Origin of the sequence: Microbacterium panaciterrae, assembly GCF_039541635.1 — a bacterium.
Taxonomy (GTDB): Bacteria; Actinomycetota; Actinomycetes; order Actinomycetales; family Microbacteriaceae; genus Microbacterium; species Microbacterium panaciterrae.
In genome coordinates this window covers 1-57,671 of record NZ_BAABGP010000012.1, presented here as the reverse complement: position 1 = coordinate 57,671, position 57,671 = coordinate 1, and the positions used below count along the sequence as shown (strand labels likewise).

The following is a 57,671-nucleotide window of genomic DNA, read 5'->3' as shown; positions in this document are numbered from 1 at the left end:
GGGCATGGCGGGGCTGATCGACCAGCTGTCGCGCACGAACCGCACAGAGGGCATCGGCCAGGTGTGGGTGACACACTCCCCGAAGGACGCGGAGAAGTTGCCCACGCATGAGGACAGGGAGACGGCCCTGGGCCTGGCGGAGAACGCCGGCATGGTCGTGATGTTCGGGCTGGCGAAGAATGCGGTCGACGCGCTTGATGAGACGACCGTGTCGATGAACGCGGAAGAGCGGCGCTGTGTCGCGTCCTGGCGGAGTCCTCGGTCGTTCCGGGCACGTCGGGCCCCGAACGGGCGCCCCAAGCCTCCGCCTGGTGCGGGAAAGGCGCTGATCAAGGTGCAGGGTGCCACGGGCATCGCGGTTCAGGTCGTCCTCGTCGACGAGGAGATGAGCCTGCACGACACTAACGAGCGGTGGGGCCGACGGGGCCTTCGCCGGAGAGGACGATGATGGCTCATCACTTCATGCGGTACGTGTTGGCTGCCGCGGCGGTCGTGTTCATGTTGTGGATCGGGATCCCACTCGCCGTCCACGTGGGCGCACTGTTCACTCCCACCGGGGTGTGGGACTACCCGTGGACGTTGCCGGAGCTGCTCACGAGAGTGCTGCAGCGGACCCCGATGCCCGCCTCGACCGTGTTCTGCGCGGTCGGGATCCTGGTCATCCTGGCAGCCCTGGTCTGGGGAGTCACATCGGGCAATCTGGGCTGGCAGTCCAATGGTCGCGCGACGATCCTCCGGTTGAAGGTGATCGTGGCGTGGAAGTCGCGGCCGCGGCGATCGCCGTTGACCGCGCGCGCTGCTGAGCCGCTCGGACGCGTCGGCTGGTTCGGGTTCTTCGGGATCCGTTGGTTCACGGACATGCTCGAGGAGACTCGCGTCCTGATCGCCCCGTCCGGCGCCGGAAAGACCGTGCGCCTAGTCGTTCGGCTGATCCTCCGTGCTCGCGGGGCGATCGTGGCGACGTCGACGAAACCGGATGTGCTGCAGCTGACCGCCTGGCTTCGCATGGTGCGCCATCCTTTCGCCCGGGTGATGGTCTTCGACCCGGAGGGCATGGTGCCGTGGATGGGGGAGCGGCGCGTGAAGTGGAACATCGTCGCCGGCTGCCAGGACGGGCAGATGGCGATGAAGCGCGCCGCCGCGATCGTTGCCGCACGGCCCATCGACGGCACACAGTCATCGAACTCAGGATTCTTCACTCAGGCGGTCACCATCGTCCTGCAGTGCATGCTGCACGCGGCCGCGATCGACGGCCGAACGATGCGCGACGTCATGCGCTGGATGGGCGACTTCGAAGACGACACCCCCTACAACATCCTCCGGGAGCGACCCGGGGCGATCCGCCACTGGGAGCAGCTGCTCACGAAGTACTGCCGGGGGAAAGCCGATGAGACGGTGAGCAGCACGGACATGTCAGCCAGCGGCATCCTCAACGCGTTCTCGATCGAAGCGATTCTCGAGGCGGTCTGCCCCGTCGACGACGATCGAGTGATCGATGCGAGCGGTCATCACCGCACCCGCGACAGCCTCTACCTGATCTGCAAGGGGGAAGATTCACCGGCGGCGAGCGTCTTCACCGCGCTGGTCGAGTCCTTGTACCTGATGGCCTCGGATGACATCACCCGCAACGGGCTGTGCGTCCCGCCCCTCGAGCTGGTGCTCGACGAGGCGATGAACGTCTGCTCCATCCCTTCCCTGCCACGAGTGATGTCCACAGGGCGCGGCGAGGGGATCGTTCCGACCGTCATCGCCCAGGACTACCAGCAAGTCGTGGACCGGTACGGAGAGTCAGCCGCCACGACGATCGTGAACAACGCCACGGAGCTGCTCGTCATGGGTGGGCTGAAGGACGCTGACTACCTGCAGAAGATCGCCGTCCTCGCCGGATCCCTGGACCACCTCGGGCGCGGGTTCGCGAAGCAGGTTCTTGCTCCGGAGCGAATTCGCACACTGTGGGACGGGCGCGCCCTCTTCTTCTACCGGAACCAGCCGCCGGCAGTGATCACCCTCGTTCCCTGGTGGCGGAGCAGGCAGAAGAGCGAGTACAAAGCATCCCTCGCCTGGGCGAAGGCCGAGCGCGACCGCTACATCACCGGTGAGCAGTTCACCGGTCGGATCGAGGAGGAGAGGGCGGCATGAGCCACGAAGACGACGAGCCGTACTGGTCGACCACGCCACCGGAAGATCACGGATCGTATCCCGACTGGGCCCGCGGCGTCGAGGATGCGCCGCCGCCAGCCGCTGGTGCGGCGGCCGAGGATCAGGACGTCCTCGAGCAGATCCTCGAGATGCTGACACAGGTCTCCGCTACCCAGCAGTCTCAGCAGCAAGGCTTGAGCGCGCTCAATGAGGCGGTGCAGAATCAGCAGTCCGCGATCGAGGCGCAGCAGAAGGAGATGGACGATCTCCAGGCGTCTCTGTCTGCAGCGCCTGATGGCCCGTTCGCCTGGGCGGAGCTTCGCGGCCTGGAACGGGAGATGCTGTGGCGCCGGCTTTACGACTGGGTGACCTGGCTGGAAGATCGGTACCTGCGGAATCTGTCCGTCTCCCGGCAGGGCATCCCGGCCCTCCATGCGGACTGGTACCAGCACCCCGTCGCTGTGGAGATGCTCACGGCACTGATGGTCGCGCATTTCGCCGCCTACCGCGAGAAAGCGGCACCGCCCTCGTTCGCCCTGGTCGATTGGCATGAGCGGGCGCTCTGGCCGACGCTCGCGCGAATGGAAGCTCTCGGCCTCTTCAAGCGTGAAGACGAGGAGAAGGACTGGGACGGTCCCGAAGTGCGCAACACGCGGCGCGACAGCAGCCGCTTCTATGGGTGGCTCGACGCCGACGTCGAGGCGCATCCAGAGGAGAAGTAGTTGATTTCAGTCGCGATCGACACCCGGCGTGCTTATGAGGATGAGGCAGAGTGATGCGGTGGCTGCGAGGCGCGGGTAGCGTGACGACGATCGCCACGGGGACTGCGCTGGCTGTCGCCGTCACGCTCGTACTCGCCGGATGCGCGCCGCTCTCCACGGCCGACGTCGCGATGGCGACACCGACCACGTCTACGACGACGTCGACGAGCGCCGGCCTGGTCGTTACGGGGAGCGGATGGGATGCGAGCGGCATCCAGGGGACGGTACCTGCGCCGGGAAGTTGCCACTACCGAACCGTGCCCGGCTCGGCCAATGTGCTGCCAGATCCTCGCTGCACGTCCGGCGCCGTCGATCGTGCGGTGACGCAGGACAGCCTCAGCAACACTGTCTGCCGGCGAGGCGGCTACACAGCCGCCGTGCGCCCTCCGCTGAGCCTCACGGCGCCGATGAAGCGGGCACTCATGGCCGCCTACGGCATACCTGCGACGGACGCCACGCGTTATGAGCTCGACCACCTGGTCGAGCTCAGCGCTGGCGGTTCGAGTGACGTCCGAAACCTCTGGCCGGAGCCGAACAGCGACGCGCACCGCTCCACCCGCAACGAGTACGTGCACAACGACAAGGACGAGCTGGAGTCGAGAATGCACGACGCGCTGTGCCGCGGCACGATGAGTCTCACGGCCGTGCAGACCGCGATGGCGGGCGATTGGACCTCGCTCGCAACGCAGGCTCCCGCGCCCGGCTGAACGAGTGGTCGCGTCTTGTCAGAGTCTCGCCTTCGCGGCGCGGTGCTTCTCATAGGCATCCAGGACCAGGGCGATGCTGTTGCGTTCGCTCTGGTGCTGTTCCAGCGGCACGAATAGGTCGAGGGCTTCGTCGTAGGAATCGATCGCATTGCCGAGCAGCCAGATGGCGGAATTTTTCGTCCGGGGCACGTACTCGAGGAATGTCTCGTGGCTTTCCGGGATGTAGTGCAGCGCCCACCGTCCGCGCAGCCCGTTGAGCTCGTCGACGTCGCGACGCCACTGGTACCCGAAGTCTGCGCCACCGACGTCGCGGAGGCCGTCGTCGAATGTGAATGCGCCGCGACGATGGCGGCCTTCGGCTGTGAAGTCCTCGTGACGGAGGACCTGGCACCATCGGGGGGAGATGTCGCGGTCGGCGCATTCCTCGTGGAAGCGCTCCGCCTCGGCGCGCTCGACGAGCTTGAGCCTGGCCCGGTCGGCGTCGGCGAGATAGTCGTTCACCCACTGGGAGACCTTCGCCTCCTCGGCGGTGAACGCTTCTGTCCGGTCCTCGCAGTCGCGCCGCCAGGCCTCCTGGGCGGCGATCCTTCTCTTCAAATGGCGGATCTCTTTCGTGATCGGCAACATCTTGTCGCCGACGGCGGCAGTCAGCTTCGCGATTGGGTTGCGCCCGGCGCGGTCGTCATGTCGTGCCTGCAGCTCCCGGCCCTCTTCCCCCTCAGCGCGAGCGAGCTGGTCCTGGAGCCGCCGAATTTCCGCAGTGGTGTCTTCCGCGCCCTCGAAGGCGACCTGGCGGGCCCGTGACAGCTGGTCCAAATACTTCGGGTAGGCGACGTGTTCAGGCTCGTCCAGATCAGGCACGAACGGATCGACCCCCGTGAACACTCGGACGCGGGCGATCGCGTCCGAGTAGCCCTCGTCATACCCCTCTTTGCGGGCCCTGTTCAGATCACTTGTCGAAGCCATCAGCCATTCCCCCCGGATCGGTGCTGGCCACAACCCTAACCGTCACCTCCGACAGACGTACCGCCGCCGTCGCGCAGGACAACCCGTTCAAGTGCGTCAGCGGCTCGTCGTGAGGGCCAGCCCTTGCATCGGGGCTCGATTCTCTACAGATAGAAGGAGATAATAGAGATCTGTTTATCTGGGATTATCTGGAGGTCTGATGGCGCAGCCGAGCCCGTACACGCCAGGGGAGATCTCGCGCGGCGTTCCTGGTCGCGGGGACCTCATAGCCGAGTTCGAGGAGCGCCTGTCGCTTCTCGTGGACCTGCAACGACTCGTTGGACGGATCCATGTGGCGCATGGCGAGCGGGGGATCGGGAAGACGTCGCTCTTGCGCGCCTACCAGCGGATCGCGGAGCGGCGTGACGTTCTGTGCATCTGGGTGACCGCCGGGGAGAGGACCGGTCTGATCGCTCAGCTCCTTCGGGAGATCCGCCGGGAGACGACGACATGGCCGCGCTCCGCGGCAGCATCGGTAGGCAAGCTGCTCGACTCCCTCACGGTCACGGTCGGAGTTCCCGGTGTTGCGTCTGTGACGAAGTCTGGCGGTGCCGCCGAGGAACGTGCCGACCTCGAGGCGCGGGAGCTGGAAGAGGTGCTGCGCGCGGTGTTGAAGAACCGGGACCGGGTTCCTGCTCTGATCCTGTTCGTCGACGAGATCCAGACGGCGGATGCGGATGGGATTCGCACGCTCGCTTACGCCTGGCAGCATCTTCAGGCCGAAGGCCCGGATCTGCCGGCGGCGGTCTTCGCAGCGGGTCTGTCGAACGCTCCGGAGCACATCTCTGGGGCGGTGACGTTCTCTGAGCGGTTCGCGTATCGGCCGCTTGAGATGCTGAGCACGGGTGCCCAGGTGTCCGCGCTGACCGAACCGGCGCTTGCGCTCGGCGTGTCGTGGACGCCGAGCGCGCTGTCGACGGCGGCGGAGCTCGCGGCCGGCTACCCGTACGCGCTGCAGCTGGTGGGGGACAGCGCGTGGGCGGCCGCGGGCCGACCGGATCCGGGCGGCGTCGTGTTGGACGAGCATGTCGACCGGGCTCGACGTCTTGTGGACCGTGACATGGGTGCTCTGTTCGCCGCCCGGTGGTCGAGCACCACGCCGTCCGAGAAGGCGTTCCTCGGGGCGTTGGCATGGCTGCAGGAGGGGGAGTCCGGGGTGGAGCGAAGCGCTCTTGCTGGCGCGCGGGGTGTTTCGACGACGGGGATCTCCACTGTCAGGTCTCAGCTCCTGGAGAAGGGGTTGATCCAGACGGAGGGGCGTGGCCGGGTCCGGATCACCCCGATCCCTGGCTTTGTCGAATTCATCCGGGACCAGGGCGAGAATCCGCACGGTTGAGCGGGACGGGCTGTGATGCCCGTGGGGCGGGAGCGTTCAGAGCTGTGGGCCGTGCCGACGGATCGAGGCGTCGGCGGGCGGATCGACTGTTGGCGTGGCCGGGTCTGCGTGGCGGCTTCCTGACGCGGCGCTGGCAGATCGTGCTGCCCGGTCGGCCGTGCGGCGGATCTCGGCGTTCAGGTCTGCGAGGTTCTGCAGGTGAGGTCCAGCCGGGGCGGTCTGGCCGTGCAAGCGGGTCAGCTGGCCAGCATAGGTGTCGAGTGCTCGCACCGCGAATGCGGTTTCGGGTGCGTGGGGTAGTTCACGCTGAAGGTAGGTGACGACGTCCCGGCGCCGTAGTTCCCATTCGAGGCGTTCCGCGTGCGATGGCGGAGTGCTGTGTAGGTCACGGAGCACGTCGGCAGCGGCCGAGAGCGGCGCCGGCCGGGTCTGGTCGAAGAGCGTGGTGCCGTCGCGGGTGACCACGGTGATCCTGTCGATCTGGGAGGCGTCCGCGGCAGCGTCGAGCGTCGCGGGGGTGCCCTGGACGCCGGCCAGATGGGCGGCGGGATCAGTCCAGCGCGCGGTGAGGCCAGCTTCGTGGTCGAGCTGAAACCTCTCGATGGAGGAGAGTTGGCTTTCCCAGGGCGGGACGGCGATGGCGACCAGGTGCGTGCGGTAGCCGGCGTCGTGGAAGCGGGCGGCGGTGTTGAGGGTGACCTCGGGGCGTCGGAAGGTTCCTTCGACGAGCACGTTGTAGTGGTGTTCCTGAGCGTGCTCGAGGGCGAGTTCCACCCAGCGTGCGGATGCGGCCGCGGTGGCGGCGGGCATGGCGAGAGGGTCTTCCCGGATCAGTCGTCTGTAGTCGGGGTGGTAGGCGCGGAGGTCGTCCCCGATGATTGCGGTCACCGGGGTGCCGTTGTTGAGTCTGAGGGCCCGATCCCGGCCGTGGGTTTTGCCGGCCCCGGGTTGTCCGCCGAGCCCGATCCAGAGGGGCTCGTCGACGGGGCGGGAGCGGGCGAAGAGTTCAGGGGCGATCAGGTCGTGGAAGCGGGCGCGGATCCACGCCGCGTCCTCGGTCATGCGGCGTTGAGCTTGTCGAATTCGGCGCGGAGCTCGTCGGTGGTGCGCTGGATCGCGGCTCGGTCGTCGGCGTCGACGGCGTTGACGAGGTCGGCGATCGCGAGGCGCTGCTGCCGATAGCTGTCGGCATTCTCAGGGTGCTGGTCCTGCAGGGCGACGAGAGTGCCGCGGACGCGTGTGGCGGCTTCGTGCATGATGTCGTAGAGCACGACGGTGGGGATGCGCGTTGCGCTGCTGGTGAGCGTCATGGCGTGTTCCTTCCGTTGGGTGTGAGTGTACGCCGCGCCTCGGTCATTGGCTCGGGCCGCGGTTCTGTCGGGCGGGTGCGGGCAGGTCCGGGAGCGTGGCCGGCTCGGGTGTCTTCTCGCGGCGACGGGCGGCCTCTTCAGAGGCGCGGCGGGCGGCTTCCGCCGCGGCGGCATGGTCGGTCGCGGCCGATGTGCTCTCGGAGGCGGACGCTGCGAGGTCGATGGTGCGCTTGCGCAGGTCGTCCAGTTTCTTGGCGAGCTGATCCCGGGGCGAGGGATCGATGGCAGCAGCGGCGCGCTCTGCGTCTGCTTGTGGCCGTTTCTGGTCGATGAGGCGGGCGAGGTCTTCGGCCTTGTTCAGTTGTGCGGTGAGGTCGACCGTGCGGTCGTTTCCGCGGGCGGCGCGCAGCGCGGTGGACTTGTGCAGTGCGGTGACGCGCGCGGCTAGGGTCTGGCCGACCTCGCCGTTGCGCAGACGTTCCGGGATGGCCGTGGCGTCGTCGGCAGGGACCTTGTGCTTCGCGCGGAACAGGTCGATCTCCGCGGCGAGGCGCATCCACCGCTTGAGGTGCTTGTTGGTGGCGGGGATGGGGCCGAGCTGGCCCGTCCAGGAGGGGAGCTCGATGGTGAGCTCGATGCCGCGTTGCGTCATCCGCTGGTCGATGTAATCGGCGCGCTCGCGCAGGTGCTCGCGCCACGTGTCCGGGATGTCCGGGTGCTGCTGGGCGTCGCGGTCGACAGCCCATTCGTATCGTCCGGTGTCGGCGCCGAGCTCCGGCAGGGGCGGCAGCTTGCCTTCCTCCTGGAGGTTTTCGAGGCGCTTCTCGATGCGCCACGACATGACGGCGCCAATGTCTTCGGCGTCGCCGAAGTCGCGTTCTGTCCAAGTTTGGGTAAGCAGGTCGGCGGGTCTCAGCCCGTACTTCTCGGCCCGGGCGAGGCCTGCGGATGCGGCGCCCCATCCGTCCGAGGCGGTGAGGACTTCGGCTCCGTCTAGCAGGACGCGGGACGCGAGGGCCGTGAACCGGGCTTCGTTGGCGAGTCCGGCGATGTCCGCGTGCTCGTCGACCAGGCGTGCCAGGTTCAGGTCCTGGGTGCTCTCAAGGTCGATGACTTCGTGGGCGGAGAGGTTGGTGTCGACGTTGCGGGCGATCTGCTCGAGGACTTCGTCGGGATGCTGGCCGGGTTCGGTCTCGACGTAGAGGACGTTGTTGGTGACGCCTCTGGTGGCGAGCACGTAGGCGCTGGACCGGGGTGTTTGCGCGGTGACGATGCCGCGGGAGACGCCATCGACGAACTGTCCAAGGGAGTTGTTGCCGCCGACGGTGTTGCCTTGCTCTTGGTGGGCGGTGAACGCGTATCCGAGGTGCGTGTGCGTGCGTACGTAGTCGGCGGGGAGGTTGATGGTGCCGCCGTGGCGGGTGTGCGCGACGGTGAGGGAGCCGTCGGAGTGGACGGCGTGGACGATGTAGATGTCGCCGTTGTCGACGGAGTCGCGGCCTTGGTTCATGGTGAGGTCGCGACGGTTGAGGCGGGTCATGATGCGATCGCCGATGTGCGCCTGGTGTCCATCGTTGAGGTCGGCTCCGGGGCCCGGGAGGACTCGGCCGTCGGCGACGGCGAGGGCTTGGGCGCGTCCGTTGAGTTCGTCGACGTAGGCGCGGGTGGGGGCTCCCATGATGGCCTCACGTCCGGCGGTGAGGTCGGCGATGTAGTCGTTGAAGAGGATCTCGGCGATACGTTCCTTGCTGCCGGCTATGATGCGCTGGTGGTCCTTGTACCAGGCGAAGGGGTCAACGCTGGGGGAGGATTCGCGTAGCACGAGGGAGGCGTCTCTCTCGTGCTTGTCACTGAATCGGTAGACGTTTTCGAGTTCGACGGCGCCGACTTCTTGGCGAAGGAGTCGGAAGGCTCCGCCGGCGCCGACGGCGGTGATCTGGGCGTGGTCTCCGACGAGACGAACGAACCCGCCTGCGTCGATGACGAGGGTTGTGACCTGGTCGAGGTGAGTGGTGGAGGCCATTGCGGCTTCGTCGACGACGACGACGTCACCGGGTTTGACCTGGTAGCGGGCGCTGACGGCGCAGCCTTTGGCGGCGGCGGCGTTGTGGTGGGCCTGCAGGAATCCGTCGATGGTGAACGCGGGCACGTGCACTTCGTCTTGGAAGACTTTCGCGGCGTGCTTGGAGGGGGCGAGTCCCACCATCCGCTGCCCTTCCAGACGGAGGGCGTGGGCGGCGAGGCGGAGAGAGCGGCTGGTCTTGCCGGCGCCGGCGGGGCCGACGCCGACAACGATGCGGGTGCGGTTGGTGACGATTTCCCGGGCGAGACGGACCTGGGCGGTGTCCTTGTTCGGCTGCGCCGCGAGGGCGATGGCGAAGGTCTGGGCGGTGACTGGGGCGGGCTGTTCGGCGGGGGTGCGTGCGGCGTGCAGGAGGCGGGCTTCGGCTTCGAGGACGCGGGTAGAGGTGTAGAGGGTGCGCCCCTTGGATGTGTAGACGGATTCGTCGTCGCTGGCTCGGGTGAGGGGTTGGAAGCGTCCGTGGATGTGCTCGGGGGTGACGCGGATGGAGTCGAGCTGCAGGGTGGTTCGCAGCAGGAATCGTTCGAGTTGCTGCTGTTCGACGACCTGTTTCCGGTCGCCGTCGGTGATCGCGAATCGGCGGTGCCGGTGCTGCGAAAGGTATCGTTCGATCTCGGCTTTGACGTGGTTCTCACCCCAGGTGGAGCGGGAGCTTTCGACGTTCGCCATGATCTCGGCGGCGGCGGTGTGCGCGTCGATCGGTTCGCGCAGGGGGTCGATGAGGGCGCGGAGCTTGGAAGTGTTTCGCGGGGTGCGGAGCTGGTCGACGAGGCTGCCGAGTCCGCGGGAGCGGGCTTCCTGGTCGACGTCGGTGCGCAGTTGGGTGACCGTGCGAGCGGTCTCTTTCTTCTGCCTGGTTTGCTGCCAGGCCTGTTCGCTGATCTTGCGGCGGGCGATGTGGTCGGGGGTGCGTCCGTGTTCTTGGATGTACTCCTTCACGAGCTCGTCGGTGGCGGGGATGATGCCCTTGCTGCGCTTGGAGAAGAGTTCTCCGAGGCGAGGATCGACGGTGTCGAGCTCGAGGACCGGGGGTTTGCCGTCGGTGACCGTGCGAAGGGTGGAGCGGTATCCGAGTTGGTCGAGTTCGTCGAAGAGGTTCTTGTTGTAGCTCTCGCTGAGGTACACGGTGTTGCGCAGCAGCGCCCGGGAGTCCAGCGATCGCCATTTGCCGTCGCTGCCTTGGACCTTGGCGGAGATGACGACGTGGTCGTGCAGGTGCGGGTCGCCGGCGCGGGACTCGTAGTGGCGGAATCGGGTGGCGATGACTCCGCCTTCGACGTCGATCTGGCGGACGCCGTTGACGCCGGCGCGGGTGGCGAGGACCTCGTCTTCCAGGCGCTGCAAGGTGCGAGCGATCGCGCGCTCGTGGGCTCCTTCGATGGCGCGTGCGGTCTTCTTGTCGCCCAGTGCCCACGCGAGGGAGACGCTCTTGGGTACGGAGAAGGTGTGGTCGATCCCGGCCATGGCGTGCTGGGCGGGCTTGAGCGCGTTGGTGACGTACTTGGCCAGTTCCTCGTTGTCCAGGGGTTGGCGTCCGTGGACGTCACGGAACACAATCGCGCCCTCGCGCATCCGGATCTGACGGTGCTCGTCACGGTCGGGACGGTGTCCGTGGAGCCGCTCGAACTCGGTCCTGGCCTTGTCGATGGCCTTCCGCAGCGTGGTGTCTTTGACGTCGTAGGTGTAGTAGCTGCGGCCAAGCCTGATGGCCTTCTCGATGTCTTCGGGGCGAGCGCCTGCGGTACCCATCTGTGAAGTGATGGCATCCGCGTCGGGGTGCAGTCCTTCTCCGTAGAGAGCACGCATCTGCGCTTCGGTGACTTCTCCCCGCATGCCGAGGAGCTCGGCACCGCGGCCCATCCAGACCCCGGGAGGGTTCCCGTCGACGGTGTAGTAGTCGGTGACCGCCGTGCCCGGGCGTCGTTGGACGTCGGCTGTGGCGACGGACTCTGTGTAGTAGCGGTATCCGTCGCCGGCGGACATGACGTTTGTGGTCATCATGTTGTGACCGCCTGATCACGGACCGAGGGTAGACCGCGGAAGGGTTCCAGGATGTGCTTGCTGGCGAGGGCGAGCTCCCAGCGAGCCACCTGGTCGCGTGAATCGTGCCGGTGCTGGAATCGCAGTCCGGTGCGTTCCTCGATGGCCGCGATGAGCTGTCTGGTGTGGTGCTCGCTTGCGGCCTCGATGCTGCCGGTTAGCAGGTCCTCGTCCAGCGGCCCCCACCGGCCGTCGTCGCCGAGGGCGAGGTTCAGGATCACGATGTGGTCGTGCAGATCGGGGGCCCCGTTGTAGGCCTGCCCGTGCTGGAATCGAACACCGATGAGCCCGTTGCGGAGCCCGATCTGTCGCACTCCGCCGGGTCCGCGGAGGGTTGCTGCAGCGTTCTGCTGGAGGTAGCCGAGGGTGTGCTGGGCGGCGACTCCGCCGGTGCTCTCAAGCGTCTGCTCGAGCTGCCCGTCATCGGTGAGGGTCCAGATGGCGTTGACGCTTAATGGTGTCGCGCAGACCATGTCGAACGCAGCGATTGCGGACTGCGTGACGTCGTGAAAGGTGGGCAGGTACTCCGAGAGTTCGACGTCGGTGACGAACCCGTTGACGCCGAGATCCGCTGTGCCGTTGCCCACCCAGTGGCCGATCGAGCGCCCGATCTCGGGTGAGGAGCAGGTGATCGCGGGCTGGTGCTGTCGCGTCGCGTGCAGGCTCAGCACGGCTGGCTCGTTCGCAGTTTGCTCCACAGGTTCATATCGGCACTATACCTCGTTCATTACAAATGCCAGAGGTGCGTCGTTCTTCTGTCCTGGTTTTCGAGCGATACGGAGTGAGCTTGAAAACGTCGCTGTTCAAGCGACGAAGGATGGAAGAACGGACATGGCACGACGAAGTCTTGTGTCAGCGAGCGGTTTCGGAGACCTGCGTGCAGGTCGACGAAGCACGATCGCTCAGGAGGTACCCCGAATTGGTGGTTCGACGTCGAACCACCAAGAGGGTCCTTCAGCCCTCCGCTTGGGCCGGTAACCGAAAGGCCCGCAGCTTGATCGAGGGGGTACGGGGGATCCTTCCCCCGCGGCACGCGATGCGCCGGCTCTCATCGTGGTGCGTGGTCGGCAAGACGCCAGCTCAGCGTCGGTGGCCGTTAGCTCGCGGGCGTTGGAGGGGGGTGCGGGGGATCCTTCACCCGCGGCTGGCGCTGGGCCGCTCGACGGGTTGTCAACGCCTCGCGCTCTAGCGGTGGCCGTTAGTCGTTTTGCTCGCCAGGTGCATACTGGTGGTACGTGAGTTTGGGAGTGAGGAGTGGTGATGGTGAACACGACGAAGCAGATCAGCGCAAGGGCGCGAGCTCGTGCGGCGAGCTCGCACTTCTACGAGCTGGAGAAGCAGCGCGAGGAAGTTCAGGGGCGCTACTTCGATTCCATGGATGCCGTCGACAAGATCTACACGCAGCGTGACCGCGCGATCGCGGCGGCAGCCGACCGCGCCGAGCTCGCCGCATCAGGCGCGCGCGAGGACGCAGATGCAGCGATCCGTGATCTGCTGCAGCTCAACGTCTCTCGGCAGGAGATCGCGCAGCGCCTCGACTGCACGCTGATGGACGTGCGTCGTGCGATCGACGCTGGCACCGGCGGCCCGGGCCGCGCGGGGACGCCGAGTGATGCGGCGGCCCACCGTGAGGGTTCGGAGCCAGCCGACGTGCCGGCTCCGGCGCTGCAGTAGAGCAGCGGAAGGGACACTCCGATGAAGGTGGCAGCCGGCGCAGTTGCAGGGTTCTTCGTTCTGCTCTTCGCCCTGGTGGTGGTTGTCGGGTCAGGCGGCGCCGCCGCGTGCGGCTCAGGTGGCGCGGTGAACGTGCAGGCCATCCCGAAGGACGCGACGAGCGGCTCATGGGATGCCGATCAGATGATCAACGCCGGCCACATCATGAACGCCGCCACCGCGATGAACCTGCCGATGCGCGCCGAGCAGATCGGGGTGATGACGGCGATCGGCGAGTCGACCCTGGTGAACATCGGATACGGCGACTGGGAGACCGGCGGCGTGCGAAACCCTGATGGGACTCCCACATCGAGCATCGGCTTGTTCCAGCAACAGGACTGGTGGGGGAGCACTGCGGACCGGATGGATCCGGAGAAGTCGGCGACGCTTTTCTTCAAGCGGTTGGTCGATGTGAGCGGCTGGGAGCAGATGGATCCCTCGCATGCCGCCAACGCTGTGCAGATTAACAGCGATCCGAACCACTACACGAAGTACTGGGACGATGCGGTGAAGCTCACGGACGAGCTGAGCCGGAAGTATGGCGACACCGGGGCCGCGACCTCATGCACGACGGGCGCGGCGGCGTACCCGCTCAAGCAGCCTTTCATCATGAGCGACGGCTTCGGGCCGCGCACGGCACCGACGGAGGGCGCCTCGAGCTGGCATCCTGCGGTCGACCTGGTCGGACACTGCGGCGACCCGATCTACTCGATCCTCCCCGGCAAGGTCGTCCGCTCTGATCGCCTGTACCTTTCGATCGAGTCTCCGGACGGTTTCCTCGTCGAGTATCTGCATTCGCACAAGTCGGATCGCGCGGTGAACGTGGGTGATGAGGTGCAGCGCGGGCAGGAGATCTCGAAGGTCGGCGACGAGGCGCCGGCGACCGGATGCCATCTGGATCTGAGGATCGACACGACCAACAACAAGAACCCGGATGTGGCGAAGCTGCCGACATATCCCGAGGCCCCGGGGTATGTAAACCCGGAGGAGTTCATGAAGATCTTCGGCGTCGACCTGTGCCCGGCGGCGTGGTGCACGAGGAACTACTGATGGACACCAGCGAGCTCGAACGCTTCTTCCAGAAGGTTCGCAAGGGACCTCGACCGGATGACTGCTGGCTGTGGGTCGGCGCCATCGGTGACGACGGCTACGGTCGCTTCTCGATTCGCCGAGACGGACGTGAGCGGATGGTGCGTCCGCAGCGGCTGCTCTACGAGCACCTCACCGGGCGCACGCTCACGCCCAAGGTCGATCTGCTGCACGACTGCGACGTGCCGATCTGCGTGCATGTCTCGATCGGGGAGGATTCGCACCTGTTCGAGGGCGACGACCGGATGAACATGCGTGATCGCGAGCAGAAGGGCCGTGCCGGGAGGCGTGGAGTTCTGCGTCGCGGGTTGTCGCGCAAGCAGCATGCGATCCGTTCCCGTGCGCTGCGCCAGGTGGTGTTGACGATCGGGTGGGATCGCGATGCGATTTCCGCAGTCCTCAGCGGCAATGCGCCGAGTCAGCCACGGCTGTTTGATTGGCCATAGCCGAACAGGGTGGCTTGCAGTTCCCAGAGGGCCGTCTGGATCCGCTCACGGTCGGCGCGCCAGTAGATGACGCCGCCCGTTCCGCGCGGATGGGTTGCCCGCCGCTCGATGAGGAACCCTGCGCGGGTGAGCGCTTCAAGGTTTTTGCCGATGCCGGTGCGGGTGATGTTGAGGGCGTGGACGAGATCGAGGGCTGTGACCTCGCCGTGCGCGAGCACCAGACGGAGGATCGCGATCCGGACCGGAGAGGCGCCGAGGAGAATCTCGGGTGCGCTGCGCTCATCTGCAACTTCATCAGAACCTGGCACGTCTGGGCCTCTCATCCTCGACAACGTCATACAACGGTAGGCCGAAAGCGGCGGCCCCGTGCATCACTGCACGGGGCCGCGCTGTTGCCGTCGGTGCGCGAAGGCTGAACGGGCTGTTGACGGGACAGCCGGTGCCTTCGTCGATCGCGCCGCTGAAGTAGATCCGGTTGGCCCAGATGCCGCCGATGTCGGCATCGAGCATGTCGGGAAGGGGAGGAGCTGCGCGACGGCCTCGACGGGGGCGTCGTGGGCATTGTCGGTGAGGATCGTCGTGGGCCTATTGCTGGCGATGGTGTTCGTCAGGCTGCGTGGACCGTGGTCGTGGGGTGCTGCGCTTCGGCATCCTGGCGGCGGATCTCGTCGGCGAGGCCGGCCCGCCGGTGGGCGAAAGTCTGCAGCAGGATGTCGTTGTGGTGGGCGGCCATGTACCAGTGGTCGCGGTCCTGCTCGGCTTGGGAGAGTTCGGCCTTCAGCCGTGCGATCTCGGCGCGCATGAACGTGTCGGCCGCACAGGATCCGTGGTGGAAGGCCCCGCAGTGCTCGTGGCGCGCTTCTTCCTCGGCTTGCGCCTGGCGCCTCTGCTCGCGGAGCTCCGCCGCGATGGTTGCTTCGGCCTCGTCGGCGGTCATCCGGGGGATCCGGTACGCCTCGCCCCAGGGCATGGGCCGGACGGTCATGTCGACGGCCAGCACGCACGCTCCGCGACCAGTTCCGAGATCTTGTCCGGCCGGAAGCCGCCCCAGTGGTCCTCGTCAGTGACAACGACGGGCGCCTGGAGGTATCCGAGAGACTTCACGAGTTCGAGGGCTGCGGGATCCTCAGTGATATCGATCACGTCGTAGTCGATGCCTTTCGCGTCCATTGCGCGGTAGGTGGCGTTGCACTGAACGCAACCGGGCTTCGTATAAACCTTGACCATGATCTTCTACCTTTCCGCATGATGTTTCCGATATCTCTATTGTACTCCGATTGTCGCTATAAACCTAGAATTGTTTTAGTTCTATTCTTGCCCGGCATAGGTTTTTTCAAACGTGAGCGCAGGGGTTGCTGGGCGACGAGCGGGCTGGAAACCCCCGTGGCTCAACGCGGCATAAACGAATCGTGTTGCGCATTTCGCGAGCTACTTGCCTTTGTCGCACGGACGTTTCTTTCGCGGCTGGGATCGCATTAGGCTGCATTCTTCTGCGCTTTTGTGATTCCCCTTCGCCCTCAGCTATTTGGGAGTGGGGATCACCGCGCGCTCGCCGCTGTCGTGTCCGTGTTGAGGTGACAAAGTGCGCGGTGTAGTACCGGTCACGCCATCAGTCTGGGTCTGTCGGCGGTCTGGGTCCCCGGCCGCGGAAGTTTTTCGCTGCGAGGTCGAACTCGCCGTACGGGCTGTAGCCGGGGACGTGGTGGTGAACCGTCCCAGGTTTGATGTCGCTTCCTTGTGAGTTGAAAGGAAGGCGTCATTCCGAAGTTGGTCGATCTCGAGGTCCGTAAAGCGGGCCGTCCGGTTGGTGCTTGAGCCCCGGGCCGAGTGGCCCTCGAACGCGACCCAGGCGTAGTACGTGTTTCCAAACTGGCTCTTCACGAACGAGGGTGTAGTGCGGGCCTGAACCCTCCTGCCTCGAGCAGGCTGCGCGCGACGTAGTGGGTCAGGTTCCGGAATCCGAGCGCAGATCCGCGGAGGTGTTCAAGCCTGCCGTTGATCGCTTCCGTCGGCCCGTTATGTGCCGGGCCGGTCGAAGAACGCGAGGATGTCGGCGGCGCGCTGCTTCATCGTGCGGCCGAGCTTGCGGATCTCGACGAGCGCGGCGGGAACGCCGGTGGTGATCGTGGCGATCACGGCCTGCATGGCCACCTTCGCCTGCTTCTTGTCGGGTTCACGGTATGCCGCGACGATGCGCTGGTAGATGCCCCAGGTCGCTTCGACCTCGACATGCTCCTCGACCGCGAACACCGCGTCCAGTCGGAGCTTCTGATTCTCGATGAGCAGACTCGCGCCCGTGTGCAGGGTGCGCCTCGCCTTGTAGAGCGGATCGTTCTTGAGTCCGCGGTGCCCGGTGGTGTCCTGCTGGACGCGGCGGCGGCAGACATCGAGCGCGTCACCGGCGAGACGGACGACATGGAACGGGTCCATGACGGGGACGGCATCGGGGAGTTCTTCGGCGGCGGCGGTCTTGAACCCGGCGAACCCGTCCATAGCGACCACCTCGATCGCCTGCGACCACGACGCGGAGCGAGCGGCGAGCCACTGCTTGAATACTGCCTTGGAACGGCCCTCGACCATGTCCAGCAGCCTGGCGGGCCCTGTCTTCTCGCGGGCGGGGGTGAGGTCGATGATCACGGTGACGTACTTGTCGCCGAGCCGGGTGTGACGCCAGACGTGCTCGTCGACTCCGATCGTGGTGACCCCGTCGAACCTCGTGGGGTCATCGATCAGCCGTCGCTTGCCTTCGGCGAGGACGGCGGCGTTCGCGGCGCTCCAGGACACCCCGAGACCTGCAGCGACGCGGGTCACGGTGAGGTGGTCGACGACGATGCCCGGCAGCGCCCATTCCAGGCCGCCACGGGAGATCTTCGCCCTCGCCGCCGCCGCTCGCGTCATGTCCTGCCGCCACGTGCGCCGACACTGCGCACACCGGTACCGGCGCACCCGTACCAGCAGCATCGTCGGCCGATGCCCGAACGGCTCATGCGCGAGCGGCCGCGTCACCGTGTCCCGCGGCACGCCCTCAGCACCACACTTCCGACACCACGGGTCATCGTCGACGACGCGGCATTCGATCGTCGCCCGATCCGGCTCGAGCAACTGGCCCACGGCGACCAGCCCGAGCTCGTCGAGGCGGCAGAACGTGGTCAGGTCAGGGGTCGCGAACGTAGGGTGGAGCACGTCGAGGTCTTTCGGGATGGCAAGCGTGAAGAACTTCCATCATCCGGGAGACCTCGACCCCTACCCGGCCGCAAACGCGATCAACCGACTACACCCTCGTTCGTGAAGAGCCATCTTGCTTTCGGATCGTCCCCCGACTCGCGCGGTACCCGCGGAAGGGGCAACCCTGATGCGCGCCATTTGTTTTGAAGGCTGAACGGAAACCGCTGAGTTATACCGACAGATGATTTCCTAGGATCCTCCGAGGCCCGAAGGTAGTTGGAACGTGACCTTCAACGGAGTAGAGACATGAACTTTGAAACCGAACTCGCGCGACTGAGCGGAACCGTGTACCGCGATGGTCGTCATGTGGCGTCCACTTCGGATCGCACGAAGGCCGTCCTGGATCCGGCGACAGCTCGTCGAATCGGCCAGTTCGCCGACGTAGACCTGGACGAGGTGGATCTGACGGTCGAATCCGCGAACCGCGCTCAGAAGCACTGGTGGGCGCTGAGCGCTCTTGAGCGTTCCGAGTCCCTCCACGAGGTCGCCACGCGTATCCGGGCTCTGAGCGCGGATGTCGCAGAGCTTCTGACACGCGAAACGGGGAAGCCGTACAAGGAGTCCGCAGACGAACTCATGTGGACGGCCACCGCGGTGGACTACTACGCAGAGCTCGGCCGTCACTCCATCGGATCCGTCCTTGGGCCGTCCGTCGCGGGGCAGTTGCACTACACGCTCAAAGAGCCCATGGGAACCGTCGTCATAATCCTGCCGGCGAACTACCCGATCCTCCTGTTCATCTGGGAGGCGGCCGCAGCGCTCGCCGCCGGTAACGCCGTCATCGTGAAGCCCTCGGAGTGGGCGAGCCTGACGACGCTCAAGTTCATGGAAGCGTTCAACGAGCTGCCGGCCGGGCTTGTCCAGTGCCTCACGGGCGGCGGCGCAGTGGGTGCTCGGCTCGTGTCTCATCCAGACACGCACATGGTCGGATTCACCGGGAGCATCAATACGGGGCGCGCAATCGCCCGAGCCTGCGCAGACCAGTTCAAGCCCACCCTGATCGAGGCGTCAGGCAACGACGCCTTCATCGTGATGCCCTCCGCGCCGATCGATGTCGCGGCACGTGCTGCCACGTTCGCTGCGTTCTTCAACTGCGGCCAGGTGTGCACCTCAGGTGAACGCTTCTTCGTCCACGAGGACGTCTATGACGAGTTCCTGGCAGCGTTCATCGCGGAGTCGACGAAGCTGCGAATCGGAAGCGGTCTCGACTCTGTCGATATCGGGCCGATGGAGCACGCGGGCGAGCGGGACCGGGTGGAGCGGGTCCTGGCCCGTGCGGTCGAGCAGGGCGCCTCTGTGGTGCTGGGTGGTTCGCGGCCGGCCGACCTTCCTGACGAGCTGAAAGACGGATTCTTCTTCCAGCCCACGATTCTCGTCGACGTGAAGCCGGAAATGGAGATTCTGCAGGCGGAAATCTTCGGTCCCCTCGCGCCGGTCGTCAAGGTCTCGTCGCTCGGCGAAGCCATTGCATTGACAAACGACTCTGATTTCGGTCTCGGTGCGACGATCTACACCAAGGACGCTGAGGAGATCTTCCGTGCGACCAACGAGATCGTCAGCGGCATGGTCTGGGTCAACGCGCCGATTCTCGACAACGATGCCGGCCCGTTCGGCGGTCGGAAGATGTCCGGCATGGGACGGCAGCTGGGTGCCGAGGGACTTGAGACCTTCCGGCACACCAAGCTCGTCATGATCGACCCCAGTGCGAGCGCGCACGACTTCTGGTGGTTCCCGTATTCGGATGACGAGTCGTGGAAGGCCCCAAGAGCGCATAACCCCACCGACTCCGAGGCCGTCAGCGATTTCAGCGAGCCGCTGGCGGCCTCGGTCCACCCATAGACCTGGGAGCTCCGGATGAACGCACAGCCCACACATCAACTCGTGCTCACGCTCGATTGCGAGGACCAGCTCGGGATCGTGCATGCGGTCGCGGGGTTCCTCGTCTCACACGGATGCAACATTGTCGACAGTCAGCAGTTCGACGAGAATGGCGCGAACCGATTCTTTCTCCGCGTGCAGGCCACCTACCCGGCCGCAACGACGATCGACGCCCTCCGTGCCGCGTTCCAGGCGACGGCAGACGCGTTCGCGATGTGCTGGTCGCTCGCGGAAGCTGCGGAGAGGGTTCGAACGCTGCTCATGGTCTCAAAGGCGCCGCATTGCATGAGCGACCTGCTGGAGCGTTGGTCGAACGGCCAGCTCCCCGTGGAGATCCCCGCTATCGTCTCCAACCATCGAGACCTGGAGTACATCGCAGATCGATTCGCCATCCCCTTCGTGCACATCCCGGTCGCACCTGACACCAAGGCGGCGGCCGAGCAGGAACTGTTGGCCCTCATCGACGACCAGAAGATCGAACTTGTCGTTCTCGCGCGCTACATGCAGGTCTTGAGCGACGACCTGTGCTCAGCCCTTCCCAACCGGATCATCAATATCCATCATTCCTTCCTTCCTGGGTTCAAAGGATCGAGGCCGTACCATCAGGCCCACGCCCGCGGAGTGAAACTCGTCGGCGCCTCAGCCCATTACGTGACAGCCGACCTCGACGAGGGCCCGATCATCGAGCAGGAAGTCTTGCGCGTCGACCACCGCGCCACACCTGAGGATCTCGTCGTCGCCGGTCGCGAAGCCGAGCGCGCAGCGCTGGCGCGAGCCGTCCGGTGGCACGCAGAACACAGGGTCATGATCAACGGTCGTCGAACCGTCGTCTTCAACTAGCCACACTGTGGCACGCCTGGAAGGAAACCATGGAACGTCTTGTCGACAAATCCATCAGCGGCTCCGTATTCACAGACTCGACAAGTGACCCATTGCCCCCCAGAGCCAAGATCGTCATCGTCGGTGGCGGTGTGGTCGGCGCCAGCATTGCGTACCATTTGGCCGAGGGTGGGGAGCGCGATGTGCTCCTCGTCGAGGCCAACGTTATCGGCAGTGGTACGTCATGGCACGCGGCCGGCCTCGTGACAGGGGCTCGCGGCACGGCGACGCTCACTGATCTCGCTCAGTACGGGTTGCAGACCTACCAGCAGCTGGAGTCGGTGTCCGGTATCGACGTCAACTACACGCGCGCAGGATCATTGTCGATCGCGCGAACACCAGGCCGACTCGACGAAATCACGTATGCGCGCGACGTGGCACGTCAACGTGGTGTGCAGACCGAGATGCTGACCGGGAAGCGCTTCAGCGAAGTCTGGCCGCTTGCGAGGCAAGACGGCATCCTCGGATCCCTCCTACTCCCGGACGACGGACATGTGAATCCGGGGTGGTCTGCCGTGGCGTTCGCGAAGCTCGCGTGGGAACGCGGTGTGAAACTCCGCGAGCGCGCGCGTGTGACCGACATTCTGGTCCGCAATGGCCGCGCAGTCGGGGTCAGGACGGAGCAAGGCGAGATCGAAGCCGACCAGATCGTCATCGCCGGGGGCCTGTGGAGCCGCGATCTCGCAGCCACAGCGGGCGCATACGTGCCGCTTTATGCCGCTGAGCATGTTCACGTACTGTCCAAACCGATCGATGGCGCACACCTGACCCTTCCTGTCTTCCGCGACCTCGACAGCAGCTACTACCTCCGCCATGAGCGGGGTCGGATCCTCGTCGGCGCGTTCGAGCCGGAAGGGTTGCCCCGCGCGCTCGACGAGATCAGCGATGCCGGATTCGCCGAGTTCGATCCGGACTGGGAGCATTTCGCGCCGATCCGTGCGCATGTCGAGCACGCGGTGCCCGCCATCGAAGAGGTCGGATACGAGCGATTCCTCAACGCGCCGGAAAGCTTCACCCCAGACGCGAACTTCGCAATCGGCGAGACCGGAGAAGTGGCAGGGCTGTTCGTAGCGGCCGGTATGAATTCCCAAGGGATTATCTTCGCGCCCGCCGTAGGCCGCGAGCTCGCCGCCTGGATGCTCAGCGGGTCACCACAATTTGACGCATACGACGTCGATGTCCGCAGGTTCTCGCGGCCTCAGTCCAACCGAAGATTCCTGCACGACCGGACGCGGGAGGGCCTCGGTCGACTTTATGCCATGCATTGGCCGCAACTTCAGATGTCGACGGGCAGAGGCGTTCGGCGAACACCTCTGCATGACCGGCTCGCCTCCCTAGGGGCGTCCTTCGGCGAACTCAACGGCTGGGAACGAGTGAACTGGTATGGGAGGCCTGGGACAAGTCCGACGTACGAATACAGCTATGGCCGACCCAACTGGTTCGAACGCGTTCGCGAGGAGCACCTGGCCGCTCGCGACGGGGTCGCGCTCTTCGACCTCAGTCCGTTCGCCAAGGTGGAGATCGCAGGACCCGACGCACTCGCGGTAGTTCAGCGGCTATTCACCGCCAATCTCGATGTGCCTGTCGACAAGGCGGTCTACACGCTTCAACTCAACGCGGCTGGAGGCATCGAGCTCGATGGTACGGTCACACGCTTGGCGGAGGATCGCTTCCTCATCGTGACGCCGAGTGCGACGCAGCAGAAAACGCTGTCGATCGTGCGCAGGGCCGCGGCTGGAACCGCAGCTGCGGTGTTCGACGCAACAGCCGCATTTGCGACCATTGCTGTGATGGGACCGGACTCGCGTCGACTCTTGGAGCGGGTGTCTCCGGAGGATTGGTCGGATGCTGCGCAGAAGTACACGTTCGGCCGACAGGTCGAGATCGCGGATGGCTATGCCTACGCGCTGCGTGTCTCGTTCGTCGGAGAGCTGGGCTACGAGCTCTACGTAAGCGCCGACCTCGCTGTGAACGTATTCGATGCCCTCTGGCACGCCGGACAAGATCTCGGACTCCGCTTGGCCGGCTACTTTGCCTTGGACACGTTGCGGAGCGAGAAGGGCTTCCGTCACCTAGGGCATGACATTGGCCAAGTCGACGATCCCATCTCGGCAGGACTCAAGTTCACTGTCGACCTGGAGAAGGAGTGCGGATTCGTCGGACGCGATGCGGTCGCCGCACTGGGTTCTAGCTCGCAGAAGCACCGCACCGTCTATTTCACAATCGATGACCCAGACCCGATTCTCGTCCACGACGAGACGGTCTTCCTCGACGGCAACCCGGTCGGACGCGTCACGAGCGGCAACTACGGACACACTCTTGGACGCGCCGTCGGGATCGCGGCGATCGATCCGGCTGCAGACCCATCTGGGGCGTTCACCATCGAATGCAAAGGCGTCCAGTATCCATTGACTATCTCTCGGCGACCCTTCTATGACCCGTCTGGGGCGCGCATGAAGGTGTGATGGCGGCAGGAAGACCGATCACTCTGACATGCTTCCGAGTTCAATGCACAAACCCCGGCCGCGATGAGGAGCATTCCTGCGGCCATTGCCCCGGTGAGTCTTTCCGAAGAGGATACGGCGTCCTTGTGGGGCCATCCGCAAGTAGAGCGCGCCTCCGACTTCGAGCTCGATTGTGCACACCTCCGACTTCGAGCTCGATTGTGCACGCCAACGCCGCGTATGAAATCGCTGCCTCGTCCCCGCGGAAGTTGGGGTGTCGAGAGCGACGCTGTCAGGGCGACGCCTACGGTCCGAACCGGCGCCGCCTTGTACGGAAGTAACAAAGCAGATCTCACTTTTGGCCCACCGTCGCATTGTTGCGTCCAAAAGCAAGTACCTACTCTTCTCGGGAGGCCAACGAATGGCGGCAGCGAAAGGTACAGCGATGTCCAAACTGCAAGGGAAACGCATACTCGTCACTGGTGGAGCGCGCGGGATGGGCCGGAGCCATGTCGAGTACCTCAGCGAGCTGGGCGCCCGAGTTGTGATCGCGGACGTTCTCGACGCCGATGGTGCCGAGCTCGCGTCAGAGCTTCGTGGTCAGAATCGCGATGTCGTCTTCGTGCACCTCGATGTCACATCGGAAACCAATTGGGCACGTGTCGTCGCTCATGCGCAGTCACTCTGGGGAGGCCTCGACGGATTGGTCAACAATGCGGGCGTCACCGGCACGTGGGGAGGCCCGGAAGTTGAAGATCTCAGCGCTTGGAATGCCACCATCGCGGTGAACCAGACAGGAAGCTACCTCGGCATTCGGCATGTGGCACCGCTGATGCGGAGTGCCGGTGGTGGGGCGATTGTGAATGTGTCATCGATTCTCGGCTTCGTCGGGGATGGAGACTACTTCGCGTATTCGGCCAGCAAGGGAGCACTCCGGACCATGACACGAGCCGCCGCGCTCAAGTACGCGAACGACGCGGTCCGAGTCAACGCGATCTGTCCAGGCATGGTGCGCACACCCATGAACGATGAAGAGGCTGACGCAGATGGCTACGTCAGCCATACGCCGTTGAAGCGGATGGCGGAGCCGATCGAGATCTCACGAGCCGTCGCATTCCTGCTCTCGGACGACGCGTCCTACATAACCGGATCGGATCTGGTCATCGACGGCGGCTACCTCGCCCGCTGAACCTTGCCCACCAACCACCTCCCCGACCGCTTCGTGGTCGTCTCATAACCCGAAAATCAACAAGGTCCGCCGCGGCGTCGCAGCGACCTCTGTCCGAGGAAGGACACACAGCATGTCTGGTATCACTCCGTCACCGTCGACGGCCATCGACCCAGAAACCTCAGCGCCCGCCCGCCTGAAAGGGCACATGGGCGTTCTCGACATCGTCTTCAGCGTCCTCGCGTTCAACGCACCGATGTCGGTATTCGTCGGGTTCATCACCGTCATCATCGGTTTCGGGAACGGAATCGGGACTCCGCTGGTCTTCATCGCCACGGGAATCCTGATGCTGCTGTTCGCGGTCGGTTTCACGACGATGAGCCGCGATCTCCCCAATCCCGGCGCCTTCTACGCGTACATTACGGCCGGTTTGGGGCGTCCCGTCGGCCTTGGAAGCGCTTTTGTCGCTCTCGTCTCGTACGTGTTCATCCTGGTCGGCGGCTATTGCTTCGGAGGAATCTCGTGGCAGAGCCTCATCCATGACCGATTCGGCGGCCCAGACATCCCGTGGTGGGTTTACACGCTGGCCACCGTCATCGTCGTCTCCATCCTGGGCTACTTTCACATCAACCTCTCGGCGAAGGTTCTGATGATCTTCATGATCCTGGAGAGCATCGTGATGGTGGCCTACGACGTGTTCGTGATCGCACGAGGCGGCGACGGTGGAACCGCCCCTCTTTCGCTCGCCCCACTGAATCCAGCCAATGCCTTCGGTGGATCCATCGGTCTGGCGATCATCTTCGGTGTGGTCTGCTTCTCGGGATTCGAAGCCACCGCGGTATTCCGGGAGGAAGCGCGAACCCCGGAGAAGACTGTGCCGCGCGCGACCTACGCCGCGATCATCTTCCTGATGGTGCTGTACGCACTCACGGCATGGGCCATGATCAACGGCATCGGCGTGGAGCACGCGGTCAAAGCGTCCGCAGCGGATCCCACTGGTGCGGCCTTCGCGACGGCCGAGGTCTACCTGAGCAAGATCGGTGTCGACGTCGTGAACCTCCTGTTGTGCACGAGCATCTTCGCAGCGAACCTGGCAGCTCACAATGTCTCGACGCGATACATCTATTCGCTGAGCGTCGACCGGATCTTTCCAGGGGTCCTCGCATCGGTCCACAAGAAGCAGATGTCGCCTCACCGGGCGTCGACTCTGGTCTCTGCCATCACAGTGGTCTCGATCGGTATCTGCGTCGCGCTCAACGGCAACCCGAGCACGCTCTACGCGACGCTCGTCGGTATCGGAGGGTACGCGCTGATCCTGCTCCTGCTGCTGACCAGCATCGGCATCGTGGTCTACTTCCGTCGCAAGCCCGGGATCAAGGCTCGAATCGCCAAAACCGTCGTCGCGCCTGTACTCGCTATGATCGGCCTCGCTGTCGCTTTCGTGATCGCTACTCAGAACGTCGACGTCATGATCGGCGGCAGTGTTGCCTTGGCCATCGCTCTGGTCGCGCTCTTCTTCGTACTGCTCGCCGCGGGAATCGTCGTTGCGTTGATCCTCAAGCGTTTCCGACCTTCGGTTTACGCGCGGATCGGTCGACAGGATGTGTGAACTGTTCTCAGACCGCCGTATGCTCCTGGAGCCGAACCGATGACTTTCGCCCCACCTGACGTCCGCGGCGAGCGGGTCTCCGTCATCGGGGTAGGAACCATGGGCACCGCGATAGCATCACAGCTCATCACCCGCGGAGCGCGAGTCACCATCTGGAACCGTAGTCCAGGCAAGTACGAGCCCCTCGTGGCGGCTGGTGCCATTGCTGCGTCGACATTCGACGAGGCGATCGAGGCGAGCCCACTGGCGATCTCGTGCTTGATCAATTCTTCGGTCGCGCAGTCCCTGCTCGCCGAGCGTTCAGCAACACGATCACTGAACGGCAGAACGTTCGTCGACACGTCCACCGCTTCGCCGACCGATGTCCAGCAACTGGGGGATCTCCTCGGTGCGGCCGGCGGCAAGCATCTCGATGCCAAATTGATGTTCTATCCGGCTCAGGTGGGCTCAAGCTCCGCCACCATCTTCGTCTCCGGCTCGCCCGAGCTGTACTCCCGGTTCCAGAGCATCTTCGAGAACATCGTTGGAGATGTGCGATTCATCGGCCACGACCCGCGTCGAGCATCCATCCTTTACACCGCTGTCTGGAGCTACTACTACGCAGGCCTGTTCGGGTTTCTGGAAGGACTCGCGCTCGTTACTCGGAGCGGGATAGAACCAACCCTGTTCCTTGACCAGGTGCGGGCGTCTAGCAGCGATCTGATCCAACATCTGCGCGAGACTGCGGAGCGGATCAGCGAGGATCGGCTCGAGGGCGATCAAGCAGCCGTGGAGATCTACACCAAAGGCTTCCAGACCATGATCGACACGTACGACGAAGTCGGGATCCCGTCACGGATGCTTGAGCCTCAGCGCGCGCTGAGCGCATTCGCACGTGACAAGGGTTACGGTCGTGCCGATATCGCGGCTGTAACCCGGGCACTTCTAGACACGTCAGAGTTCCCGATCACCGCGCACGGACGCATCACATCCAACTGAAAGCACAGCCACGAAAGGAAAACAGAATGCCCGGCTACGTCAAGACCATCGAAGAGGTGGAGAGGATCGAGAACTTCCTCGCACCCTCCCGCTTCACCTGCGAGGAGATCGGCGTCTATTTCAAGACGACCTGGGAGTTCGCCAAGGAGGTGCTGCCTCCCTGCTTCGAGCCCATCGGAGACGAGACCGCCGGCACGGCGGACGCCTACGCGAACGTCACCAGCTATGAAAGCGCGTACTGCGGCACGTTCGATGGCGCGATCGTCTCCATCCTGTGCCGCTACGGCGACATCGACGGCTACTGGATGCTCTCCGAGATCATTTCGCCGGAACTGCCCGTCGCCATCGGTCGCGAACTGTGGGGTGAGGTCAAGAAGAACGGCAACGGCCGGATCTGGCGCGACGGCACCCGCACGCGGGCGACCGGCGAACGTCGCGGAATCACCTTCATGGAGCTGAACGTGGATGTCGACGGACCGGAGGAGGGACCGTTCACCGTCGACAGCAACGGCTTCGACATCAAGATGTTCCCCAGCTCCGACGCCCGGGGCCTCCAGTACCCGCCGCTGCTCAACATCTGGGACATCAAGTACGAGTGGACGAGCTACCGCGAGGGAACAGGGACGCTCGAGTGGAGCCACTCCATCTGGGATCCGACGTACACCATCCCGATCCTTTCCGTGGACAAGGCGATCGACGGGAAGTACGTCGGCTACTGGCCGCTCGGCCAGCAGATCGAGCTCGAGGACCCGGACAACATCTACCGGAAGTACCTCTGGGGTCGTGCCTACGACGACCCGACCTGGTTCCCGATCTCGAAGCGCTTCCAGGGCCTGGACGAGCTCAACCCCATCCCGGATGCCGGCTGAGGGCTGACGTACGAAAGAAGGGGTGCCGAGCTGAGCTCGGCACCCCTTCTTTCGTGGAGGGATCACTCGATCGGTCGGCCGATCGAGTCGATCTCCCGGTCGGAGTGTGCGATGGCCTCGGCCTCGCGCGTGAGGTCGAGGTTGCGGCAGAGAAGCCAGTAGACCAGGAACCCGACGGGGACGCCGACGAAGAAGGCGATGTCGACGCCTCCCAGCAGGTGGGCGACCGGGCCCTCGTAGAACGCCAGGTTCATGAACGGGACCATGATCAGGAAGGTGATGAGGTACGCGGTGATCCCCCGCCAGTTCCACAGGCCGTAGATGCCGTTCTTCTTGAACATCTCGACGACCGAGTAGCGGCCGCGCCGAACGAGGAAGAAGTCGGTGAGATTGACGGATGTCCACGGCGCCATCAGGTACGCGACCACGGCGAGGACGGTCGCCAGGCTCGTGTTCAGGAAGTCGGCCGGTACGAGGGCTGCCGCGATCGTGCCGGTGACGCCGACGAGGAGGATCGTGACGAGACGGATGCCGCGTGTGGGTCTCACGGGCCGGACGCTGTCGACGGCGGTGATGAGGGTCAGGGAGCCTCCGTAGACGCACATCGCCATCAGCCCCAGGAGGCCAAGGCCCCCCGCGATGACCATCAGCGGGCCGAGGCCGGGGAAGACCTTGTTCCCTGTGACGAGCAGACCGGCGATGAAGTCGTCCTTCGGGAGGAGGGCTGCGCAGATGGCCCCGACGGCCATGAACGAGAAGAGGCCCAGGATCAGTCCGAGAGAAGTGTAGGTGATGATGGCGCGCTTGCTCGTGTGGGCGGGCATGTAGCGGGAGTAGTCCGAGACGAAGAACGCCCAGGTGAGCTGGTAGCCGGTCGCCGCCGAGACGACGACCAGGAACGGGGCCAGGTCGAAAGTCTTCGTGAGGTCGAACAGGGACGGCGCCAGGGATCCGCCGATCGTCAGGCCGACGACGTAGATGATGATGATGACGACCAGGGCGATGGTGATGACTCGCTGCGCGACGTGGAGCCAGTGATAGCCGAAGATCGCCAGGACGATCGCGACCACGCAGGTGATGATCGCCCAGAGAGGCGCATTGCCGGCGCCGAGTTCTGTCGCCGCGACACCGAGCAGGTTCCCGCCGAGGACGACGTAGCCCCAGTACACGATGATCGCCATCGCCCAGATGAAGAGCGCGCCGTACCGGCCGAACTGTGGGCGGGACTGAACCATCTGCGGCAGACCGAGGTGAGGTCCCTGGGTCGCGTGAGCGGCGACGGGGATGGTTCCGAGGATGGTGCCGATGGCGAGCGCGATGAGCGTCCAGCCCAGGTTGAGCCCCAGGGAGATCCCGATCGCTCCGGTCGCGAGCGACAGCAGCTGCGCGCTGCCCGCGAACCAGATGGTGGCCTGGTCGGTGACGCGTCCTCGCCGCTCGGCGTGGGGGACGTAGTCGATGGAGCGCGTCTCTATGCGTGAGATCACGCCGGTCTCGGTGGGGCGGGAGCCTTGTGTCATGTTCGATTCTCCGGGAAGAGCGGTCGTCAATTGTGACGAGGGTTGAGTCGACGCCACGAACACGAAGTCAGACGACGCCGTCTGGGGGTGGGGGTGGCCCGGTGTGGCGCTCAACCGCGCCGGGTCCACTCGTCAAGAGTGGAGCCGAAGCGGCCGTCGCAAAATAGTACGAGGGAACAACTCCAGCCGTTCGAGTTGTTCCCTCGTCTATGCCCGCGAGTCAGCGTCCGCTGATGGTGTCCGCGAGTCTGGCCACCAGGCTCGTCTTGCCGCTCCGCGAGGCGTATTCGCGCTGGTCGGCGTATCGGTAGGCCGCATACAAGGCCGTCGCCCCGATCCACCGCAGGGGCTCGAACTCCCAGTTCCGGGACTGCCGGCCCACCCAGGGGAGTTCGCTCAGATCGGACGGCTCCCCGAGGATGAGGTCGCGAAGTGTCCGCGCGGCCAGATTGGTGCCGCTGAGCCCATGGCCCACATAGCCGCCGGCGGAGGCGAGGCCCGTCGAGCGGTCGAAGTTGACGGCCGCGCACCAGTCGCGGGGCACGCCGAGGACGCCGGACCATGTGTGCTCAAGGGCGACGTCCCGCAGCGTGGGGAAGAGCTCCCCGAGACGTGCGCGAAGCAGCTCGACCGCGAATTCGGCGGTGCGCCCGTTGCGGTCGAAGCCCGATGCGAAGTTGTACGGGACTCCGCGGCCGCCGATCGCGATCCGGCCGTCCGCAGTCTTGTGCGTGTAGGTGAAGCTGTGCGCCATGTCGCCGAGCAGCTCGCCACCGGACCAGCCGACGGCATCGAGCTGCTCGTCCGACAGCCGTTCGGTGATCACCATGCTGCTGTTCATCGGCAAGAGCTTCCGCGGCATGCCGTCGAGACTGAGCGTGTATCCCTCGAGGGCCCGCACGATGATCGGCGCCCGGACGCGGCCGCGATCCGTCTGCACGAGCTGCGGGGCGATGGAGGTGGCGGTGGTCTTCTCGTAGATCGTGACACCAGCGCGCTCCACGGCACGTGCCAGGCCGAAGGTGTACTTCGCTGGATGCACGCGAGCGCAGTGCGGGGTCCAGTAGCCGCCCAGCGCGCGGTCCACGGTGACGCGCTCGGCGACCTCGGAGGCCGAGAGCTCGAAGACGTCGTCCTCGCCCCAGCCTTGCTGCTTCATCTGGCGGACGTGCTCTCGCGCTCGGGCGAGTTGCGGCGCTGAGGTGGCGACGTGGATCAGCCCGGTCTTCGCGACGCCCTCTGCGAAGCCCTCGCGATGGGCGACCTCGACCGATTCGCGAACGGCGTCGAACATCCGGGACTGCAGGGCGCGGGCGGCGTCGGCTCCGCGTGCGGCGGCGTACCGGCGGAACTGGCCCGCCGGTTCGGCGCTCATCCATCCGCCGTTTCGGCCGGAGGCGCCGTAACCGGCGAACTCACGCTCGAGGATCACGATCTTGAGTGAAGGATCGGCGTGAGCGAGATAGTAGGCGGTCCAGAGTCCGGTCAGCCCGCCGCCGACGATGGCTACATCGGCGTGGATGTCGCCGGGAAGCGACGGTCGGGGAGTGGGCCGGCCGGCGTCCTGCACCCAGAAGGAGACGTCGCCGTTGACGAGGGATTGTGTTGCGGTGTCCATGTGGGAGCATCCTGCCTCGCGGGTGGTCCGGAGTGAACTGTACGGGAGGCTGAAGGAGGCCTGCCGTCCCGTGCTCCAGTCTTAGTCTCAGTCGGCCGGCGAGGCGGGCGCGATGGACTCCCACGCCTGGTAGGCGATCCACAACGCGGAGAGGTCGGAGGACTTGGTGAGCGTGAGCCCCGTCTCCTCCTCGATCTTTCCGAGCCGGTAGGAGAGCGTCTGTCGGTGGATCGAGAGTTCTGCCGCTGTCTCGTTCCAGCGGCGATCGTTGCGCAGATAGGCGAACAGTGTCTGCCGGAGGTTGACGGAACGGGGTGAGTCGTCGGCGAGCGGACCGAGCACGCCCGCGATGATGTCGGCGGCCTCCCGGTTGGAGCGGGTCAGGACGGAGACCGTGGTCCCCTCGAATTCCGTCCAGTACCGGTCGCTGTGCTGTGCGGCCGACAGGACCTTGCCGGCCTCGACGGCGGCCACGCGAGTGTCGGTGTAGTCGGTGAAGACCGACGACACCCCGGCATGAGCGGTGACCCCGTCCAGCAGTCGCCGGAGCTCGTCGATCAATGCGACGGGAACCAGGGCGAGGTGAGACACGCGTCCGGCGCCCACGATCACCGGGAGCTTGGCCGCGGCGACGGCGCGCGCGATCTTCCGGCCGTCCGCTGGAGGGAATGAGACCAGTTGGAAGCCGTCCGACGGGAGGTGAGGATGCACGAACTCTGCGATTTCGGGCAGCGCTGTTCCGTTGAGCAGCGACAGCATGAGCCGTGCCGAGACCTCCGATCGTCTGTCCGCGTCGTTCAGCTGCCTGTCGACCGCGACCTCGAGCACCTTCATGAGATGGATGAGCAGGAAGCTGTCGAGCTCCTCGCCGGCGAATTCGGTGATCGTCAGCGTCACCTGGTGTCCGCCGTGGAGAGAGTACGTGTGCGACGAACTCGACTCGGAGGTGTCTGCAGGGTTCTTCTCCGACCGCAGCAGCGTCAGCCCGGTCGTCTCGTCGACGACGTGGATGCCTATGCTGAGGAGCGAGCTGAGGTCGTTCGTGAGATCGGCATTGTCGTCTCCCGCGTATGCCGCGAGGTGGTAGATCTTGCTCAGTTTGAGGACCTGCAGCGTCTGCCGCGAGGAGTACGCCGCCGCCACGTGGCGTGCGACCACGGCGTAGGGAATTTGTGGCCCCGCCAGCAGGAGCGGGAAGCCTCGCCGGTCCGCCTCCGCGAACATGTCCGACGAAAGCTCAGGCGCGGGCGCATGGTCGCCGATCATCATGCCGGCGAGTCCGGCTTCGTCCAGCCGCGCCACGAAGTCGGCCTGCTCCTGGGGGTCGGAAGGGACGCACAGTCCCACGGTCATGAGCAGTTCGTGAGGACCGAGCCAGTGCTCCGGGTCGCTCATCTCGCAGCTGTGCGCCCACAGGACCTGCCGCCCGGCTCCTTCGCCGCCGGCGAGGACCCGCGTATTCAGACTCGCTGTCGCAACGAGGTCCGCGACGGTGAGGAACTGTGTCTCCATGCCCGCGATTCTATGTTCACGAGTATGAGAAGGCCACTGATTTCTTATCGGAGCACGAGAGACGGCGAGGTCCGACCGCGCATAGCGTGGGCGCAGACAATCCACGATCAGCGACGGCGCCGAAACCGTGCCCCCGCGGGGTCGTGACGACCCGAGGAGTGACGACATGGCGCGTATCGCCGTTCTCGGCGCGGGGCTTGCGGGCCTCGCCGCTGCTGACACGCTCACGAAGGCTGGGCAGGACATCGTGGTGTTCGAAGCACGCGATCGGCCCGGTGGCCGTGTGTGGTCGGAGGAGATCGTCGTGCAGGATCGGGTCTGCACGATCGAGCGCGGTGCCGAGTTCGTCCTCCACGGGTATTCGGCGATGCGGCAGCTGATGGCCGAGCACGACGTGGAGCTCGTCGACACCGGGATGAGCTACTACGTTCGCACGCCGGGCGACGCACCGTCCGTGATAACGGACGACATGGTCGCCGCCGGGCGCGAGGCTCGCTCCGTCACCAGGCAACTGGGTGGCGCGCGCTCCGCCGAAGAGGTGCTCTCGCGATTGGAGCTTCGCCGGGAGGTCGTCGATGCCTTGCGCGCCCGGATCGAGATCTCCACAGCGGTCGGAGCCCGGCATGTCACGGCAGACGCGCTGGGCCAGATCGCCGACGTCGAGCCGAAGCCGAGCTGGCGGATCCGCGGAGGAAACCAGCGGCTGCCGGAGGCGCTGGCACACGCGCTCGCCGGATCGCTCCGGTACCGGTCGACGGTCAGACATGTCGTCAACCTCCCCGACGGTGGAGTGGTCGTAGCCACCGACGATGGTTCCAAAGTCTTCGATGCCGTCGTGGTCGCACTGCCTCTCGCGGTGGTGCGCGGCAGCAAGGACATCTCCTTGCCGAGGAGCGCAGAGCGCGACGTCGCGCTCGCGCGGGTCGTGCAGGGTCACGCGGCGAAGCTCCATCTGCCGCTGATCTCGCCGCCGACGACGAGCGCGGTGATGTCGGTCCGCGATCGTTACTGGACGTGGACGGCGATCGACTCCACCGGGACGGTCGCTCCTGTCCTAAATGCGTTCATGGGAACCTCTGCCGCCATCGATCGTGTTGGACTGCGGCTGGAGCCGCAGCGCTGGGTCCGCAAGGCTCGCGCGCTGAGGCCTGAGCTGATGATCGGTGATGACGACCAGGTCGTGTCGACGATCTGGTCGGATGACCCGCTCGCCGGGGGTGCGTACGCGGCTCATGCCCCAGGCAATCCTTCCTCGTCCGGGCCAGGCCTGGAGACCCCGATCGGCGACGTCTTTTGGGCCGGTGAATACGCGGAACCGGAATTTACCGGCCTGATGGAGGGCGCCATCCGCAGCGGCAAGCGAGCCGCGGAACGCGTTCTCGAAGCCGTCCGGCACAACACCACCGGTATCGGCGAAAGGACACGCGCATGACGACATCCCTCTCCTTCGACGAGATCCTGTGGCCGGCTGCGACAGCTGTCCCCGCCGACCGGGTGTCGACGGGGAGCCCGGAGACGAGCACGCTCGTCCTCCATTCGGAGAACGGGACGGAAGCCGGGCTGTGGCGCGTCACGCCCGGCGAGTTCTCGACGATCCATCGCGGCTATACGGAGATCATCGTGATCCACGATGGTGACGGCGAGTTGGTGCACGACGATGGCAGCGCTCTACCCCTCCGTCCCGGCGCGATCATTGTGCTGGAGGACGGCTGGAGCGGCCGCTGGGTGATCCGGCAGACCGTGACGAAGTCCTACACGATCGTCCCGCAATCTGACGGAAGGCCTGCACGTCACGGTTGAGGCGCCCGCAGGATCCGGCGCAGGTAGTTGCGCGCCCACTCGTCATTGAGCGGCTTCGCGAGACCCAGCCCGTGGAGCATGGTGGCGTCGAACGACGCGATCACGATCGGCACCTCCTCGGGTGCCAGCACCGGGCGCAGGAGCTCGGCGAAGGCCGTCTCCCATCGATCGCCGAACGGCCTCAAGCTCGCCCGTCGATACGCCAGCATGTGCACCTCGTACTCCAGGATGGAACGCTCGCGTTGGGTGTTGGTGTAACCCAGGACGAGCGAGACCAAGGCGTCCTCGAGTTGCGTCGTCAGGTCCCAGGTCGCAGCCCATTCATCGAGCACGCGCAGTTCGTGATCGCTGATGCGTTCGAGCGCCGCGACCAGGAGCGCGTCGAGGTCTTCGAAATAGTACGTGGTCGATCCCAGAGGCACTCCTGCCTCCGTGGCGACGGAGCGATGGCTCAGCGCGAGCACTCCGTCGCGTTCGATCACGGTGACGGCAGCGTCGGCGATCCGCTGCCGGCGGTCGGGGTCTCGGGGTGCCACGGAACGTCTGCCTCCACTCGGCTACGATTATGTACTGCAGTACATTATCGCGTCTGAAGATCGGACATCCGTAGCATCGCCGTCCTCTTCGGCTGCGGCTTATCGTTCGGAACAGACCGAGGTTCGCAGTCGCTGCGACCGATCACCGACGATCGTCAGGAAAGCCACACCATGAGCTATGTATGGACAGCGGAGCAGATCACCCGGTACTTCGGGTACTACGACGGCCTCACCACGCGGAACGACTACTCGTACCTGACTTTCGAGACCACGCCAGAGTTCGCGCGTTCCGTCCTCCCTCCGTGCTTCGAGGCCGCCGATCGCCCGCTGGTGACCGTCTCCTTCATGTCGTTCATGGAGGTAGCGGGCGGCCACACCAATCGTTTCGGCCGCGACAGTGCCGCGATGATCCACATCAACGCCCGCTTCGGCGCCCACGAGGGCATCTACTATCTCAGCGTCTTCGAGACCGAGGAGGTGAACCTCGAGACCGGACGCGAACTGTGGGGGATGCCGAAGAAGCTGGCCGCGGTCGACTCCTTCGACGATGGTCAGCGACTCTGGGGATTCGTGGAACGCAAGGGACATCGTCTCATCGAGATCGAGGCCGACCTCGGCGCCGAGCTCGGTCCGCAGCCGGCCGAGCCGGAGTACTACTTCGAGATCCGCGGCGGTTTCACCGCGAACGGCTTCCGGCTGACGTCCGCGGAGGTGCTGGTCTTCCGTCTGGGGGCGCACACCAGTCGCTTCCGTGAACTGACCTCTCCGCGAGTCGTGCTCACGGGCTCACCCGTCGACCCCGGAGTCGGAACGGTGCCGCTCGGGGCGTTCGTCGAAGGCGGCAACCTCGGTGGCCAGACGGCCTACGAGGTCGTCGACGTCGTGCCGCTGGATGTCGAACGCGACGATTACGCCCCCTTCATCCTCGGGCGGCTGTACGACGATTGGCCCGACTTCCGCGACACCGAAGGCCGGCGGACTACCGCGACCCTCATCACCCCATAATCCGGTCCCCGGCCGGCCGTCCGTGCCCTTTCCCACTCATCGACCCTCTGCGGTCGCTTACCCCCGGAGAACTGCAATGGAGCATCTCGAACAGCAAGACCCGCCTCGCGACCCGGAAGTGAGCCTGGAACACGGCCACACCTCGCTGGGAGCGCTCACCGTGCTCGGCCTCTCTGCACAGCAGATCGGCCCGGGCATCGCGTTGGCGGGCGGATACATGATCCTCTACGCCGGCAACGCCTCCTGGGTGTCGATGCTGGTGGCGCTTGTCGTGTCCGCCTCCATCGGCGCGATCGTCGTCACGTTCTCGCGCAGGCTGGTCGCCTCCGGGGGCCTGATGTCGTACGTGTCGTCCGTCCTCGGGCCGTATGGGCGGGCGCTGACCGGATCGGGATACCTCATCGGACTCCTGATCGCGGCCGCCGCGGTGACCACCGGGGTGGTGATCTTCACAGCGAGCTTCCTCGTGCAGATCGGCGCGACCTGGGCTGCCTCGCCGCTCGCTCAGGGCGCGTCGGCCGTGGTGGTCGCTGCGCTGGCGGGCGCCATCGCGTACCGGGGGGTCGACACCTCCGTGAAGGTGTCGGCCGTGCTCACCTTCGTCGGCATCCCGTTCGTCATCGGGGTCACGATCGCAGCGGCGCTCGCCGCTCCGCACTACTCCATCGCTCCGCAGTTCGACTTCAGCTCGTCCGACTTCAGCTGGAGCGGCATCTTCCAGGGTGCGCTCGTCGCCCTTTCCTACTTTGTCGGCTTCGATGGCCTGAGTGCGATGGCCGGCGAGACGAAGGACCCCAAGGAGAACCTGCCCCGCTTCATCCTGCTCCTCCTGGGAATCACCGGCGCCGCATACGTGGCGATCCTGTGGTTCCAGATCCCGGCGCTCGCAGGCGGGACGAAGCTCCTGGAGAATGGCGACTCCCCGACCGCGGTCCTCGCCCACCTCGGCAATGTGGGGTGGCTTGCGGCGCCTCTCGACCTGCTCATGGCCGCCGCGACCTTCGCGGGTCTGGTCGCAACCTTCAACTACGGGTCGCGGATCATCGGGACGGCCGCCGAGGCAAGACTGCTTCCGCGCGGACTGGCGCACGTGAACCCGAAATTCCGTTCGCCTTCGCGGGCCGTGATCTTCCTGGTGATCATCTCCGCGGGAATCCCGATCGCGTTCGAGCTCGTCGCCGCGACGCCTCCACTCGAGTCGTCCGTGCTCCTCTATACGCTCTTCAGCTACTGCTACTTCATCCCGTACGTGGTGGCGGCTGTCGCGGCCATCGTCCTCGTCGTCCGAGAGCGGCGCGCCAACCCGCTGATGATCGCCGTCTACGCTTTCGCCGGCATCAGTTTCGGATACCTGCTGTTCTATGCGCTGACCAGCGCCGGAGGCGGTGCGTTCGGGGCGCTGCCCTGGATCGCCCTCATCCTGACGGCGGTCGGGTTCGTGGGGCTCCTCATCGTCGATCGCCGAAGCGCAGGCGCCGGCGAGGCTCTCTCCGACCTGCTCTGATCTCCCACGACCTCGCTCAGCGACGGTCGCTGCAGCGACGGTCCCTAGGTTTCCGGTGATGGCACGGGGCCGGTGGAGTCTCGTACGACGAGGGTGGGGGTCGTCAGGAAGCTGGGATGGTCGACGTCTTCGCCGATCTCGTTGAGTAGTGAGAGGAGGGCGTTCTTGCCTTGTTCTCGGAAGTCGTGCCTGATGGTGGTGAGGGCGGGGGTGAAGTAGGGGGCCTCCGGCGTATCGTCCACTCCGGTGACGCTCACATCGTGCGGAATCGCGAGACCGCGCTCGGTGAGTGCGTGCATCGCGCCGAGGGCCATCTGGTCATTGCCTGCGACGATGGCGGTCGGGATGGCGTCGGAGGCCAGCGCCATGATCGCCTCACAGCCGGAACGCGCCGACCAGTCGCCATACGTCAGGCCTGCGGGTTGCAACCCGAAGTGCGCCAGGGCGGTTTCGAACGCCCGCAGCCGGTTTCGGGCCGAGGAGTAGGCCAGTGGACCGGCAATATGAAGGAAGCGCTTGTGGCCCAAATCGACAAGGTGCGACACCAGCTGACCAACCCCCGGCCGCTCGAAGGACGCGCCCGGTTGATCGTCCTCTTCTTCCGCGGCGATGAGGGCGGGGACGCCGAAGTCGATCTGTTCGAAGGCGGCCTTCACGTCGTCCGTCGACGCGAACGCGAGGATTCCGTCGAGGTCGTACTGCAGGAGCTGGTTGAGCGCGGCATCCACTTCGTCCCGATCGCCCAAGTCGAGCGCGATCACATCCAGGAGGTAGCCGGCTTGACGGGCAGCCGTCGTGGCGCCCTGAATGACGAGGCTCGGTCCATACTGATTCACTTCGTGCGTGAGCGCGCCGATGCGATGTGAGCGGCCCGTGATCAGAGCGCGTGCGCTGAGGTTCGGGCGATAGCTCAAGGTTTCGAGTGCCTTCTCGATCTTGGTCTTCGTCGACCCCCGCATCTCGAGTCCTCGCATGTAGCGACTCACGGATTGATGGGAGACGTCGGCGGCCCGCGCGATCTCGTAGATCGTCGCGCGCCGTCGGGCCTGGGAGGGGTCGGGGCGGTCGACATCCACGGTGCCCGGCATTGGTTCCCCTTTCGGCAGGCCGCCCGAAGGCGCGACCCCGGTGTTCGGCACAGGTGGCTTCTCACAATTTACTGCACTTGCGCCCGATAACTTTTATCGGTAACAATATACGCCGGTGCCTAACTGTTATCGGAAACAGTTGAATCAACGACCCGCGAGGCGAGCGCTTTCGCGGCACGCGAGCAGGGCTGACGAAGGAGTTCATATGCCAGACAGCCGTACCGGCGTCCGGTGGGTCCGCTCACCCGCCGGTTCGCCTCGCCGCCTGCTTTTCGGTGCCGACTACAACCCGGAGCAGTGGGAACGTAAGGTCTGGCGTGAGGACGTTCGCCTCATGCGTCAGGCGGGCGTCAACATCGTCTCGGTCGGGATCTTCTCCTGGTCTCAGTTGCAGCCGGCTGCAGACGAGTGGACCTTCGGCTGGCTGGACGATGTGCTTGACCTGCTGCACGCGAACGGCATTTCGGCTGACTTGGCCACGGCGACAGCCTCGCCGCCGCCCTGGCTCACGACCCGGCATCCGGAGATCCTTCCCCTCAACGAGCGAGGAGAGGTTCTCTCTCCAGGAGGGCGTCAGCACTGGCGACCCACGTCGCCGATCTTCCGGGAGTATGCGCTCGAGTTGGTGAGGAAGCTTGCGCAGCGGTACGCCGCGCATCCCGCAGTCGTCGCCTGGCACATCAACAACGAGATCGGCTGCCACAATGCGTGGGACCACTCGAGTGACGCAACAGTCGCGTTCCGGGAGTGGCTGCGCGAGCGCTACACCGATCTGGACGGACTCAATCGTGCCTGGGGAACCGCCTTCTGGTCGCAGCGCTATTCCTCCTTCGACGAGATCCTCACGCCTCGACTGGCCGCCGCCCATCCCAATCCCAGCCAGCAATTGGACTTCAAGCGGTTCTCCTCGGACGCACTGAAGGGGCACCTGCAGGCGGAGCGCGCGATCCTCCGGCAGTGGAGCCCGGAGATCCCGGTCACCACGAACTTCATGGTGATGGATGGCATCACCGCCATGAACTACGCCGATTGGGCCGATGACGTCGACTTCGTCTCGAACGATCATTACGTCACGTTCAAGCCCACCGCCCGCGACGAGCTTTCCTTCTCGGCCAATCTGACGAGCGGCCTGGCGGGCGGCTCCCCGTGGTTCCTGATGGAGCACTCCACGAGCGCGGTGAACTGGCAGCCCGTCAACCTGGCGAAGCCGGAAGGCGCCCTCGCGGCCGATGCCCTGGCGCACGTTGCGCACGGGGCCGACGCCGTGTGTTACTTCCAGTGGCGCCAGTCGCGAGCGGGAGCAGAGAAGTTCCACTCCGCGATGCTCCCGCACGCCGGTGAAGACAGCGACATCTTCCGCGACGTCAGTCGGCTGGGCGAAACCCTTGCAGCGCTGCACGAGGTCGCCGGCAGCCGCCGCAAGCAGGCGCCCGTGGCCATCCTCTTCGACTGGGAGTCGTGGTGGGCGAGCGAACAGGACTCGCATCACACGTCCCGATTCCGCTACCGCGACGAAGTGCTCGACTGGTATCGCGCGGTCCTGGATGGCGGCCACCGTGCCGACGTGATCCCGGTCTCGAGCTCGCTGGAGGGCTACCGGGTGGTCATCGCACCGGCCGTTCATGTTCTTCCTCGCGCGCTGGCGCACCGCTTGACCCACTTCGCCGAAACCGGCGGTCACCTCCTGGTCGCCTTCAACACCGGTCTGGTCGATGAGAACGACCATGCCTGGCTCGGCGGCTACCCCGGGCCCCTCCGAAACGTGCTGGGGATAGGGGTCCAAGAGATCCGACCTCTCCTGGAGGGCCAGCGCACCTCGCTCAGCTACGGCTCTCATGCCGGCCTGTGGACGGAGAAGCTCGACATCGTCGACCCGTCGGTGGAGGTCCTGGCCCGGTACACCGACGGTGAACTGTCCGGCCGCCCGGCGATCACACGGCGCCGCACGGCGGGCGGTACGGCCTCCTATGTCTCGGCCGACCTGGACGACGCTGCCCGAGCCCGTCTAATCGAACATGTCGCCGCGGATGTGCCCAACGAGCTCCCCCGGGATCTGCGGGGAAAAGTCGAGCTGACCGTACGCTCCGACGGCGTCAACGAAACGGCGTTCCTCATCAACCGGACATCCGCCCCTGTCGACATCACTGCCTACGGAACTCCCCACACCATCGTGGGAGCGGACGGCAACAGCGGCCCTGGCCTCCTCCCGTCGCCGGGCGTGGCCGTCGTCTCTGTGACATCGCACCCTTCCGACGACGTCGCATCGGTCGACCGCCGGCCGGTCATGACCGCCTGAACCATCCCCACCAACACATGGAGGTAACAACGGTGTTATCCACACGCATTCTCACCCGAGCTGTGATCGCTGTCACGGCAACGATCGCCACGGTGATCGCCCTCGGCGCGGCGGGAGTCTCTGCTTCGGCGGAGACGAGCGCCCCATCCACAGTGTTCCAACCGAGTGGCGCGGGCTACGAGGCGCCGGGCACCCTGTACTCGCGACAGATCACACTGCACCACAACGGCGACGCCAACGGCACGATCCTGGCCACCTGGGAGAACTACACGACGAGCACTCCCTACTTCCCAATCTACCAGAGCACCAACGGCGGCAGTTCGTGGACCTCGCTCTCGCGAGTCACGGACACCGTCAACGACTTCGGGATGCGCTGGGAGCCCTTTCTCTACGAGCTGCGGGCAGCCGTCGGCAGCCTGCCCGCCGGCACCATCCTGGCGGCGGGACTCTCCGTGCCGGCGGATCGATCGTCGACCGAGATCCTTCTGTTCGACAGCACGGGCCGCGGCGCCACCTGGTCGTTCCTGAGCTCGGTCGCGAAGGGGGGGCGCCGGATTCACGGCCGACCCGAACACGCCGGTCTGGGAACCCTTCCTCATGTACTACCAGGGCCAGCTCGTCGTCTACTTCTCCGACCAGCGGCAGAACTCCACGCACTCCCAGCTTCTCGATCACGAGACCTCGACAGACGGGGTGACCTGGTCGGCCCCCGTCAATGACGTCGTGTACGCATCCCAGGCCGCTCGTCCGGGGATGACGACGGTGGCGCAGATGAACAACAGCAAGTGGATCCTGACCTACGAACTGTGCCAGACCACCGGAGGAAGCTGCCCCGTCTACTACAAGATCAGCACGGACCCGCTGAACTTCAACGCGGTGGCCGGGCAGCAGATCCTGCCGACCGACGGCTCGCACCCGTGCTGCCAGCCGTACGTCGCCTGGACTCCGAGCGGCGGAGCGAACGGCACCATCGTCGTCAGCGCCGGTGGACAGACGCCGCTGCTGATCAACACGGCAGGGGGTGCTTCCGGTTCGTGGCAATCGGAGGACTCCAACGCTCCCTACGGCTACAGCCGCTCCCTGATGGTGATGCCGGACGGCGGAACGGTCATGACGATGTCCGGGGGCTCTCACGACTCGACCTCGCTGAACCCCGTCCAGTGGGCCTTCGACAACGTCGCCCCTTCGGTCTCGTCCGGAGCGAGGTACACCCTGGCGAACTCCAGCTCGGGGCTCGATCTGGCGATCGGCGGAGGATCGACGGCAGACGGCGCGGCGGCGATCCAATGGAGCGCCACCGGAGGAGTCGAGCGGAAGTGGGTGATCGCCCGGCAACCCGACGCGTACTTCACCATCACGAATGTCAACAGCGGGAAGGTCCTCGGCATCGCCGGCGCAGCGACGGCGAACGGAGCAGTCGCTCAGCAACAGACTCCCATCGCCGGCTCTTCCACACAGGAGTGGTCTGTGGTGAAGGGAACGGACGGGACGTTCACGATCACCAATCGCAAGAGCAACCTGCCGCTGGAGGATCCGTCGTTCTCGACGGCGAACGGCACCGGCATGGATCAGTGGACCGACAACGGCGGATCGAACCAGCACTGGACGCTGACCCAGACGGCATTGCCTGCGCTGACCACCGGGCAGTTCGCGCTGGAGAACGGATTGGGCAAGTATCTCGAGATCCCGGCCGGGTCGACGGCTGCTGGAACGCAAGCCGATCAGTTCTGGTACGCGAATCAGGGCTGGCACCTGTGGGCCTTTGTCGCTGTCGCAGGCGGGTTCGAGATCGTGAACTCCCATTCCGGCCTCGCGCTCACGGATGAGTACACCGGTGGCAGCAGCGTTGTCGTGGATCAGCAGCCGGCGACGGCATCCTCGAAGCAGCTCTGGTCGCTCGTCCCGAGCGGCTCGACCTATCTGGTCAAGAACAGCAGCACGGGACGATATCTCGCAACCGCCGCCGCCTCGTCGGCCGATGGTGCTCCGACGGTCTCCTGGACGGCCACCGGCGGCCCGGAACAGGCCTGGACGATTCAGCGCATCAACTAAAGCAGCCCGACTGGATCGCGTACTTGCTATCCAAACTGTTATCGGTAACAATAGTCTCCAATACCCGGACTGTTATCGAGAACAGTTTTGCCCGAGACCAACGGAGTTCCACGTCCCATGCCCCCGACCTCCCCTGCGCTTCCGCCCGAGATCCTGTTCGGAGTGGCGTACTACCCCGAGTACCACCAGTCCGACCGCCTCGAACTGGATCTGGATCTCATGGTGCGCGCCAGCATCACCGTGATCCGCGTGGGGGAGTCGGTGTGGTCGACCTGGGAGCCTCGTGACGGTGAGTTCGAGCTCGATTGGATGCAGCGCATCCTCGACGCCGCCCACTCCCGCGGCATCCGGGTGATCCTCGGAACCCCGACGTACGCGGTCCCGCCGTGGCTGCAGACGGCCTACCCGGAGATCGCGGGGGAGCGGAAGACTGGAGAGCGCATCGCCTGGGGCGCCCGGCAGGAGGTCGACTATTCGCACCCGGCGTTCCGGTTCCACGCCGAGCGCGTGATCCGCCGCATCGTCGACCGCTACTCGTCGCATCCCGCGGTGATCGGATTCCAGGTCGACAACGAGCCGGGCCTCGAGCTGCTGCACAATCACGGCGTCTTCACCGGGTTCGTCCGCTCGCTCCGCCAGAAGTACGGCGATGTCCAGAACCTGAATCGGGAGTGGGGCCTCACCTACTGGTCGCACCGCATCGACGACTGGAGCGAGCTCTGGCGGCCCGACGGCAACAGCTTCCCGCAATACGACCTCGCTTGGCGCCGCTATCAGTCCCAGGTGACCGCGGAGTTCATCGGGTGGCAGGCCGACATCGTACGCGAATACGCTCGTGACGACCAGTTCGTCACGACCTGTCTGCAATATCCCCGCCGCGGGGTGGACGACAGAACCGTGTCGGCGTCACTGGATGTGATCTCCGGCAACCCGTACTACGGGATGCAGGACCGGCTCGATGCCTCGCGCGAGCTCACGCAGCTGAACTACTGGACGACGACGGGTGTCGCGGGGCTGTTTCGCCAGGCGGACCGCATCTACTCCTCGAAGCAGCAGCGCTACCTCGTCACCGAGACCAACGCGCAGTCGATCGACGGACCGTTCTGCAACTTCCCGCCCTACCCCGGACAGCTGAAGCAGGCTGCCTTCGCTTTCATCTCCCGCGGTGCTGCGATGATCGAGTACTGGCACTGGCACACCCTCCCTTTTGGTGCAGAGACCTACTGGGGCGGGGTGCTGCCGCACAGCCTCGTCCCCGGTCGCGTGTACGACGAGGTGAGTGAGCTCGGCGGCGAGCTGAAGGCTCTCGGGGGTTCCCTCGACGGGTACGTGCCGGATGCGGACGCCGCGATCCTCTGGTCGACGTCCAGCCGGTACGCCCTCCAGTTCATGCCCCCGTTCGGTCGTGCTGACCAGCCCGACGACGAGTCGTACGAGCACATCATGGATGCGTTCCATCGCGGCGTGATCGACGCCGGCTATCAGGCACGCATCCTGCACATCGAGCAGGCGCGCGAGGTCGGCCCCGCCGCCCTGGTCGAGCAGTACCCCGTTCTCATCGCGGCCGGCGTCTACATCGCCACCGACGAGGACCTCGCGCTGCTCCGGGAGTACGCGGCGGCCGGCGGGCACCTGATCCTCGGTCCGCGCACGGCCTATGCCGACGATGAAGCGCGGGCCCGTGTCGAGGTCGCCCCCGCCGGCTTGGCCGTCCCGGCCGGGGTGCGGTACGAGGAGTACTCCAACCTCGAAGAGCCGGTCTCCGTCGATCGGGCCGCTGGTGGTCTCCGGGACGATTCGATGGCGACCCTCTGGATCGACGGTCTCCGCCCGACCCAGGCGCGGACCCTCGCCACGTACGCCCACCCGCGCTTCACGGACTTCGCCGCGGTGACGACGCACGCCCACGGCGCCGGTCGGATCACCGTCGTCGGCACCGTCCCGGATGCGGCTCTCGCATCCTCCGTCGTCTCCGCGGCGATCGAGAGCAAGCGAACGGCTCCCTTCGACTCGGTGGGCCTGCCGGTGACGGTGTCGTCCGGCACGGCGGGGGGCAGGCGCCACTGGTTCGTCTTCAACTGGGGCTGGGAGCCGAAGCCGCTCACGCTGCTTTCCCCGCTGACCGACACGGCCACCGGGATATCGCTCGGTGCCGATACGACCGTGACGCTCGACGCGTGGGATGTGCGCGTCTTCCGTTCTGAGGAAGGAGGCCGGTGATGGCCCTCATGCAAGACACCCGACCCGTCGAGGTGGCCGCCGCTCGCGTGGCGCCGCGGAAGGTCAAGCGCCGGGATTGGCGCGGCTGGCAGTTCACGGGCCCGTTCGCCCTCGTGTTCGTCTTCGCGTTCATCGCCCCGCTGGGCTACGCGCTCTACCTGAGCCTGTTCCAGAACCGGATGGTCGGCGGCAACAGCTTCGTCGGGCTCGACAACTACGTCACGGCGCTCAGCGACCCGCAGTTCTGGGACGGCTTCCTGCGCGTGGTCCTGTTCCTCGTGATCCAGGTGCCCATCATGCTGATCCTCGCCCTCGTCGCCGCGCTGGCGATCGACAGCGCCCGGCTCTACGGCACCGGCGTGTTCCGGATGGTGATCTTCCTTCCGTACGCGGTGCCGGCCGTGGTGGCGGTGCTCCTGTGGGGCTTCATGTACGGAAACAACTTCGGCCTGACGGCCGGCATCAACCACCTCCTCGGCTCGGACATCCTCCAGCCCTTCTCCGGCCAATGGATCCTCGCCTCGATCGGCAACATCGTCACCTGGGAGTACGTCGGCTACAACATGCTGATCTTCTACTCCGCGTTGAAGACCATCCCGGCGGAGCTCTACGAGGCCGCAGAGATCGACGGCGCCCGCGGATTCCAGGTGATCCGCGCGATCAAGCTCCCGGCCGCGCGTGGAGCGATCGTGATCGCGACGATCTTCTCCATCATTGGGAGCTTCCAGCTGTTCAACGAGCCGAACGTGCTCAAGCCGCTGGCGAACAATGCGATCACGTCCTACTTCACACCGAACATGTACGCCTACAACCTGTCCTTCGCCGGCCAGCAGTTCAACTACGCCGCCACCATCGCCATCGTCATGGGCGTCATCACCGCCGTGATCGCCTACGTCGTCCAGCTGCGCGGAACCCGGAAGGAAGACCGATGACCACCCTGCGCACCATCAACCCCCAGGCGCGTCGCCGCCGCTATTCGTTCGACCGCCCCCGCAAATCCGTCGTCCTGACGATCATCATGGTCCTATTCCTGCTGTACGCGATCGTCCCGCTCGCCTGGCTGCTCATCAACGCCAGCAAGACGCAGGTGGACCTCTTCAGCAGCTTCGGCCTCGGATTCGGCCGCCACTTCGCACTCTGGGACAACATCGTCGAGACCTTCACCTACAAGGACGGCATCTTCCTGCGCTGGCTCGGTAACACGCTGCTCTACGTCGTCGTCGGCGCAGGCGGCGCGACGCTGCTCGCAACACTTGCCGGCTACGGATTGGCCAAGTACAAGTTCCCCGGCAAGAAGGCATATTTCGCCGTGGTCCTCGGCGCCGTCGCCGTGCCCGGTACCGCACTGGCGGTCCCGACCTTCCTGCTGTTCAGCCAGGTGGGTCTGACGAACACGCCATGGTCGATCATCATCCCGTCGCTGATCACCCCGTTCGGGCTCTACCTGATCTGGGTGTACACGATCGACTCGGTACCCACGGAACTGTTGGAGGCTGCCCGGCTGGACGGCGCCAGCGAGATGCGCACCTTCTTCACCATCTCGCTGAAGCTGCTCACCCCCGGCGTCGTCACCGTGGCGCTGTTCTCCATCGTGGCGACCTGGAATAACTACTTCCTGCCCCTCATCATGCTCAGCGACCCCACGTGGTACCCGCTCACCGTCGGGCTGAACCAGTGGAGTGCGCAGGCAACGGGCGTCTCCGCCCAGCCGATCTACAACCTGGTCATCACCGGGTCCCTGATCACCATCATCCCGATCGTCGTGATCTTCCTGTTCTTGCAGCGTTTCTGGCAGTCCGGCCTGAGCGCTGGAAGCGTCAAGCAGTGACCCGAGAAACATTGCCTGATGCCGGCCCACCCACTCCCTTCTCGAACCTCAACGGGTGACCTGCACCCTCACGCACAATGAAGTGAAAGGACATCACATGTTCAACCTCCGCAAGGGCGTCCGCCGACGCGGGCTCGCGGCGCTGGTAGTAGCCGCCGTCGCTGTCTCCCTCGCCGCCTGCAGCGGCGCCTCTGGCTCCAACGGCGGATCCTCCTCCGACCTGGACGCTGCGCTCAAGAAGGGTGGCGACCTCACCTACTGGACGTGGACCCCGTCCGGCCAGGCCCAGGCTGACGCGTTCATGAAGGAGTATCCGAAAGTCAAGGTGAAGGTCGTCAACGCCGGCACCGCCACCGCCGAGTACACCAAGCTGCAGAACGCGATCAAGGCCGGCTCCGGCGCTCCCGACGTCGCCCAGGTCGAGTACTACGCGCTCCAGCAGTTCGCCCTCTCCGGCGGCCTGACCAACCTGCAGCAGTACGGTTTCGGTTCGCTGCAGAGCAAGTACACCGCCTCCACCTGGGGCGCGGTCAACATCGACAACGGTATCTACGGCCTCCCGCAGGACTCCGGCCCGATGGTACTGCTCTACAACAAGACAATCTTCGACAAGTACGGCCTGACCGTCCCGACCACCTGGGATGAGTACGTCGCCGACGCGGCCAAGCTGCACCAGGCGGACCCGACGAAATACATCACGAACGACGCGGGCGACCCCGGCTACGCAGACCCGTTGATCTGGCAGGCTGGCGGCCATCCGTACAAGACCAACGGCACCAACGTCACCATCAACCTCCAGGACGCCGGCACCAAGAAGTGGGCCGACACCTGGAACAAGATGCTCGAGCCGGGCCTGCTCTCCGACATCCCGACCTGGAGCGACGACTGGTTCAAGGCGCTCGGCAACGGCACCCTCTCCACCATCGTGACCGGCGCGTGGATGCCCGGCATCCTCGAAGGCTCGGTCAAGGACGGGAACGGCCAGTGGCGGGTCGCTCCGCTGCCCAGCTACGACGGCAGCCCCGTCACCGCGGAGAACGGAGGCAGCGCCCAGTCCGTGATCAAGGGCAGCAAGAACCCGGCCCTCGCCGCGGCCTTCCTGCGCTGGCTGAACAGCTCCAACAGCTCGATCGACGTGTTCTTGAAGAGCGGCGGGTTCCCGTCCACCACCGCGCAGCTCAACGCGGACTCGTTCCTGAACGAAGCGCCGGCGTACTTCGGTGGCCAGCAGATCAACAAGGTCCTCGTCGACGCCTCCAAGCACGTCGCCAAGGGTTGGGAGTACCTGCCCTTCCAGGTCTATGCCAACAGTGTCTTCCCCGACACCGTCGGCAAGGCATACGCCGCCAAGAGCGACCTCAACGAGGGCCTCAAGGCTTGGCAGGACAACCTCGTCACCTACGGCAACAGCCAGGGGTTCAAGGTCAACAAGTAACACCGAGCAGGTGGTGCCGGCGCGTACAGGGCGCCGGCACCACCCCAGGCCATTCTTCCGGCTCGCGGGTCGAGCTGCCTTTTGCACACACTTCACGACGGTCGACGACGCCCTGGCGAGGAACGCCCCCGCGTGGTCGCATCGTCTCCCCAGACCCCACTGGAGGGGCAATGAAGAGAACACGAATCGCGACGGCGCTCACAGTCGTCCTGACGGCATCCGCCCTCGTGGTCATCCCGATCACCAGCGCACAGGCCTACGCCCCGACCGGCGGCGTCCTGTTCAACCTCGGCAACGCGCAATGCCTCAAAGGGCTGGGCAACTGCGCCGTCTACCCCAAGTCCGCACAACTTCCCGACGGACGCCTCGTCGCCGCCTTCGAGAACTCCACCGTCCCAGCCTCCGGCAGCGCCGCAGGCCAGACCATCCCTATCTACACCAGCGGGGACTACGGAACCACGTGGAGCCACCTCTCCGAGGTGAAGGCCCCGGCCTACATGTCCTCCGACCCGGCCTACGCGAAGTACGTCAGCGCCTGGACCAACCCCTACCTCTACGTCCTGCCCGAGGACGTGGGCACCCTGAAGAAGGGCACCCTCGTGCTGGCCGCGGTCGTCTCCGGCGACGACGCGTACTACACCGAACACAAGGCGGCCAACCCGAACTGGGTGCCCAACAACGACGGCGACCGCAGCAACGTGGCCATCGCCCTCTACTCCAGCACCGACGACGGCGCGAACTGGAGCTTCGACAACATCGTCGCCCAAGGCGGCTGGCAAGGCGGCAGCGCCGGAGCGATCGGCAAGAACATCGCGACCGCCAACACCTACAAGCAGATCGACCCGGTCTGGGAGCCCTACCTGATGGCCTACCAAGGCCAGCTCGTGACCTACTACTCCGACGAGAACGACTACACCGGCTACGACCCCACCACCGGCGTCGCGACACTTGACCCGGCCAACCCGACCGCGCCCGACCCTGGTGCCCAGATCCTCACCCACCGCACCTGGGACGGAACCAGCGGCAGCGCCTGGAGCGCGCCCGTCATTGACGTATCGGGCACGACCTTCACGTCGGCGAACGGCACCTCGGAAATCGGAGGCGGCCGGCCCGGCATGGCCAACGTCGTCCAGACCGCCGATGGCAAATGGATGCTCACGTACGAGTACTGGGGCGGCGGCGCGAACGTCCGCGTGAAGATCGCCGACGACCCACTGAAGTTCTTCTCCGTCGGCGGCGCGGCCGGCGACGAGATCAGCCTCGCTAACGGAAGCCAGGGGGTACTCCCGTACGCTGCAGGCTCGCGTGGGCTCTCCTGGGGTGGCAGCCCCGTCCTGATCCGGATGCGCGACGGCGCCCTCGCCTACAACGCCAGCGGAAGCGGCGATGTCTGGGTCAACCAATCCGGGCGAAGCGACGGTGTCTGGACCCAATACCAGACCACGCTCGGCTCCGGCTACAGCCGCAACCTCCAATACGTGGCCGGCACCGGACGTCTCGAGATCCTCCAGGGCACCTGGGGCGGGGCTTCCAGCTCCGCGATCATCCGCTACGCCGACGTCGACTTCGGGCACTCTGACGGCGCGTACTACCAGATCGTCAACAAGAAGACCGGACAGGTCATCGGCACCACGAACAACACCACCGACGCGAACATCGGCAACCACGACGTCCCCGATGTCCGCCTCGAAGACGCCGACTCGGCGGCCAGCGCCGACACCCAGTTCTGGCACATCACCACCAAACCGGACGGCAACGTCACGCTGCTGAACAAGTCCGGAGGGCGTGCGGCCGCGATCTGGACCGGGAACGCGACAACCGGCCAACGGATCGGACAATGGGTGGACAACACCGCCAACGGTCTGTTCTCGCTGCACACCAAAGCCGACGGCACTGTCTACTTCCAGAGCGTGCAGAACCCGTCGCTCTTCCTCACCGGTACGGTCTCGGGCGCAAACCTGACCCTGCAGCCCTCGAGCAACGGCGACGGAACACAGGACTGGACCCTCGTCCAGCAGGCCCCAACAGTCGGCGACCTCACCCCCGGCACCCAGTCCACGGCATTGGTCGGCGACGCTCCTGTGGGCGCCGGCCGCACCCTCCCGCTAGACGCGACTGCCACCGACCCGGCAGGGAACGCCCAGCACTCGAACGTCACTGGTCACGCCTACCTGTTCGGCAGCGACGGCGCCGCAACGGATCTTGGCAACGTCGCGTTCGGGCCGGATCAGAAGGGCTCGGTCACACTGCCAGCCACCCTCCCGTTCAACCTGACCTACAAGGTCGCTGTCGTCTTCGACGGCACCCCGCTGATCTGGGACACCGGAACCACCGGCAAAGCCGCAGCTACGGTCAGCGCCCCCGCCGTCAGCAGCAACTGGGGAACCGCGGCCACCGTCACCGTCACTTTCAGCTCGCCGCTGCCGGTGACCGGCCAGGTTGCCCTGACCGAGGGAACGACCGACCGAGGTCTCGCGACACTGAACCACGGCACCGCCACGTTCACGCTCCCCGTCGGCCTCGCCGCCGGCGACCACACCCTCACCGCGACCTACTCCGGCAGCGACACGGTTCAGGCTGCGAGCACGTCCACGACGGTCACCGTCGTCCTTCCGACAGGGTGGAGCAAGACAACGGCCTATCAGACCGGCGACATCGTCAGCTTCAACGGCTCGGTCTACAAGGCCGGCTGGTACACCAAGGGCGAGACGCCCGGCACCACCAACACCGGCGCCTGGCAGCAACTGGCGATGACCGAGAACAGTGCAACCGTCTGGACGGCGTCGCGAGTGTTCCTCGCCGGCGACACCATCGTCTATCAGGGCAAGACCTTCCGCGCTGATTGGTACACCCGCGGCGAGACCCCGGGCTCGACCACCGGCCCGTGGGAGGAGATCGCGACCGCACCCGACGGAACCGCACTCTGGACGCCGTCGCGCGTCTTCAACACCGGCGACAAAGCGAGCTACAACGGCATCATCCATGTCGCCAAGTGGTACACGCGCAACCAGGTTCCAGGCAGCCCGAACGGCCCCTGGGCAGCGGTGAGCTGATGCTCACACACCGAGTGAGGGCGCGACGAAGATCCTGCACCCTCACTCGGGCGGATACTTCCTGCCCGGCGGTTGTCATCGGTGCTGTAGGCCAGGAAGCTCACAGGACTGGCAGCTTGTGGCCAAGTAATCCCCAAAGCGCACTCTAGGACGCCTGCCCCGCGGCCCGCCCATGGCTTCGCGGTGCGCGGAGCGCATCGCGAATGGAAGGAGCGGTCGTCCATGGCGCCGGCAAGCGCGTGAACACAATTGGCGCTGTTCTGGCTCTCCAAGCGACGGCTACGGGACGCACTAACCTGCGTCCAAAAGCGGGCAATCTGGTTGCTACAGGGTGATCTTTTGCGAGGATCCTGCGTCAGGCGAACTGCACACAGGGTGGCGGAGCGTCGGTGTAGACGCGGCCGGTGGGGCTGATCCAGGTGATGACGCCGCCCGGCCCTTGACGGGCCGTCCATCTCCAGTGGTCGTCGAGGTCGGGATGCTTCAGGGCGTGGTGGCCGACGCAGAAGCAGCAGAGGTTGCAGATCTCGGTCTTGCCGCCCTTGGCGTGGTCGTGATTGTGGTCGATCTGGCAGTTGCGGGCCGGTGTCCGGCAGCCGGGGAAGCGGCAATGCCGGTCGCGAGCGCGGAGGAACCGGCGCATCCGCTCGGTCGGGGCGTAGGAGTCAGTCTGGACGAGCATGCCGCGCGGATCGAGGAACAGGCGATCCCAGTCCGCCGCCTCGGCGGCGAGTTGCCGGGCGACGTCGGGATCGATGGGGCCGTGACCATCGTGCTCAGCGGGCCGGTCGTCGGCTCCGGTCAGCGTGGTCGCGGCGATCGCGACCTGCCGGGCCGATCAGGCTCATCACCGTCCAAGTCGCACGTGCGGCCGGCAGCCGATCGGTCACCGCAACCGAGGTCAACTCCTTTCGACTCGGCGTGGCCGCCGACCGCGGCTTCCGCACAGCCGGCGCCGGTGAGCTTATGGGCGAATTCGATGTCCTCCTAGAGTGTTCGGGTGCGTCGGAGGCCGCGCGCGCCGGCCTTGCGTCGCTCGCACCGCCGGCCGAGCAGGGTTGATCGGATGGGGCCGACGAACTGACGATCGATTTCCGGGTCCTTCAGGGATCGAGAGCTCGTCATCTCCGGCCTCTTCCTCTACGCGCGTACCCGGCTGCGCTCGCACTGTGAACCGGCCTGGGATTTTCGGAGGGCGGTGTTAGGCGGCGAGCTGGTGCTCGGCGTCGTGGGTTAGAGCGTAGTCGAGGTCTTCGAACTCGACGGGGCTGAGGTGTCCGATCGCGGAGTGCAGGCGTTCGTGGTTGTACCAGTGGACCCAGGACGCGGTGGCCTGCTCGACCTGCCGCCACGACGTCCAGGTGGCCCGCTCATGCTCGATGACCTCGGTCTTGAACAGGCCGATCGTGGACTCCATGAGCGCGTTGTCATACGCGTCGCCGACGGTCCCGATCGACCCGGCGACGCCCGCGTCGCGCAGCGCGTCGGTGAACGCGAGCGACGTGTACTGGGAGCCCGCGTCCGAGTGGTGCACGAGCCCCGTCGCGGTGAACTCGACGAGCCCGCGGCGGCGGACCGCGATCGCCTGGGCGAGCGCGGAGGAAACCAGCGGAGTCGTCTTCACCGTCATCACCCGCCAGCCCAGGATGCGGCGGGAGAACACGTCGGTGATGAACGACACATAGCAGAACCCGGCCGTGGTCCACACGTAGGGTGAAGTCCGCGACCCACCACTGATCCGGTCGCCACGGGACCGCCCAGCGGCGGTGCGCGAGGTCCGGATGCCGTGGCGCCCGATCATCACGTTCGGTCGTCACGGTGCGGTGCTTCCCGTGGCGCACCCCGTCGATCCCGGCGAGTTTCATCAGCCGTTCCACCTGGTCACGGCCGGCCGGCAGGCCCGCCCGGCGGGCGGCCTGCCAGAGCTTACGGCGCCCATACAGCCGCCGGTTGACCACCCACAGGTCGACCAGCGCGTTCGCGAGATACGCGTCGGCGAGTTCCGCCGGAGTGGGCGCGAACCCGCGGGCGGCGCGCGCGTAGTACGTCGATGGGGCGATCCCGATGCCGTGCTGATTCAGCACGGCCAGGATCGGCTCGACCCCGAACCTGTCCGCGTGGGCGCGGACGTAGTCGATCACTGTCCGAGTCTGCGGTCGAGCTCCGCTGCCGCGAAAAACGCGGACGCGGTCTTCAGGATCTCGTTCGCCCGCCGCAACCGGGCGACCTCGCGCCGCAGCTGGACGACCTCGTCATCGGGCCGTTCCGAGACCGCCGGGGTGGTCCCCTCGCCGACGTCACGGCGGATCCAGTTCCGCAGCGTGGACTCGTTGATCCCGAGCAGCTCACCGACCTCGGCCCGAGCGGCGCGCAACGACACGTCGCTCTCCGCGACCCGGTCCAGATACATCCGGACCGCGCGAGCCTGCGTCTCCTCGTCGTACTTCTTCAAAGCGGGCATTGATCTCTCCTTGTTCGATCATGCCCTCCACCGATCCCAGGCCGGTTCACTGAGCACGGGGTGAAGATCGCTCCGTCCGGTTACTACGCATTCAAGAAGCGACCCGCTTCCGCGCGAGCCGTCAGCGATGCGGTGCTGGTGGTGCAGATCGAGCGGGTGTTCTGGGACCGCACGCTCGGTCGCGGGATCAGCGGCGTCCGCAAGGTATGGCGGCTGCTGGCCCGGGAAGGCGTCATCGTCGCCCGCTGCACGGTGGAACGCCTCATGCGTCAGCAGGGGCTGCGGGGCATCCGCCGCGGCAAGCAGTTCATCACCACCCGTCCCGACGACTCCGCGCCGAGGGCGGAGGATCACGTCAAGCGCGAGTTCCACGCGGACCGGCCGAACGAGCTCTGGGGGGTCGATTTCACGTATGTGCCGACGTGGTCGGGGATGGCGTTCACCGCGTTCGTCACTGACGTGTTCTCGCGCCGGATCGTGGGCTGGCGAACGATGTCGACGATGCCGCCCGACCTGCCGCTGGACGTGCTGGAGATGGCGCTCTGGGTTCGCGACCGCGCCGGTGAGGACATCACCGGGGTCATTCAACACTCGGACGCGGGCTCTCAATACACGGCTCTGCGCTACACGGACCGGCTCGCTGAAGTCGGGGCGATCGCGTCGATCGGGACCGTCGGTGACAGTTATGACAATGCCCTCGCCGAGAGTGTCGTCGGCCTCTACAAGACCGAATGCGTGAAGATCGACGGCCCGTTCCGCGCCGCCGACGACCTCGAACTCGCGACGCTCTCTTGGGTGCACTGGTTCAACGAGAACCGGCTGCACTCCTCGATCGGATACCTCACACCCATCGAGAAGGAGAACGAGTACTACCGTGAGATGAACCCCCAGAGCCAGCCGGCGCTGGGAGAACCCGCCCTCCACTAAACCCGGGGCGATTCACCACCACTCGAGACCGCGGCGCGCGCAACGTCGATGGTGTTCATGACATCGATGATCTCTGAGTGCGGATGCGGCGGCGATTCGAGCCTGCCCTCTGCCACGTAGGAGGCAAATGCGGTTGCCTGGAGTCCGATTCCACCGTTGGTCCTGGCAAGGTTGCCGTCGATGAACACCCCTTGCTCTCCGTCCCATGCCGCCCCTCGGGTGACCGTGACGAGCGATGCGCCGAAGAAGGCGCCCCGATGGTGATTCCGCCTTCGGAACCGCTGATTGCTGCGGTCGAGGGGAGCTGCGATGTGATGGACGTCGACGCGAGTGCACGACCGTTCTCGTTCACGAGCAGAAGGTCTGCTTGGACGTCCACACCACCGGATCCCATGTCGCCAGCGACCTCGATTCGGCTGGGAGTACCGAGGATAGAAGAGGCAAGGGAGATTGGATAGATGCCTGCGTCCAGGAGCGCTCCTCCTCCGAGGTCGGGAGCCCAGAGACAGTTGGCGAGATCGTAGGTGGAGACGAAGCCGAAGCCGGCAGCGACGAGGTGCACATCTCCGATGATTCCCTCGCCGATCACTCGGCGGATGACATCGGCTTGGGGAAGGTAGCGAGTCCACATCGCTTCCATCACCAGTACACCCGCGGCAACGCCCGCAGACGTGATTTCCCTCGCTTCGTCAGCGGACATCGCGATCGGCTTCTCAATGAGAACATGCTTACCGGCGGCGATCGCGGCCAGGGCTTGCTGCCTGTGCAGGGTGTGCGGGGTAGCGACGTACACGACGTCGACCTCAGGATCGGCGACGAGGGCGTCCACACTGTTGTGCAGTTTCGAGATTCCGAACTCTGACGCGAACGCCCTCGTCTTGCCTTCGTCGCGAGCTGTCACCGCAGTCACCTTCTGCCTTGTGTTCTGCGCCACCGCCCGAACGAATGCCCGAGCGATCCCCGTGCCGATGATCCCCCATCGAAGTGAAGGCCACGCCGAAGGGTCCGGGAGTTGGGGAACTGACACCACGCTATGGGACGCACCCCTCGGCCCGGCCGGCTCGGTGAAACATAAGCGAGTAGTCATGCGATGCCCCCTCGTGCGTCGCGAGTCAGGACGCACAAAGGGGGCATCGATGCGGCGGTGCGGTCAGAGAGTGACGAACTGCGGATCCCAGTCTGCGGGCAACGGTTTGGGCCTGGCAGTCGTGCTGGCCACCGAAACCGAATCACGAGTCTGAGCCGATTCAGCGATCGAGACCATCACGTCAAGCACGTGATACGCCAGCTCGCCGCTCGCGCGCTCGGGAACACCCCGGCGAATGCTGCGTGCAAGATCGAGCACGCCCATTCCTCGCCCGTACGCGGGTCCCTGCTCTTCGACCACCTCTGGTTCCGTTGCTCGTTCGAAGACCGTCGTCGCCCCAATGAACTGGTTGGGGTCCGGAAGCGCGAGCGCTCCGTCACGAGCCGTCACCTCGATCTGGGTTCGTTCAATCTCCGATTCGAAACTGATCACCAGCATCAGCGTCTGCCCGCTTTCGAACTCCAAAAGGGCGCTGTGTTGCGTTGGGACGTTGACGGCGAAGGCGATGCCAGCCTTTGGCCCTGACCCGATCGTACGTGTCGTTCGGGAGGTCGAGGACGCCGCATGGACCCGCGCGACGGGTCCGAACAGCTGGACGAAAGCCGTCAGATAGTAGGGGCCGAGGTCGAAGAGAGGCCCCGCGCCCACGTCGAACAAGAACTCGGGATTGGGGTGCCACGACTCGGGTCCGGGCCCCTGGCACAGGGCAATACCCGATAGCGCAGGACCAACCCGCCCAGAATCCAGTAGTCGCTGAGCTGACTGAAGGCCCGCACCGAGAATCGTGTCAGGCGCACAAGCGACCCGCAGGCCTCGCTCATGCGCGTCTTCGAGCAACGCTCGCCCCGACTCGCGATCCAGAGCAAATGGCTTTTCGCTCCAGACGTGCTTGCCCGCTGCGAGAGCCCTGTGACCGACTTCCGCGTGCACGGCGGGAATAGTCAGGTTGACCACGATTTCGATCTCATCGATTGCGAGCAGTTCCTCCACCGAGCCGAACCCTGGCACACCGAACTTCTCTGCCTGCGCCTTCGCCCGGTCGAAATCTAGGTCGGCGACGAACAGAACCTTGAGATCCGGGAATGTCGTCAAGTTCTCAAGGTATGCGCCCGAGATGACGCCGGCTCCGATGACACCAATTCCAACAGGACCCGACCGGCTCATTTGTCGTTCTCCGCCAGCCACTGGAGCGACTCCGAGACGCCATCGAAAACATCGAACTGGTAGTCGTCGAACTCGACGACCCGAACGGCGTGCGGAGCAGCGGCAAGGATGGCAGGAACACCTACCTGCCCCTGGCCCGCGGGGACCTGCTCCTTGAACGCCTTCGCCAGAATGTCGGGAACATCGAGCGCGCTCTCGCTGCTGGGAAGAGCCGTCGCGATATCTCCGGCGACCACCCCGTCCTTCACATGCAAGAACTGGACCCGATCGCCCAGCGAACGCAGAAGCGCTGGAGTATCAACACCGCCCACGGTGGACCAAAACGTGTCGATCTCCAGGATGACGCCGGCCGACAACCGCTCGATAAAGTACGAGAAGGCGGGGCGCCCATCGATGAGGTTAGTGAACTCCCACTGGTGGTTGTGGTAGCCGAATCGAAGACCGCGGTCCGCCGCACGACTCTGCAACTCGTTAGCTCGTTCTGCCGTACGAACGACCTCGTCGACGGTCTGCCAGCGTTCGCTCGGCACGAATGGGTCGATGACGGCACCGATACCAAGCTGTTCCGCGGCGTCGAACACAGCTTCCGGGTGGTCACTGTCGATGACCGAGGCGTGGCCCGACGGAGCCGTGACTCCGGCATTCACGAACGCATGGCCATACTCGTCCACACGAGCCGCAAAGTCGTAGGGCTCGACCCGGGAAAATCCGATGTCGGCCAGGCGGGCGACTGTTCCGGACAAGTCCGCGCCGATTGCGTTTCGCACGGAGTAAAGCTGGATAGAGGGCGCGCTTGTCATGCGAATCCTTTCTTGGGGGATGCTAGGGCGTGTCTCCTATATGCCTGGTGATTGAGTGGCGAAACTGGGGAGGTGTCGACTTCTCC

At 65.5% G+C, this 57,671-nt stretch carries 45 protein-coding genes, 2 pseudogenes and 1 other annotated feature (1 of these 48 running past the window's edge); of the genes and pseudogenes, 27 read left to right on the top strand and 20 right to left on the bottom strand.

Annotated elements, in window-relative coordinates:
* From ABD882_RS08975 to ABD882_RS08960, 4 genes are all read left to right on the top strand, one after another.
* A protein-coding gene (locus tag ABD882_RS08975) for a hypothetical protein (RefSeq protein ID WP_345186213.1) crosses the window boundary here: on the top strand, positions 1 to 448 show its end. The gene continues 977 nt to the left of window position 1, outside the view; only the last 448 of its 1,425 coding nucleotides appear in the window; the start codon falls outside the window, past its left edge; its stop codon occupies positions 446 to 448.
* Positions 445 to 2,139 (top strand): type IV secretory system conjugative DNA transfer family protein, encoded by a 1,695-nt coding sequence (locus ABD882_RS08970; protein ID WP_345186211.1) that lies wholly within the window; start codon positions 445 to 447, stop codon positions 2,137 to 2,139. The genes ABD882_RS08975 and ABD882_RS08970 overlap by 4 nt, the downstream gene beginning before the upstream one ends.
* Positions 2,136 to 2,861, top strand: coding sequence for a hypothetical protein (locus ABD882_RS08965; RefSeq protein WP_345186210.1), 726 nt, complete (start codon positions 2,136 to 2,138; stop codon positions 2,859 to 2,861). The genes ABD882_RS08970 and ABD882_RS08965 overlap by 4 nt, the downstream gene beginning before the upstream one ends.
* A gap of 80 nt (positions 2,862 to 2,941) precedes the next feature.
* On the top strand, positions 2,942 to 3,607 hold the full coding sequence (locus ABD882_RS08960; RefSeq protein ID WP_345186208.1) for a hypothetical protein: 666 nt from the start codon (positions 2,942 to 2,944) through the stop codon (positions 3,605 to 3,607).
* Positions 3,608 to 3,625: 18 nt separating this feature from the next.
* Here ABD882_RS08960 and ABD882_RS08955 read toward each other — a convergent pair whose 3' ends face one another.
* Entirely contained in the window at positions 3,626 to 4,468 is an 843-nt protein-coding gene (locus ABD882_RS08955) for a hypothetical protein (protein ID WP_345186205.1), read from the bottom strand.
* 304 nt (positions 4,469 to 4,772) lie between these two features.
* Between ABD882_RS08955 and ABD882_RS08950 the strand changes: the two genes are divergently transcribed.
* Positions 4,773 to 5,948, top strand: coding sequence for an ATP-binding protein (locus ABD882_RS08950; RefSeq protein WP_345186204.1), 1,176 nt, complete (start codon positions 4,773 to 4,775; stop codon positions 5,946 to 5,948).
* 36 nt (positions 5,949 to 5,984) lie between these two features.
* On the opposite strand, the gene ABD882_RS08945 is transcribed toward ABD882_RS08950, so the two are convergent.
* The 4 genes from ABD882_RS08945 to ABD882_RS08930 are packed head-to-tail and all read right to left on the bottom strand — an operon-like array spanning position 5,985 to position 12,052.
* Complete coding sequence (locus ABD882_RS08945; RefSeq protein WP_345186202.1) at positions 5,985 to 7,010, bottom strand: zeta toxin family protein; 1,026 nt, start codon at positions 7,008 to 7,010, stop codon at positions 5,985 to 5,987.
* Positions 7,007 to 7,258, bottom strand: coding sequence for a hypothetical protein (locus ABD882_RS08940; RefSeq protein ID WP_345186200.1), 252 nt, complete (start codon positions 7,256 to 7,258; stop codon positions 7,007 to 7,009). Before ABD882_RS08940 ends, ABD882_RS08945 begins: the two co-directional genes overlap by 4 nt.
* A 43-nt stretch (positions 7,259 to 7,301) precedes the next feature.
* Complete coding sequence (mobF, locus tag ABD882_RS08935) at positions 7,302 to 11,342, bottom strand: MobF family relaxase (protein ID WP_345186198.1); 4,041 nt, start codon at positions 11,340 to 11,342, stop codon at positions 7,302 to 7,304.
* On the bottom strand, positions 11,339 to 12,052 hold the full coding sequence (locus ABD882_RS08930; RefSeq protein ID WP_345186196.1) for a relaxase domain-containing protein: 714 nt from the start codon (positions 12,050 to 12,052) through the stop codon (positions 11,339 to 11,341). Before ABD882_RS08930 ends, mobF begins: the two co-directional genes overlap by 4 nt.
* 589 nt (positions 12,053 to 12,641) lie before the next feature.
* Between ABD882_RS08930 and ABD882_RS08925 the strand changes: the two genes are divergently transcribed.
* The 3 genes from ABD882_RS08925 to ABD882_RS08915 are packed head-to-tail and all read left to right on the top strand — an operon-like array spanning position 12,642 to position 14,629.
* Positions 12,642 to 13,055 carry a hypothetical protein gene (locus ABD882_RS08925; RefSeq protein WP_345186195.1) on the top strand — a complete coding sequence of 138 codons (414 nt, stop codon included), beginning with the start codon at positions 12,642 to 12,644 and terminating at the stop codon, positions 13,053 to 13,055.
* A 21-nt stretch (positions 13,056 to 13,076) separates the two neighbouring features.
* On the top strand, positions 13,077 to 14,144 hold the full coding sequence (locus ABD882_RS08920) for a M23 family metallopeptidase (RefSeq protein WP_345186193.1): 1,068 nt from the start codon (positions 13,077 to 13,079) through the stop codon (positions 14,142 to 14,144).
* Positions 14,144 to 14,629 (top strand): hypothetical protein, encoded by a 486-nt coding sequence (locus tag ABD882_RS08915; RefSeq protein ID WP_345186192.1) that lies wholly within the window; start codon positions 14,144 to 14,146, stop codon positions 14,627 to 14,629. Before ABD882_RS08920 ends, ABD882_RS08915 begins: the two co-directional genes overlap by 1 nt.
* Here ABD882_RS08915 and ABD882_RS08910 read toward each other — a convergent pair.
* The 5 genes and pseudogenes from ABD882_RS08910 to ABD882_RS08890 form a co-directional block, all read right to left on the bottom strand.
* A complete protein-coding gene (locus ABD882_RS08910) occupies positions 14,602 to 14,937 on the bottom strand; it encodes an ArsR/SmtB family transcription factor (RefSeq protein WP_345186190.1) in 336 nt (111 codons plus the stop codon). The two genes, ABD882_RS08915 and ABD882_RS08910, sit on opposite strands and share 28 nt — an antisense overlap.
* A complete protein-coding gene (locus ABD882_RS08905; protein ID WP_345186189.1) occupies positions 14,924 to 15,139 on the bottom strand; it encodes a hypothetical protein in 216 nt (71 codons plus the stop codon). The genes ABD882_RS08910 and ABD882_RS08905 overlap by 14 nt, the downstream gene beginning before the upstream one ends.
* A 97-nt stretch (positions 15,140 to 15,236) precedes the next feature.
* Complete coding sequence (locus tag ABD882_RS08900; RefSeq protein WP_345186188.1) at positions 15,237 to 15,629, bottom strand: hypothetical protein; 393 nt, start codon at positions 15,627 to 15,629, stop codon at positions 15,237 to 15,239.
* Positions 15,611 to 15,859 carry a glutaredoxin-like protein NrdH gene (gene nrdH, locus ABD882_RS08895; protein WP_345186245.1) on the bottom strand — a complete coding sequence of 83 codons (249 nt, stop codon included), beginning with the start codon at positions 15,857 to 15,859 and terminating at the stop codon, positions 15,611 to 15,613. Before nrdH ends, ABD882_RS08900 begins: the two co-directional genes overlap by 19 nt.
* Before the next feature lie 647 nt (positions 15,860 to 16,506).
* Positions 16,507 to 17,812 (bottom strand): annotated as a pseudogene (locus tag ABD882_RS08890) (ISL3 family transposase).
* Positions 17,813 to 18,070: 258 nt separating this feature from the next.
* Here ABD882_RS08890 and ABD882_RS08885 point away from each other — a divergent pair.
* The 7 genes from ABD882_RS08885 to ABD882_RS08855 all read left to right on the top strand — a co-directional run bounded on the left by ABD882_RS08885 (position 18,071) and on the right by ABD882_RS08855 (position 27,679).
* Complete coding sequence (locus ABD882_RS08885; protein WP_345186186.1) at positions 18,071 to 19,693, top strand: aldehyde dehydrogenase family protein; 1,623 nt, start codon at positions 18,071 to 18,073, stop codon at positions 19,691 to 19,693.
* 15 nt (positions 19,694 to 19,708) lie between these two features.
* Complete coding sequence (purU, locus tag ABD882_RS08880; protein ID WP_345186185.1) at positions 19,709 to 20,572, top strand: formyltetrahydrofolate deformylase; 864 nt, start codon at positions 19,709 to 19,711, stop codon at positions 20,570 to 20,572.
* Between the two features lie 29 nt (positions 20,573 to 20,601).
* The gene (locus tag ABD882_RS08875) at positions 20,602 to 23,076 is read left to right on the top strand and encodes a GcvT family protein (protein ID WP_345186184.1); all 2,475 of its coding nucleotides are present in this window, start codon (positions 20,602 to 20,604) and stop codon (positions 23,074 to 23,076) included.
* A gap of 424 nt (positions 23,077 to 23,500) precedes the next feature.
* Positions 23,501 to 24,244: an SDR family NAD(P)-dependent oxidoreductase gene (locus ABD882_RS08870; protein WP_345186183.1), complete on the top strand. Its 744-nt coding sequence runs from the start codon at positions 23,501 to 23,503 to the stop codon at positions 24,242 to 24,244.
* A 112-nt stretch (positions 24,245 to 24,356) separates the two neighbouring features.
* Entirely contained in the window at positions 24,357 to 25,832 is a 1,476-nt protein-coding gene (locus tag ABD882_RS08865; RefSeq protein WP_345186182.1) for an APC family permease, read from the top strand.
* Between the two features lie 39 nt (positions 25,833 to 25,871).
* Complete coding sequence (locus tag ABD882_RS08860; protein WP_345186181.1) at positions 25,872 to 26,810, top strand: NAD(P)-dependent oxidoreductase; 939 nt, start codon at positions 25,872 to 25,874, stop codon at positions 26,808 to 26,810.
* A gap of 26 nt (positions 26,811 to 26,836) precedes the next feature.
* Positions 26,837 to 27,679: an acetoacetate decarboxylase family protein gene (locus tag ABD882_RS08855; protein ID WP_345186180.1), complete on the top strand. Its 843-nt coding sequence runs from the start codon at positions 26,837 to 26,839 to the stop codon at positions 27,677 to 27,679.
* Between the two features lie 62 nt (positions 27,680 to 27,741).
* Here ABD882_RS08855 and ABD882_RS08850 read toward each other — a convergent pair whose 3' ends face one another.
* The 3 genes from ABD882_RS08850 to ABD882_RS08840 all read right to left on the bottom strand — a co-directional run bounded on the left by ABD882_RS08850 (position 27,742) and on the right by ABD882_RS08840 (position 32,329).
* The gene (locus ABD882_RS08850) at positions 27,742 to 29,199 is read right to left on the bottom strand and encodes a purine-cytosine permease family protein (protein ID WP_345186178.1); all 1,458 of its coding nucleotides are present in this window, start codon (positions 29,197 to 29,199) and stop codon (positions 27,742 to 27,744) included.
* 220 nt (positions 29,200 to 29,419) lie between these two features.
* The gene (locus tag ABD882_RS08845) at positions 29,420 to 30,817 is read right to left on the bottom strand and encodes an NAD(P)/FAD-dependent oxidoreductase (RefSeq protein WP_345186177.1); all 1,398 of its coding nucleotides are present in this window, start codon (positions 30,815 to 30,817) and stop codon (positions 29,420 to 29,422) included.
* 87 nt (positions 30,818 to 30,904) lie between these two features.
* Positions 30,905 to 32,329, bottom strand: a complete 1,425-nt coding sequence (locus tag ABD882_RS08840) for a PucR family transcriptional regulator (protein WP_345186175.1) — start codon at positions 32,327 to 32,329, stop codon at positions 30,905 to 30,907.
* Positions 32,330 to 32,495: 166 nt separating this feature from the next.
* Here ABD882_RS08840 and ABD882_RS08835 point away from each other — a divergent pair, with 166 nt between their 5' ends.
* Both ABD882_RS08835 and ABD882_RS08830 read left to right on the top strand, forming a co-directional pair.
* The gene (locus tag ABD882_RS08835) at positions 32,496 to 33,761 is read left to right on the top strand and encodes a flavin monoamine oxidase family protein (RefSeq protein ID WP_345186173.1); all 1,266 of its coding nucleotides are present in this window, start codon (positions 32,496 to 32,498) and stop codon (positions 33,759 to 33,761) included.
* Positions 33,758 to 34,129 carry a cupin domain-containing protein gene (locus ABD882_RS08830; RefSeq protein WP_345186172.1) on the top strand — a complete coding sequence of 124 codons (372 nt, stop codon included), beginning with the start codon at positions 33,758 to 33,760 and terminating at the stop codon, positions 34,127 to 34,129. Before ABD882_RS08835 ends, ABD882_RS08830 begins: the two co-directional genes overlap by 4 nt.
* On the opposite strand, the gene ABD882_RS08825 is transcribed toward ABD882_RS08830, so the two are convergent.
* Positions 34,120 to 34,665 carry a TetR/AcrR family transcriptional regulator gene (locus ABD882_RS08825; RefSeq protein WP_345186170.1) on the bottom strand — a complete coding sequence of 182 codons (546 nt, stop codon included), beginning with the start codon at positions 34,663 to 34,665 and terminating at the stop codon, positions 34,120 to 34,122. The genes ABD882_RS08830 and ABD882_RS08825 overlap by 10 nt on opposite strands.
* Before the next feature lie 171 nt (positions 34,666 to 34,836).
* Here ABD882_RS08825 and ABD882_RS08820 point away from each other — a divergent pair, with 171 nt between their 5' ends.
* Together ABD882_RS08820 and ABD882_RS08815 are read left to right on the top strand one after the other, a co-directional pair.
* Positions 34,837 to 35,670 (top strand): acetoacetate decarboxylase family protein, encoded by an 834-nt coding sequence (locus tag ABD882_RS08820; protein WP_345186169.1) that lies wholly within the window; start codon positions 34,837 to 34,839, stop codon positions 35,668 to 35,670.
* 118 nt (positions 35,671 to 35,788) lie between these two features.
* Positions 35,789 to 37,174 carry an APC family permease gene (locus tag ABD882_RS08815; RefSeq protein ID WP_345186167.1) on the top strand — a complete coding sequence of 462 codons (1,386 nt, stop codon included), beginning with the start codon at positions 35,789 to 35,791 and terminating at the stop codon, positions 37,172 to 37,174.
* 44 nt (positions 37,175 to 37,218) lie between these two features.
* Here ABD882_RS08815 and ABD882_RS08810 read toward each other — a convergent pair whose 3' ends face one another.
* Positions 37,219 to 38,313: a LacI family DNA-binding transcriptional regulator gene (locus tag ABD882_RS08810; RefSeq protein ID WP_345186165.1), complete on the bottom strand. Its 1,095-nt coding sequence runs from the start codon at positions 38,311 to 38,313 to the stop codon at positions 37,219 to 37,221.
* A gap of 154 nt (positions 38,314 to 38,467) precedes the next feature.
* On the opposite strand from ABD882_RS08810, the gene ABD882_RS08805 reads away from it, so the two are divergent.
* From ABD882_RS08805 to ABD882_RS08775, 7 genes are all read left to right on the top strand, one after another.
* Entirely contained in the window at positions 38,468 to 40,558 is a 2,091-nt protein-coding gene (locus ABD882_RS08805) for a beta-galactosidase (protein WP_345186164.1), read from the top strand.
* A gap of 597 nt (positions 40,559 to 41,155) precedes the next feature.
* Positions 41,156 to 42,610: an RICIN domain-containing protein gene (locus ABD882_RS08800; protein WP_345186162.1), complete on the top strand. Its 1,455-nt coding sequence runs from the start codon at positions 41,156 to 41,158 to the stop codon at positions 42,608 to 42,610.
* Between the two features lie 117 nt (positions 42,611 to 42,727).
* On the top strand, positions 42,728 to 44,830 hold the full coding sequence (locus ABD882_RS08795) for a beta-galactosidase (RefSeq protein ID WP_345186160.1): 2,103 nt from the start codon (positions 42,728 to 42,730) through the stop codon (positions 44,828 to 44,830).
* Positions 44,830 to 45,762, top strand: a complete 933-nt coding sequence (locus ABD882_RS08790; RefSeq protein WP_345186159.1) for a carbohydrate ABC transporter permease — start codon at positions 44,830 to 44,832, stop codon at positions 45,760 to 45,762. Before ABD882_RS08795 ends, ABD882_RS08790 begins: the two co-directional genes overlap by 1 nt.
* A complete protein-coding gene (locus ABD882_RS08785; protein ID WP_345186157.1) occupies positions 45,759 to 46,658 on the top strand; it encodes a carbohydrate ABC transporter permease in 900 nt (299 codons plus the stop codon). Before ABD882_RS08790 ends, ABD882_RS08785 begins: the two co-directional genes overlap by 4 nt.
* A 97-nt stretch (positions 46,659 to 46,755) precedes the next feature.
* Positions 46,756 to 48,093, top strand: coding sequence for an ABC transporter substrate-binding protein (locus tag ABD882_RS08780; protein ID WP_345186156.1), 1,338 nt, complete (start codon positions 46,756 to 46,758; stop codon positions 48,091 to 48,093).
* Positions 48,094 to 48,263: 170 nt separating this feature from the next.
* Positions 48,264 to 51,146, top strand: coding sequence for a carbohydrate-binding protein (locus ABD882_RS08775; RefSeq protein ID WP_345186154.1), 2,883 nt, complete (start codon positions 48,264 to 48,266; stop codon positions 51,144 to 51,146).
* A gap of 355 nt (positions 51,147 to 51,501) precedes the next feature.
* Here ABD882_RS08775 and ABD882_RS08770 read toward each other — a convergent pair whose 3' ends face one another.
* The gene (locus ABD882_RS08770; protein WP_345186153.1) at positions 51,502 to 51,828 is read right to left on the bottom strand and encodes an HNH endonuclease signature motif containing protein; all 327 of its coding nucleotides are present in this window, start codon (positions 51,826 to 51,828) and stop codon (positions 51,502 to 51,504) included.
* Between the two features lie 519 nt (positions 51,829 to 52,347).
* Positions 52,348 to 53,607: pseudogene (locus ABD882_RS08765) on the bottom strand (IS3 family transposase).
* Positions 53,198 to 53,329: a sequence feature (AL1L pseudoknot), on the bottom strand. Its footprint overlaps the pseudogene before it by 132 nt.
* A 60-nt stretch (positions 53,608 to 53,667) precedes the next feature.
* Here ABD882_RS08765 and ABD882_RS08760 point away from each other — a divergent pair.
* Positions 53,668 to 54,534, top strand: a complete 867-nt coding sequence (locus ABD882_RS08760; RefSeq protein ID WP_345186151.1) for an IS3 family transposase — start codon at positions 53,668 to 53,670, stop codon at positions 54,532 to 54,534.
* Positions 54,535 to 54,589: 55 nt separating this feature from the next.
* Here the strand turns inward: ABD882_RS08760 and ABD882_RS08755 are convergent, their stop codons facing one another.
* The 3 genes from ABD882_RS08755 to ABD882_RS08745 all read right to left on the bottom strand — a co-directional run bounded on the left by ABD882_RS08755 (position 54,590) and on the right by ABD882_RS08745 (position 57,585).
* Positions 54,590 to 55,621, bottom strand: coding sequence for a Gfo/Idh/MocA family protein (locus ABD882_RS08755; RefSeq protein WP_345186150.1), 1,032 nt, complete (start codon positions 55,619 to 55,621; stop codon positions 54,590 to 54,592).
* A gap of 63 nt (positions 55,622 to 55,684) precedes the next feature.
* Entirely contained in the window at positions 55,685 to 56,785 is a 1,101-nt protein-coding gene (locus tag ABD882_RS08750) for a Gfo/Idh/MocA family protein (protein ID WP_345186148.1), read from the bottom strand.
* Positions 56,782 to 57,585 carry a sugar phosphate isomerase/epimerase family protein gene (locus ABD882_RS08745; RefSeq protein ID WP_345186146.1) on the bottom strand — a complete coding sequence of 268 codons (804 nt, stop codon included), beginning with the start codon at positions 57,583 to 57,585 and terminating at the stop codon, positions 56,782 to 56,784. Before ABD882_RS08745 ends, ABD882_RS08750 begins: the two co-directional genes overlap by 4 nt.
* Between the last annotated feature and the right edge of the window lie 86 nt (positions 57,586 to 57,671).

Bases quoted from the DNA above. Each gene is read 5' to 3' on its own strand.
- ABD882_RS08755 (WP_345186150.1), bottom strand. From the start codon at position 55,621: ATGACTACTCGCTTATGTTTCACCGAGCCGGCCGGGCCGAGGGGTGCG.
- ABD882_RS08875 (WP_345186184.1), top strand. From the start codon at position 20,602: ATGGAACGTCTTGTCGACAAATCCATCAGCGGCTCCGTATTCACAGAC.
- ABD882_RS08940 (WP_345186200.1), bottom strand. From the start codon at position 7,258: ATGACGCTCACCAGCAGCGCAACGCGCATCCCCACCGTCGTGCTCTAC.
- ABD882_RS08845 (WP_345186177.1), bottom strand. From the start codon at position 30,817: ATGGACACCGCAACACAATCCCTCGTCAACGGCGACGTCTCCTTCTGG.
- mobF (WP_345186198.1), bottom strand. From the start codon at position 11,342: ATGATGACCACAAACGTCATGTCCGCCGGCGACGGATACCGCTACTAC.
- ABD882_RS08970 (WP_345186211.1), top strand. From the start codon at position 445: ATGATGGCTCATCACTTCATGCGGTACGTGTTGGCTGCCGCGGCGGTC.
- ABD882_RS08920 (WP_345186193.1), top strand. From the start codon at position 13,077: ATGAAGGTGGCAGCCGGCGCAGTTGCAGGGTTCTTCGTTCTGCTCTTC.
- ABD882_RS08820 (WP_345186169.1), top strand. From the start codon at position 34,837: ATGAGCTATGTATGGACAGCGGAGCAGATCACCCGGTACTTCGGGTAC.
- ABD882_RS08780 (WP_345186156.1), top strand. From the start codon at position 46,756: ATGTTCAACCTCCGCAAGGGCGTCCGCCGACGCGGGCTCGCGGCGCTG.
- ABD882_RS08795 (WP_345186160.1), top strand. From the start codon at position 42,728: ATGCCCCCGACCTCCCCTGCGCTTCCGCCCGAGATCCTGTTCGGAGTG.
- ABD882_RS08945 (WP_345186202.1), bottom strand. From the start codon at position 7,010: ATGACCGAGGACGCGGCGTGGATCCGCGCCCGCTTCCACGACCTGATC.
- ABD882_RS08915 (WP_345186192.1), top strand. From the start codon at position 14,144: ATGGACACCAGCGAGCTCGAACGCTTCTTCCAGAAGGTTCGCAAGGGA.
- ABD882_RS08790 (WP_345186159.1), top strand. From the start codon at position 44,830: ATGGCCCTCATGCAAGACACCCGACCCGTCGAGGTGGCCGCCGCTCGC.
- ABD882_RS08905 (WP_345186189.1), bottom strand. From the start codon at position 15,139: ATGCTCGATGCCGACATCGGCGGCATCTGGGCCAACCGGATCTACTTC.
- ABD882_RS08750 (WP_345186148.1), bottom strand. From the start codon at position 56,785: ATGAGCCGGTCGGGTCCTGTTGGAATTGGTGTCATCGGAGCCGGCGTC.
- ABD882_RS08860 (WP_345186181.1), top strand. From the start codon at position 25,872: ATGACTTTCGCCCCACCTGACGTCCGCGGCGAGCGGGTCTCCGTCATC.
- ABD882_RS08950 (WP_345186204.1), top strand. From the start codon at position 4,773: ATGGCGCAGCCGAGCCCGTACACGCCAGGGGAGATCTCGCGCGGCGTT.
- ABD882_RS08865 (WP_345186182.1), top strand. From the start codon at position 24,357: ATGTCTGGTATCACTCCGTCACCGTCGACGGCCATCGACCCAGAAACC.
- ABD882_RS08770 (WP_345186153.1), bottom strand. From the start codon at position 51,828: ATGCTCGTCCAGACTGACTCCTACGCCCCGACCGAGCGGATGCGCCGG.
- ABD882_RS08775 (WP_345186154.1), top strand. From the start codon at position 48,264: ATGAAGAGAACACGAATCGCGACGGCGCTCACAGTCGTCCTGACGGCA.
- ABD882_RS08855 (WP_345186180.1), top strand. From the start codon at position 26,837: ATGCCCGGCTACGTCAAGACCATCGAAGAGGTGGAGAGGATCGAGAAC.
- ABD882_RS08925 (WP_345186195.1), top strand. From the start codon at position 12,642: ATGGTGAACACGACGAAGCAGATCAGCGCAAGGGCGCGAGCTCGTGCG.
- ABD882_RS08745 (WP_345186146.1), bottom strand. From the start codon at position 57,585: ATGACAAGCGCGCCCTCTATCCAGCTTTACTCCGTGCGAAACGCAATC.
- ABD882_RS08965 (WP_345186210.1), top strand. From the start codon at position 2,136: ATGAGCCACGAAGACGACGAGCCGTACTGGTCGACCACGCCACCGGAA.
- ABD882_RS08870 (WP_345186183.1), top strand. From the start codon at position 23,501: ATGTCCAAACTGCAAGGGAAACGCATACTCGTCACTGGTGGAGCGCGC.
- purU (WP_345186185.1), top strand. From the start codon at position 19,709: ATGAACGCACAGCCCACACATCAACTCGTGCTCACGCTCGATTGCGAG.
- ABD882_RS08805 (WP_345186164.1), top strand. From the start codon at position 38,468: ATGCCAGACAGCCGTACCGGCGTCCGGTGGGTCCGCTCACCCGCCGGT.
- ABD882_RS08830 (WP_345186172.1), top strand. From the start codon at position 33,758: ATGACGACATCCCTCTCCTTCGACGAGATCCTGTGGCCGGCTGCGACA.
- ABD882_RS08835 (WP_345186173.1), top strand. From the start codon at position 32,496: ATGGCGCGTATCGCCGTTCTCGGCGCGGGGCTTGCGGGCCTCGCCGCT.
- ABD882_RS08785 (WP_345186157.1), top strand. From the start codon at position 45,759: ATGACCACCCTGCGCACCATCAACCCCCAGGCGCGTCGCCGCCGCTAT.
- ABD882_RS08850 (WP_345186178.1), bottom strand. From the start codon at position 29,199: ATGACACAAGGCTCCCGCCCCACCGAGACCGGCGTGATCTCACGCATA.
- ABD882_RS08800 (WP_345186162.1), top strand. From the start codon at position 41,156: ATGTACTACCAGGGCCAGCTCGTCGTCTACTTCTCCGACCAGCGGCAG.
- ABD882_RS08840 (WP_345186175.1), bottom strand. From the start codon at position 32,329: ATGGAGACACAGTTCCTCACCGTCGCGGACCTCGTTGCGACAGCGAGT.